Genomic DNA, 57,671 nt, shown 5'->3' with positions numbered 1-57,671 from the left:
GACCAAACAGAAGCGATGACAATGGCGACTCGGATCGTTATTATGAAAGACGGTCTTATTCAACAAATTGGAACACCTAAAGATGTGTATGATAATCCAGAGAACGTATTTGTTGGTGGCTTTATTGGGTCCCCTTCTATGAACTTCTTAAGCGGAAAATTAGATGGAAAAGATTTTGTGATTAATAACCAGCGTATTGAAGTTCCCGAAGGAAAACTTTCTGTTTTACGTGAACAAGGGTTTACAGATAAAGAACTTATTCTTGGTATTCGCCCTGAAGATATTCACGATGAACCTATTTTCATCTCTTCATCAGAAGGAACTAAAATTGATGCGTTAATTGATGTGGCTGAATTAACTGGTGCTGAAACCGTCCTTTATTCTTCAATTGAAGGCCAGGAATTTGTAGCACGTGTTGATTCTAGAACGACTGCACAAAGTGGAGATACAATTGAACTTGCATTAAACATGAATAAAGCCCATTTCTTTAATCCAGATAACGAACAACGTATTCGCTAATAAAAAAAGAGACGAGGTAATCGTCTCTTTTCTTGTTCCATTGTATTTAATTATTTTTGGTAACCGCCACTCATTTGTTGTTCAGCCATTTTAACTAAACGTTTAGTGATTTCCCCACCAACTGAACCGTTAGCACGTGCAGTTGTATCAGGACCAAGGTTAACACCAAATTCTGAAGCGATTTCGTACTTCATTTGGTCAATTGCTTGTTGTACACCAGGTACAACTAGGTTGTTTGAACTTCTGTTATCTGCCATTATGTTTCACCTCCCTGTGTAACTATAGAATGTCACGGTGTCTCGTTTTCTATGTATGCTTAGTTAAAAATTTTTTTAAGGAAATAAAAGGAAATAAATTTTGATTAAAAAAGACAGTTACACAGGGTCATAATGACAAATAAAAAGACTTAATTTCTTAAGTCTTTTTATTCGTTCGTGCTCTATACAGGGTAAACAGGGTGTTTGCGGTCTGTAAAAACGACTTCTTTGGTTTCATATAAAGCGAACCTTCGTGTTAACTCTTCTCGCAAATCGTTTCCATTAACGACTCCATCAATGACTAATTCTGAAGCAAGTCGATACACATCAATATTTTCTTTGTATTCTTCTCTTTTTTCTGCAATAAATGCGGCTCTATCTTCCGGAGCTAATGCCGCAATTTTATTTGCATATACTGCATTTACTGCTGCTTCTGGTCCCATAACAGCAATTTGTGCTTGCGGTAGAGCTAAACAACAGTCTGGATCAAATGCAGGTCCTGCCATCGCATAAAGACCAGCACCATAAGCTTTACGAACAACTACAGAGATCTTCGGAACGGTTGCCTCGGCCATTGCTGAAATCATTTTTGCACCGTGACGAATAATACCTGCACGTTCTACTTTTGTCCCAATCATAAAACCAGGAATATCAGCTAGAAACAGCAATGGGATATGGTACGCATCGCATAAAGTAATAAATCTTGCTGCCTTATCTGCAGAATCGTGAAATAATACGCCACCTTTTGCTTTAGGCTGATTCGCTATAATGCCAATTGTTCTCCCGTTTAAACGAGCAAATCCCGTAATTAGTTCAGGTGCAAATAGCTTTTTAATTTCAAAGAAACTGTTATCGTCTACTAGCCGATCTAATAGATCGTACATGTTAAAAGGCGCATTTTGATTTTCTGGAATGATTTCTTCAATTGACTTAGGTAAATCTTTAGGCGGAATGGCTTCTGATACAGCTACTCGATCTTTATAACTTTGCGGGACATAACCAATGTATTCTCTTGCTAAATCGATCGCTTCTAACTCATCTTTTGCAAGCATATCGCCACAGCCAGACACACGGCAATGCATAGACGCACCACCCATTTCCTCAAGAGAAACATCTTCACCAATAACCATCTGAGCCATTCGAGGCGAGCCAAGATACATGGAAGCATTCCCATCAACCATAATGACAACATCACAAAAGGCTGGAATATAGGCGCCACCAGCGGCAGATGGTCCAAAAAGAATACACACTTGTGGAATTTTCCCAGATAGTTTTACCTGATTATGAAAGATCCTGCCTGCTCCTCTTCGACCTGGAAACATGTCAACTTGATCGGTAATACGCGCTCCAGCTGAATCAACTAAATAAAGCATTGGTACTGCTAATTTCTCAGCCGTCTCTTGAATGCGGATAATTTTTTCAACTGTTCGTGCACCCCATGAGCCTGCTTTTACCGTCGAGTCATTTGCCATAACACAAACGGTTTTACCGTTAATTTTACCGGTTCCGCAAACAACTCCATCAGCAGGTAATCCTTCTGCTTCTGAATTCGCAAACATACCGTCTTCGGTTTCTAGGCCATCATCCAATAAAAGCGCTAGTCGCTGTCGAACAAAACGCTTTCCTTTCGCTTCATTTTGCTGATGGTATTTTTCTTGTCCGCCTTGGTGAATCGTCTCTACTTTTTCCTTGTATCGCTCTTCAATACTCATCGCTCTCACCTCTAACACCCTTGATAGCGGGGTTTTCTTTTTTCTTTAAACGCATTTAATCCTTCCATTCGATCTTCTGTATTAATCGTTTGCTGATACGCATTGTTTTCGACCTTTAATCCATCCTCCATTGCGCAGTCTAGACCTCTGTCTATCGCTTGTTTTGCAGCGCGAATCGCAACAGGTCCATTTTGTGCGATAACGGTCGCTAGTTCGACTGCTTTTTCATACACTTGAGAAGAAGGAACAGCATATTCACATAGCCCGATATATTCAGCCTCTTTACCACTGATACGTTTAGCTGTATAAATTAACTCTTTTGCTTTACCGACACCAACAATACGTGGTAAACGCTGTGTTCCTCCTGCACCTGGAATGATCGCTAGTGAGGTTTCCGTTAAACCGTACTGCGCTTTCTCTGAAAATACTCTCAAATCTGCCGCAAGAGCCAATTCCAAGCCACCTCCTAAAGCTAGACCATTTGCGGCAACAATAACGGGCTGAGGAAGTGTGGATATTCCTTGAATGGTGTTCCCAATTAACTTAACGGCTTCACGAACATCTTCTTCCGTCATAGCCATACGTTCTTTTAAATCTGCTCCGGCGCAAAACGCTTTTTCTCCAGCCGAACGAATAATGATGACCCTTGCTTGAGAATCTTCTCGTAATGCCTCTACGTGAACATGTAGCTCTTTTAACAGCTGCGTTGATAAGGCATTTGCAGCGTTTGGTCGATCGAGCGTTAACGTAACAACCTCTTTTCCTTCTTTTTTCAAAAATTGGTTAGTCAAGTTCAATTAAATGATCTCCTTCGTTAACAAACTCTCCTTCTGGTTTAAGAATAGCTTTTACCGTCCCTGTCACCTCTGATTCAATGGGAATCTCCATTTTCATTGATTCTAGAATCGCTACTTCTTGTCCTTGTTCGACTTGATCACCAACTGACACAACTACTTTCCACACATTACCAGCCATAGATGCTTGTATATAACTCATTGGTTAACCTCCTGAATTCGTTTTATTAGTTCGTCTCTATACGTATCCATAAAAGCAGTTGTTGCTCCCCCTTGTTGGAAAACAGGGTGATGGACAATAGCCTTTAATGCCGGAATATTTGTTTTAATACCAGTCACTGTGTAATGATTTAGTGCGTTTTCAAGCTTTGCTATCGCATCATCACGATTCGTTCCATGAACAATAAGCTTTGCAATCATCGGATCATAAAAATGACTAATGACGCTCCCTGCTTTTATTGGACACTCGTGACGAATGTGCGGCGCTTCGGGCAATTCAATTTTTTCCACAGTACCAGGCGACGGAAAAAAGCGAATCGGGTCTTCTGCATAAATTCTAGCTTCAATGGCATGACCTGTTGGCGTTAATTCTTCTTGCTTCCACGGCAACGTATCACCAGATGCAATTCGAATTTGCCATTCTACTAAATCAAGCTTATAAATCTCTTCTGTTACTGGGTGCTCTACTTGAAGTCTCGTGTTCATTTCTAAAAAATAGAACATTCCGTCTTCATCTACTAAACACTCTATGGTCCCTGCATTTTGATAGTGAATGGCTTGTGCTGCTTTTAATGCCATATTAATCATTTCTTGTCGACCTACATCTTTTAAAAAAGGCGACGGTGCTTCCTCAATTATCTTCTGATGTCTTCTTTGAACAGAACATTCTCGCTCACCAAAAACAAGTGTACGCCCTTTTCCATCTGCTAATACTTGTAACTCGATATGTCTTGGGTTTTCTATATACTTTTCGATATAGAGGGCTCCATCTCCAAAAAATAGTGCAGCTTGTTTCTTATTTTTTTCAAACGCTTTTTGGCAATCATCGTCACTACGGCAAATTGTAATTCCAATTCCGCCTCCACCTGATGCTGCCTTTAACATAACCGGATAACCAATGTTATTTGCTTCAAACAATGTATCTTCAATTGTCTCCACTGCATCTGTTCCAGGGATAACGGGCACCCCTGCTTCCATCATCGTTTTTCGAGCTTGAAGCTTATCCCCCATAAGGGAAATGATCGATGCATCCGGTCCAATGAAACGAAACCCGTGTGATTGGCATTTCTCAGCGAAAGCAGCTTGCTCTGATAAAAGTCCATAGCCAGGATGGATAGCGTCTACATTTGCTTCTTTCGCAATAAGTAAGATACGATCTTGATTTAAATAACTTTCTTTCACGTTGGATTCTCCAACCATGTACGCTTCATCAGCTAATACCGTATGCTCAGCATCTCGATCTGCTTCCGAATAAATGGCTACGGTGCGAATCTTCATTTTTTTACATGTCCGAATGATACGAGAAGCAATTTCACCACGATTTGCAATGAGAATGGACTGAATCATAAAATCGACCCCTTTCCTTATCTTCCTAAACCTAGATGTCTAGCAATGACAAGCCGCTGAATTTCTGATGTCCCTTCACCAATTTCTAGTAACTTCGCGTCTCTTAGCATTCGCTCTACCTCATATTCACGCATATAGCCGTAGCCACCATGAATTTGCAGTGCTTGATTACATGTACGGGTAGCCATTTCAGAAGCAAATAGCTTCGCATATGCGGCTTCTTTTCCAAATGCTTTCCCGCTATCTTTTAACTGTGCAGCTTTATGCACCATGTTTCTTGCCAGTTCAATTTCCATTGCCATATCCGCAAGTTTAAACTGAATTGCTTGAAAGGAGCTAATTGCTTTACCAAACTGCTTTCTTTCTTTTGAGTACGCTAATGCACGATCAAAAGCTGCTTGTGCAATACCTACTGCAAGAGCCGCTATGGAAATTCGTCCTCCATCCAACGTATATAAAAATTGACTAAATCCTTTGTCTGGATCACCTAATAAATTTTCTTTTGGTACACGGACATCTTCTAAAACAAGTTCACACGTATTCGAAGCCCGAACACCCATCTTGTCGTAGTTCGATGAAATGGTAAAACCAGGTGAATCCGTTGGAACTATAAATGCTGAAATGATCTTTTTGCCGTTTTCTTTTTGACCGACAACAGCCGTAACAATGACGGTTCGAGCATATTCAGCATTGGTAATCCAACACTTTTCACCATTAATAACATATTCATTTCCTTCTAAACGGGCTTTTGTTTGTGTTCCACCAGCATCGGATCCTGCATTTGGCTCAGTTAGCCCAAAAGCACCAAGCGATTGTCCTTTTGCAAGAGGTGTAAGGTGCTCGCGTTTTTGTTCTTCCGTGCCGTAATAGTAGATTGGGCTTGCACCAAGTGACACTGCCGCTGCATAACTTAACCCTGTTCCACCACACGCGTAGCCAATTTCTTCAACGGCTAATGCATAAGAGACCGTGTCGCCTCCAGAGCCACCATATTCTTCAGGAAATGGAATACCTAAAACACCTAATTCTCCTAATTTTTTAAAGATGTCCTGTGCAAATCTTGACTCTTGATCAAGCTGAACAGCTAATGGAGCAATTTCCTTTCGTGCAAACTGGCGTACCATATCCCGAATCATAAGTTGATCTTTTGTCAAAGTCATTATGTGTTCTCCTCTTTTCCCTTAATATGAGCGGTCGTTCAGAATCAGACCAAAAAAGATAACTTCAAAATGTAAGCGCTATCAAAATCGTAACGTACTCTTATATGGAAGTCAAATCATTTCTCTCTACTTTATGGCTATTCAGTCTATTCATGCCACCTTTTTAAATTTCCATTATTTTATGGTCGTATGTTTTAATAAAAATCGAAACCTATATGTATACACAACCGTAAATATGAAGAAGAAGGAAGAAGGAGGAACAGTATGATCTTAATTATTCTTATTGGTATAGTTGTTATCATTGGACTTTTGTGGGCTGGAAGTTATAATTCCCTCGTTAAACATCGAAACTGGGTGGAGGAATCTTGGGCTCAAATTGATGTACAGCTAAAACGACGCTATGATTTAATTCCAAATTTAGTTGAAACCGTTAAAGGCTACGCTAAACATGAAAAAGAAACATTAGCTTTAGTCATAGAAAAACGTAATACCATTGCCGAACCAAATGCAAGTCGGAATGAGCGAGTGCAAGAAGATGCACAACTAAACGGTCTTTTGCGTCAGTTATTTGCCTTGAGTGAATCCTATCCTGATCTAAAAGCAAATCAACAATTTTTACATCTACAAGAAGAGTTAAGTGGGACAGAAAATAAAATTGCTTATGCAAGACAAGCTTATAACTCAATGGTGATGCGCTACAATACAAAGATTGAATCATTTCCACAAAACATCATTGCTTCTGCTCATTCCTTTACGAGGAATGATATGCTTGACATCCCTGACGAAGAGAAAGAACCTGTTCGAATTACGTTTTAAGGAGGTTTAGGCGCTTGTTCTATACGCAAATTGCTCGTAATAAACGAAATACCGTCTTTCTTGTTTGTTTGTTCATCATCATTGTTCTTGGGATTGGGTCAGCTGTCACGTATGTGAGAGCCGGTGATTATATTAGCGGGGCCATTTTTGCTGGTGTAATTGCTACCGTTTATACGATCTTCATGATTACAACAAGTACAAATGTGGTAATGCGCATGAACCATGCTAGAGAAATCACTTCATCAACAGACCAAGCTTTTTTATGGCACACTGTAGAAGGCCTATCCATTGCAGCAAGAATCCCTATGCCTCGTATTTATATCATCGACGATCCAAGTCCTAATGCATTCGCAACAGGAATATCGCCTAAATCAGGTGCTGTAGCAGTAACAACAGGTTTGATGAACCGTTTAAATCGAGAAGAAATTGAAGGTGTTCTAGCTCACGAAGTCGCACATATACGAAATTATGACATTCGTCTTTCTACAATAGCCGTCGCCCTTGTTTCTGCTATAGCTATTCTTAGCGATATTGGTATGCGGTTCTTTATTTTTTCTGGTGGTCGAAACAATAACAATAAACATCCGCTCATTATGATTATTGCTCTCCTTCTCGTTTTACTAGCACCTATCATAGCAATTGTTATGCAGCTCGCGATTTCACGGAACAGAGAATATTTAGCAGATGCTAGTGCAGTGGAACTAACGAGAAATCCAGAAGCACTTGCCACAGCATTAGAACGAATTACCGATACACACACACCCGTTGAAGAAGCATCAAGTTCAACAGCTTCACTTTACTTTGCAGATCCACTAAAGAAAAAAGCAGCTTCCTTATTTTCTACACACCCACCAGCTGACGAACGCGTACGTAGACTTAGACAAATGTAAAAAAAAGTCGCTAAATTAGCGACTTTTTAATTGGGCTCGTTCCATATCTACTTGTTGAAGCATTTCAACTAAAATCTTCATACCCGTTTCAATTTGATCTTCTGTGGCGTGGGTGAAATTAAGTCTTAACGTGTTCGCTTTTGGATTCTCTGCATAGAAGGGTGCTCCTGGAACATAAGCCATTCCTCTTTCAACAGCTCTTGGAAGAAGCGCTTCTGCATTCACTTGTTCTTGAAGTTCAAGCCATAAAAACATTCCACCTTTAGGCTCAACAAAATGTAGTAATCCGTCACTCCTTGCTTGCTGCAGATGGTAGACCATCGCATCTTTACGAGTACGGTACACTTCGCTTATCTTCTGAATGTGACCATCAAGATCGAAATTTTGGCACAATTCATAAAGAGCTTGGTGTGCTAAGGAATTTGAGTGTAGGTCATTAGCTTGCTTAGCTTGTGCCATCATTCGAATAATTTGATAAGGTCCCACAATCCACCCAGTACGTAAAGCAGGAACCGCCGTCTTGGAGAAGGTACTAGTATAAAGAACGTGAGAGCCATTATCAAGAGCAGCGATAGGCGTATATGAATCATTTGTAAACTGAATATCACCGTATGGATCGTCTTCAAAAACAAGTACATGTTGCTTTTTTATAAGGCGAACTAACTCTTTCCTTCTTGCTAATGTCCAAACACGACCTGATGGATTGGAAAAAGTCGGGACAACATAAACCATCTTCGGATTATATTGTTTTATTTTCTCTTTTAAGTCGCTCATGACCATACCATCTTCATCACACTGGACTGACACAATTTGTGCTTCATACGATTGGAACACTTGAAGGGCAGCTAGATAAGTAGGCTCTTCTGTTAAAATAACGTCTCCTGGACTGATCATAACACGTGCGAGCAAGTCGATAGCTTGTTGTGAACCCGTTGTAACGAGTACATCATCTGCTGAATAGCCTTTTATCCCTTTAACAGCCATTCGTTGTAAGATCACTTCCCGCAATGGGCGATAGCCTTCTGTCTCTCCATATTGAAACGCTTTATTCCCTTTTTCAAAAGCACTGGAAAATGCGTCCTTTATAGCTTGTGTGGGAAACAGACCATCGTCTGGAAGTCCTCCAGCAAATGAAATGACATCTCCTTGATTAACAATTTTCAAAATATCCCTTACTACTGACGATTGCAAATGTCGAACTCGTTTTGCGAATGCGTATTTCATCTCTACTCCCTCAATTCCATTCTTTTTTTATATAAAAGAGTGCTTTTATTCTACCTCATTTAACTAAAAAGTCAATTAATTTAAACAGAAAAACCTTTCTTCAATGTGGTTTACATAAAAAAAGGTCATAGGAACAACTTTTAGCATTCCTAGGACCCTCCTATTTACTCTTTAATAGCGGTGTACTGTGATTTCACTAATTGATAGTAAAGGCCTTTTTCTGTCATTAATTTGCTATGTGTGCCCTGTTCCATCACATGACCTTGCTCAAGCACAATAATGTTATCAGAATCCCGTATCGTCGATAAACGGTGGGCAATCATTATGGCGGTTCGCCCAGCAAGAAGCGTCTTTAACCCATCTTGAATTTTCAATTCCGTTTCTGTATCAATACTAGCAGTTGCCTCGTCAAGAATGAGGATTTTAGGATCTGCAAGCAGTGCCCGAGCAAAAGAAAGTAACTGCCTCTCACCTACTGACAGGACGCTTCCTTGCTCTTCTACTTCTGTAGCATAGCCATTTTCTAATTTACTAATAAACGTATCTGCACCGATTGCTTTAGCTGCATGCATGACCTCATCATCACTTGCATGAGGATTACCAAAGCGAATATTTTCCATAATTGTGCCTGCAAAAATAAACGTATCTTGTAACACATAGCTAACATGGCTACGAAGATCACCTACTTTAATATCTTTAAGGTTCACATCATCTAACAGCACTTCACCTTTGGACGGGTCATAAAAACGGCTCATTAAGTTAACTATCGTTGATTTACCTGAGCCTGTGTGACCTACTAACGCTACAGTTGTCCCGGCTTCAAAGGTTAAATTGATTCCTTTTAACGCCATTCGCTTGTCATCATATGAAAACTCAACGTCTTTGAAGACCATTTTTCCTTTTACATCGGTTAACGGTTTTGCGTCTTTCTTGCTTTTAACATTTGGTTCTTCATCTAAAAACTCAAAGATTCTTTCACTTGAAGCCATTCCAACAAGTAGCTGATTATACACTTGACCGAGTCTTGAGATTGGTTCCCAAAACATGCCAATATAAAAAGCAAAAGATACAAAAACGCCTAACGTCAATCCGCTACCGTCACTTTGAATAAGAAACGCTCCGTACCATATAAGAATGGCGCCACCGATGGCACTAGCCATCTCTACAAATGGGCGAAACATCGCATTTTGCTTCGTTGCCTCACGCCAGCTTTCATAATTCTGAGTGTTTACATCATCAAAGAAGTCCATGTTCTCATGTTCTTGGGCATAGGCTTGCGTAACCCGAATCCCTTGAATGCTTTCATTCAAGTGAGAATTTAATCGGGACTGGCGTAAACGAACCGTTTGCCAAGCCCGACGAATTTTTCTTCTTAACTTTGTTGAGATAAAGAACATAATCGGCAAGATAATTAAAATTACAACAGCAAGTTCTGGACTCAAGTAAAACAAAATTGCTACAATTCCAAGGAGCATAACGATGTCCATTAACAAGTTAATGACACCGTTTGTAAATAAATCTTGCAGCGAGTTGACATCATTAATGACTCGAACGAGAATGGATCCAGCTGATCGCTTATCAAAAAAGCGATGGGATAAATGCTGAATATGATCAAACAGTTTTTTTCGAATATCAAAGATGACAAATTGCCCTAGCTGGTTCATCCAACGTATCCTAAAGTAATTGGCAACATATGAAACAGCATAAAGACCAAGCACAATCGCTGCGTATACGAGCATATCCTGTGTTGTCGCTACACCTTGCTCTAGCTGTCCTACTGCAAAGACCCCAATGAAAATAGGTATTGCTAAGCGAACAGCAGTAGCAAACAGCATCATTAGTATCGTTTTCGGTAACAGCGTTTTCGCATACGGCTTTAAGAAATTAAACAACCGCACCATTTGTTTCCAGTTAAACGGTTTTTCAATAATTTGTTCAACAGGATAATGAAAACGCGTTTTTTTCCTCACTTCTTCCATCATTCATCACTTCCTTAAGCCTGTTGAAGTACATAATGTTGATCTTGGTTTTGAATATCGTAAATTCTACGGTAAATTCCGTGTTCTTGAAGTAGCTCCTCATGTGTACCGCGTTCCGTAATTTCTCCTTCATCAAGCACAAAAATCTGATCACAATGTTTCACGGAAGAGATTCGATGCGCAATGATGAACGTTGTTCGTCCAGTCATAATCTCTCTCATTGCTTTTTGAATCTTTCCTTCAGTCTGCATATCTACTGCACTTGTAGAATCATCTAAAATTAAAATACTTGGATTCATAATCATTGCTCGAGCAATGGCAATTCGTTGCTTTTGACCGCCTGATAACCCTAGACCTCTTTCTCCTAAGACGGTATCATACCCTTCAGGTAGTTGTTCAATAAATTCATGGGCGTCAGCTCGTTTTGCAGCCGTGATAATGTCTTCCATTGAAGCATCAGGATTTCCGTAAGCGAGATTATCCCGAATGGAAGAAGAGAAAAGAAAAGTTTGTTGCAAGACAATTCCTACGTTTTGACGTAATTCCTTCACGTCATATTCTTCAATGGGCTTTCCGTCAATAAGTAACTCTCCAGACGTTTTTTCATAAAACCGCATTAGTAGTTGAATAATACTCGATTTTCCTGAACCGGTTGAACCAACCAAACCAATGGTTGAACCTTGGGGCACATTAAACGTTAAATCCGTAAGGGCATTTTTTGCTTTATTATGATAGCGCAGACTAACCTTTTCAAAGCGAACTTCTCCTTTTAATTTCGCATAAGGCTTTGTTTTTTCTGGTCCGTTGAAACGCTCTTTTTCATCTAAAATTTCTAGCAATCGCTCTCCAGAAGCTTTTGACTGAGAAAATTGGTTAATAACAAATCCTAGGTTCATAATTGGTCCAATAATAAACCAGACGAGACTAAAAAATGCCGTTAACTCACCTGCTGTCAGCTGTTGTTGAACTGCTAAATACCCTCCAAAACCTAAAAGGAGAACAGCAGAGACGTTGCCGATAAACTCCATAAGCGGAAAATATGTACTCCACACATTTGAAATGGCAATGTTTTTCGTTCGATAATCTTCATTTGTATCACTAAACCGGTCTTTTTCTGACGTCTCTTGTGATAGCGCTTTAACAGTATGCATGCCGCTAACATTCTCTTGTACTTTTGTGTTTAACCGTGCAAGGGAACGGCGGACTTTACGAAAGCCCGGGTGAACTCGTTGATCAAATTTGTAAACAGCAACTGCTAAAAATGGAAGTGTAACCATTGTTACTAAGGTAAGGGGAACGGAATAGTAAAACATAACAACCATAGCAAATCCAACAAGTAAGACGAAGTTAACTAATTGGGCAAAACCAAATGAAAGGAAAAAGCGGAATGCTTCTACATCTGCTGTTAGCCGTGACATTAAGTCACCTGTTTTAGCATTATCATAGTAGCGAAAAGGAAGATATTGCAATTTTTTGTATAAATCTTTTCGTAGTCTATAAACTGATCGAACGCCGAAAAGATCGCCAAAATACTGATTGACATATGTCGCTACACCTTTAATAGCCATAATTCCTATTAAGCCAATGGCCAGGTAAGGAATGATTCCATACTCTCCACCTGTAATCCCTACATCAATGGCAATTTGTAAAAATACTGGATAAATAACGGTAATGGCCGTAACAAATACCAATGCAATTAAGGACCAAATAAAATACCGCTTATCAGGTAAATAATACTTCGCTAAACGTCTAAACGTTTCCATAACAAATCACCTCTTTACACCTTAATCCTTAGACTAACGAAATACATTTTTAGTCACAAAATTTATCTTACTCTGAAAACATTAAGGCGTCAATCAATTTAACACTTTTTTTTGAAAATTTTTTACCAGAATTCAGGCTTATCTATTACGCTTTCTTTTTAACCATATATGGAAAAATATCACACTTATCGTTCTCGTAATGAAGAGGTCATTTGCACGTTGAAACGCTACTAGTAGGGTGGCATTTTTTACTACATTAGGTTTTTAAAAAAAGAGAATAGAAAAGAAAAAAGCGCTTTTGACAGACGTATTCATTATTGAATCGTCGTCGAATACGCTTTTACACATTCACTACATATATTTTCGATGGATTTTGTTTCCATCATAAATAAAGGTAACCAACTTGCCATTTACATTCGTTTCTAAATGTACTGTTCTTCCCCATAATTGATAAAGATAAGGAACCACTTTCTCTAAATAGCTAACATCTAATTCAGTATCTTCAAAAGCATGCTTAATGTAAAGCTCACCGTTTTTTAAATAATCCCCATCGGTGACTACAAGGTAAGGGAAGCCACCGTTCACCCTTGACTGTGTTAACTGATCACGAACACCCTCCCATGCTTTTTCAGTAATTTTATAATCGCTACCTTGCTTTTGAAATAAGTATAAATCTTCTTCCTCAACAAATTCCTTTGTCAAATAGTTTCTTAAGAAAGACGTGTCTGATTCAATTTCTCTTACTTCAAAAATCTTCTCTCTGCCACTACCTTTTTTAATACCTTGTAGTCGAACCATTTCTTCGCTTGGATGGTCGTAGCGACGTTCAATATCTTCAAAAAGTTTAATGCCTAGATAGTATGGATTAATCGATGTTTGTGATGGCTGTACGACACCTGCATTTAACTTAGCAAACTCAATAACTTCACCACTTGTCAGATCCATTTCTCTTAATATTTTTGCGTGCCAATAAGAAGCCCAGCCTTCGTTCATAATCTTCGTTTCAAGCTGTGGCCAAAAATAAAGCATTTCCTCCCTCATCATCGTCAAAATATCTCGCTGCCACGACTCTAAATGGCGACTATTTTCTTCAATAAATAGCAGGATATCTTTTTCTGGATGCTGTGGAAATGTTTTTTTAAGCGGTTTTATTTGCTTTTCTTCTTTTTCATCTAACGCCCACAAATCATCATAATCAGTGGCTTTTTTTGAGTTAGCTAGTTCGCTCTCTTTCTTCTGTGGCTTTACAAGTGTTGGGTCCACATGTTCTTGAATTGCAAGTACCGCATCAAGAAAATCTTCCACAGCTCCTTTTCCATGCTCGTGCTCATATTTCGCAATTCGTTCGGCTGTCGCACTCATACTTTCAACCATATCTTTTCTAGTGTTAGAGAAACGGATATTGTTTTTAAAAAAATCGCAGTGTGCCAGTACATGGGCGACAATCAACTTGTTTTGAATTAATGTGTTGCTATCGAGTAAGAAAGCATAACAAGGGTCCGAATTAATTACGAGTTCATAAATCTTGCTCAAGCCAAGATCGTATTGTAACTTCATTCGGTGATACTGTTTGCCATAGGACCAATGACTATAGCGAGTTGGCATTCCATAAGCACCGAATGTATAAATAATATCTGCTGGACAGATTTCATATCTCATTTCATAAAAATCTAACCCAAAACCCGTAGCAATTTCCGTTATTTCAGCAATTGATCGCTCTAAATCACTCCAATTAGTTGACACAATCGTCCCCCCTCTTTCCAATCATTCTATGAGGTACGAACTTAGAAAATGAAACAAAAAAGCACTTTGCAGTTGCAAAGTGCTTGATACGCTTTCTGTCCTTTAAGCGGTATATTGGTGGATATAAGCCATAACAGCATCTTTTAGCTGTTGGAGTTTTTGCTCGCTCTCCTCTAATGATTCACCTTTTACGCCAAAATAAAATTTGACTTTCGGCTCAGTACCTGAAGGTCGTACGCAGAACCAAGCATCTTGCTCAAGGAAGTATTTCAAGACATTTGACGACGGAAGATCAATCGGTGTTGTTTTTTGATTTTCAGGAGAAAGACTGAGCCCCCTCTCGTAATCTTCTATCTTGTTAATAGACAAGCCTGCCATACTTTCAGGAGGATTCTCACGCAAGCTTGTCATAATGCCTGCAATTTTTTCGACACCTTCTTTGCCTTTTAGCGTTAACGATTCAAGTCCTTCTTTATAGAAACCGTACTTCTCAAACACTTGTTGAAGTGCTTCATATACAGTTAAACCTTTTTGTTTGTAATGAAGCGCTAGCTCTGCAGCAAAAAGACACGCCTGGACAGCATCTTTATCACGTACAAAATCCCCGATTAAATAGCCATAGCTTTCTTCATATCCAAAGAGAAATTGGTAGTCACCTGTCCGTTCATATTCTCCGATTTTTTCGCCAATAAATTTAAAACCTGTTAATGTATCTAAAGACGTTAGTTGATAGCGCTCAGCAATCGCCCGTCCAATTTCAGATGTTACAATCGTCTTTAAAACAATCCCGTTATTCGGAAGCGTTCCTTCTGCTTCTTTTATAGAAAGTAGGTAATCAAGCATCAATGCGCCAGTTTGGTTACCGGTAAGCACAATATAATCGCCTGTATCATTTTTCACAGCAAGTCCGACTCGATCGGCGTCAGGGTCTGTAGCAAGCAACATATCAGCACCTTCTGCTTCGCCATAACGAATCGCTTCTTTGAACGCCGCATGTTCTTCTGGGTTAGGAGATGAAACGGTTGAAAAGTTAGGATCTGGTAGCTCTTGTTCCTTTACAACAGTTACTTGGCTAAAGCCAACATCTTCTAAAACTCGTCTAACGGGAATATTTGCTGTACCGTGTAATGGTGTAAAAACCATTTTCAATTGATCTCCTGCTTCTTTAATTAACTCTTTTTGAAGCAAGATGCTTTTTAATTCCTCGTTATAAGCATCATCAACGTCTGCAGAGATGATTTCATATAGTTTAGAAGCCTTTAATTGATTTTCATCGCCTACTGCAATACCTAGTTCATCTTCTATTTCATTTACGCAATCCACGAGCTCATCTGCTAAAGCTGGAGGGAATTGCCCACCATCTGAGCCATACACTTTAAAACCATTGTACTCAGGCGGGTTATGTGATGCCGTGATGACAATACCTGCTTCAGCTTGTAAGTGACGAACTGCAAAGGATAATTCAGGTGTTGGTCGTAAGTCATGAAAGACGTAAGCTTTAATTCCTTGAGCTCCCAATGTTAATGCGGCTTCGTGAGCAAATTTAGCAGATTTATGGCGGGAATCAAATGCAATAACGACCCCTCTCGCTTTAGCACCCTCTCCACGTTTGGCAATAAACGATGCTAAGCCTCTTGCCGCTTTTCTTACCGTATACGTATTCATTCGATTTGGACCTGGTCCAATAATCCCTCTCATTCCACCTGTGCCAAATGCAAGTGTTGTATAAAAAGCGTCTTCTAACGCCTTTTCATCTTGTACTAATTCCGTTAATTCCTCTCGTACATCTGGTTCTAACGCTGAATGGTCGTTCCACTTCTTAGCTAATTTTTTATAATTCATTGTATTCCTCCAAAAAAATGCATCCTTTCACACTACATAACATTACCATAGGCTTGTGTGATTTCACTCTCTAGCTTCTCTCTAAATCTTATCTCTTGCTCCTCTGTCCAATTTAAACGATCGCGCATATAACGAAAAATCGGTTCCTTGACTGCCAATGTTAACGCCTTATCCATATACAAATAACCTGTGCGTTGTACAAGGAAATCAACAGGACTAAGAATGGATTCTTCTTCAATACAATACAGTAGCTCAGCAAAAATTGCCGGACTCAAACCGAACATTTTAGCTTGCTTCCCAAATGTCCGAAGTCTTACGTAAAGTTGTCCTATATTAGAACCATATCGGTCAATAAGCTGGTTGGCTTCGTACTCTGTTAAGCCATATTGTAAACCCTCTTCTGTTCGTTTCTTTTTATAGAAAAGAAAGTCATCCAAGCCACCTACATATCCACCTGAAATGGTTACCGTATCAGTTTGACAGTTTCTTTTTTGATGTAGTTGTTTGCAAATCTGATCGACTACTTGTTCTGCAACAGAGCGGTAATACGTATGCTGACCACAAACAACAGATAAAAGACCTGAAGGCGATTCAATCCACTCCTGTCTCTTATACTCGTGATGCTTTTTTTTCTTGTCAATTGGATATGGACGCTTCACAATCCAGCTCGCTTCAATATCATCCTCTCCTAAAGGATACTCACTAAAGGTTCGGTTTACCAAATCAAGCAGCTCTTGATTACTTGTCCGCTCACTCTGTTTTTTAACAGAATGTCCGACAATAATAGACTGACGGTAAGGCACCAAACTAACAAGCTGATGCTGCTCTGTTTCTATGTACATTGCATGATGAACTGGCAGACGGCTTCTCGGCACCGTAAAAAAATAATCCTCAACTGAATCGATGACAATGTTTGAGAGAGAACGATCTTGAACGCGAAGGGAATCGATCAAGGTACCACTTGCGTTAACAACGTGTTTTGCAGCTACTTTATGTACTTCATTTTTGTTCTGATCGACAACAAGGGCACCACTTATTTTATCATCTTCATAGAGAAAACTCTCTACCTTCATATAATTCAGCGCTATTAAACCTCTTTTTACTGATTCTTTTAACAAATCAATCGCTAACCTTGACTCATCTATAAGAAACTCTTTGTACAAAGAAGCGTGTTTTGCATGCTTTAGTAATAATGCAGGTTCCAGCTTTGCTAGTTCTTTCTTCGTGATGTGCTTCCGCTTTTCTTTAAACGCCATTTCAGTTAGCCGATCGAGGAGCTTTGAGCGAAATGATTTTGTGAAAAGGCCTGTTTTATATGTTGGTAAAATTAACTCTGTTTGTTTAATAAGATGTGGAGCGTTCTCTTTTAAAATAAGCCGCTGTTTAAATAAATCATTATACATTTTCATTTCTAAATGGTTCATATGCTGGATTTCAGAATGAAATAGATTAGACCAATTTTTTGAAGCACCTGAAGCAAAATCTTGCTGATCAACTAAAAGCGTCTTTAAACCACGTATGCAGGCGTCTAATGCAATTCCCGCTCCTGTGACGCCTCCGCCAATAACAAGTAAATCATACGTTGCTTCTTCCATTTTATCAATGGTTTCATCTCTATCTTCGTTAGAAAAAGTACGAATCATTTGCTCTCCCCATTCATAGCCTATTCCTCTTTAACACTATACCATTCATTTACCATTTAATCAGATTATAAAAGGAATTTCCTGTCGTATATCCATCTTTTCTTTAGACAGGGTCGTGCTTACCGCTACAATTTGAACGTTTGCTTGATTCGCTTCATTAATCGATTGGGCGAATGCAGGATCAATGATTGTCTCAACAGCCACAGACCGAATATCACTTCTTTGTGCAACAAATAAAATAGCTGTTTGATAACGTCCTTGCTCTGTAAGCTCTGTTAACTCTTGTACATGACGAGCACCTCTTGCTGTTGGTGCATCAGGAAAAAAACCTTCTCCTGTCCTGGCTAGCGTAACACTTTTCACCTCTAGCAACAGTTCTTCATCTTGATCGTTTTGTAAAAGAAAATCAAAACGAGAAGAACCAACCTTGCATTCTCTTTTTTTTATTGACCATTCACGTAAAGAAGGAATGCGTTTCTTTTTTATTGCCGCTTCTGCTAGCTTATTCGCGATCGTTGTCTGCAAAGATACGACATGGCCTTCTTCTGTTTCGCATAAGACGGCAGTCCAGCTTGTTTTACGGCTGCTTTTATCTACGTATTCTACCCAAATCGTTGCCTGTTCAATAAGTAGTTCTTTTAATCTCCCTGGGTCTGGAAGGTGGGCCTCAATCTGTTCGCCTGTGTCTTCTCTTTTTACATGTAGAATAAAACGATTTGGTCGTTTGATAAATGTCGTTTTTACTAGTGTTGGAAAAACAACCAACGTACTCTCTCCTTTTTCCTTACAATTAGTTTACATCTACTATCATAGCAAGTTTTTCTTCAGATGAGAACGTATTTGCTCTTACTTCTCCTCTCCATTGACCAGAAACAAACAATAAGATTTCTCCTTCATATAAGCCGTTTTCTTTATGATGGAACTGTACGTCCACTTCATGCTCATTTAACACATAATGCCCTACAACATTCGCTGTTGTAATAGGTTCGCCAAAATGATCTTCTACAAAAACTTGAAGATCAGCCGTTTCATTCTTTTGAACAGCTTGTGGAACATCTTTAATAACTAACGTCTGAACACCATCATACGACCGAATTGAATAAATGAAGAATACTGCGGCGGCAATTAAAATTAGTAAACTAATTTGTTTCAGAATCACAGGTGTAAAAGGTGAATTCACGAATCTCAACTCCTTTTTAACACCTAGTCTTGCCACTGCACAAAAACATAAACGAAGACGCCCATATCTTTTTTGGGCGTCTTCTCGCATTTTATTTATTGTTTGTATACGACGTGATAAATATCATCTCGACGATCACGCAGTTGATTAACACTTCCAGATCGACGGTTTCGTCTGAGAATCTCTAGATCGACATCTCCCACAACGACGGTTTCTACGTTCGGGCTACACTCCCCAACGATTCCATCACGTGGAAATTCAAAATCAGAAGGAGTGAAAATTCCAGACTGTGCATATTGGATATCCATGTTTGCCACATCAGAAAGGTTTCCAACTGTACCAGAGATGACCGTATAGACTTGGTTTTCTATCGCTCTAGCTTGAGAGCAGTATCGAACGCGCAAATATCCTTGGCGGTCATCTGTACAAAAAGGAGAGAAAATAATATTGGCTCCTTTATCAGTTGCAATTCTCCCAAGTTCAGGAAATTCAACGTCATAACAAATCTGTATTGCAATTTTCCCACAATCTGTATCGAATACTTTCACTTCATCTCCACCAGAAATCCCCCAGAATAACCGTTCGTTCGGTGTTACATGAAGTTTATATTGTTTTTCAATTGTTCCATCACGGCGGAAAAGATAGCTAATATTAAAGATCTTGCCTTCTTCTTCCACATAATGTGAACCACCAATAATGTTCACATTGTATTTAACTGCCAGATTTGTAAATAGCTCAATATAGTCTTCTGTAAATTCCGTTAAGCGCCTAATTGCTCGACTTGGACTTTTCTCCGGCAAGAATGACAGCAATTGCAATGTGAAAATTTCCGGGAATACAGCGAAATCTGACTTGTAGCTTGCTGCTACGTCTGTGTAATACTCACATTGAACAGCAAACTCTTCAAATGAAGAAATTTTCTTCATTTCATATTGAATGGTTGTAATACGTACAGGAAACGATGTTTTGAATCTTCTTTTAGGTGTGGACGGCTGATAGTCAATGTTATTCCATTCCATAAGCGTTGCATAGCGCATACTCGCCCGGTCGTCGTCTAAATAATTGGCATTCACTCGCTTCAATGAGAACCCATTTATGACCTGAAAGGTTAACACAGGATCATAGATATTATGCATCATTACTTCATCCACATATTGCCTTGGCGTAAAACGGTCTGCATACTTGTAGTAATTCGGAATTCGGCCACCAATAATAATACTCTTAAGATTCAATTCACGGCATAATTCTTTTCTCGCTTCGTACAACCGTCTCCCAATTTTCATCCGCCGGAAATCAGGATGAACCATTACCTCTATTCCATACAAATTAAATCCATCAGAATCATGGTTTGTAATATAGCCTTCATCGGTAATTTCGTCCCAAGTATGCTGATCATCGTACTCATCAAAATTAATAATTAAGCTAGAGCACGAGCCAATAATTTCTCCATCATACTCAACACAGAATTGACCTTCAGGGAATACAGAAATATGACTTTTTAATTCGTCGTATCGCCACGGCTCCATATTCTGAAAACATTGTTTTGACAGCTTAATAATCGCATCAAAATCTTTTTCTTCTATATTGCGAATGATCATCTTTTTTTCAAACTTTGACACATCAATTTCTTTCATGTTGTCTTCGTCCCTTCACGCTCTTCACTTCCATTCGTACCACTTCTCTTTCACACATTTACTCACTTACTGTGAAAGAACCTTTTTCCTCATGGTTGAAATACAAGGAAAAGTGATCTCCTTGCTTCAATTCTCCAACCCCTTTTGGTGTACCTGTAAAGAGTAAATCCCCTTTTCTTAGTCCAAATTCTCTTTTCACTTCTTCAAAAAGAGCACTTAAACTAAAAATCATCTGACTTGTATAGCCCTCTTGCACCAACTCTCCGTTCTTCTCGAGTTGAAAAGGAATCGTTTGGCAAGCTTCTTCACCTGTAAAAGCAAAAAACGGAGTTAACACAGCTGCATTTGGAAATCCTTTTGCGCGTAACCATGGGTGCCCTTTTTTCTTTAACGTATCTTGTACCTCACGCAATGTTAAATCCAATCCTAACGCAACTTCACTGACCACATCAACTAATTTATCTTCTTGGTTAACATCTCGGTCAATTTTTAATACGAGCTCAATTTCGTAATGGATGCTTCCTTTATTATGAGGAAATGCTAGTTGTTGACCGTCTGCTAGAGCTAACGAGCTTCTAGGTTTTGTAAATAAAAGGGGTTGCTTTGGAACATCGTTGCCTAATTCTTTTGCATGCTCTGCGTAATTACGACCTACACAATAAATGTCCCCAATACCTGTAAAGCGATTCATTTCATTCTCCCCTTTTTCACTTTGTAAAAAACCTTTTTCTTTAAGAAAATGATCCATATGTGCACGTTTTCGAACACTTGTGTATTGAGCCATAAGTTCAGTCCACGTGCTCGATCGGTTTCCATTTGTACGCTCAAGGTAATAGCCTTCGATTTCCGCATCATATGTATCAATGAGTTCCTGTTGACTCGTGTTATACACTTCTTCGTGTACAACCGCTTGTTCTGGTAAACGAGGCTTCTGTGGTATGTCTTGACCAGGTGCACCTATTGCAAGCCCCATGACTGGAAAAACGTAGTCTGGTAAGCCAAGCAGCTCACTGACTTCCTTTGGTTGGTTACGAATTCCACCAATCATAACCCCGCCTAAATTGATAGACTCTGCCGCTAATAACATGTTTTGCGCCACAAGGGCAACATCTACAGCAGCAACAAGTAATTGTTCAGCGCCACCAACATCAAACGAAACTCCGTGCTTTTCACTGGCATATCGCTGTCTAGTGTAATCTGCACAAAGAACAAAGAAAACAGGGCATTCTTCCACCCATTTTTGACCACCAGTTAGCTCAGCCAAGGTTTGTTTTGTTTGCTTTGATTGTATAGAAAGAATGGAATAGGCTTGCACATGATTTGACGTAGATGCCCATCGAGCTGCATTTGTAATCATTTGTATTTGTTCTTTCGTAACGTTTTCCGATTGATAAGCACGAATTGAACGATGTGCACTCATTCCTTTTATTATTTCATTCATACCTGTCCACTCCTTTTTTTCTTTAGTCTCTCTTTTAGTCTACTTTAAATTAGTAAAAATACAAATAGAATGAATTCACTTTTCAATCTTTTGAGAACGTGGGATAATTAATGGGTTATGTCATTTATTTATATTGGAGGATTGATCGTTTAGCATGCGTACACCTTTACAGCAACAGGACCGAATTATGTCTCTTGATGTCATTCGAGGAATTGCATTACTGGGCATTTTAATCGCTAATAGCATTGTGTTTCAATTTGGTATGCTTGGTAGTATGACTCCCGTTAGTGGAATGTACGCTAATGGTGAATTAGACGAAGGCACTCATTTTTTTATTCGCTTATTCGTTGATGGAAGTTTTATTACCCTGTTCTCATTTCTATTTGGTTATGGAATGACGTTGCAGCGTGACCGCTTTAAAGAAAAACAACAATCCTATAGCCCTGTTTTTTGGCGTCGAACCGTACTACTGTTACTATTTGGCTTATTACATATTCTTTTTATATGGCGGGGAGATATCCTTCTTACTTATTCGCTTACGGCCATGCTTCTATTCGCATTTATGCCGTTAAAAAAACGCGGATTACTCATTAGTGCTCTTATTTGGTTTGGAGTTTTGGGACTCACGGCTCTTATTCCTGATGTAGGTGAAACACCTGCTCCTTATTTTTACTCTGCTGAACAGGCTGTTCTTTCAGATGGTTCATATCGTGATCATATCCAATTTCGGGCAACCCACGATCTTATAGGCATTAGCACAGGAGATAGCACGGTGGTTTTCGTCTTTGGGGAATTGTTTTATCAACTTTCTGCTGTATTAACCGTTATGCCAATGTTTTTATTCGGTGCATTTGTGGCTCGAAGTAAATGGCTTGAAGCCTTTCACTTATACCGAAAAAAAGCATTGTTCCTATTACCTGTAATAGGGTTGATAGGGATTGGGGCAAAGCTTCCAAACGCATTTGCGGAAGGATTGAATACCCAGTATCAAACCTTATCGATTTACATTGGTGCACCTTTTCTTGCTTTATTTTATGGAACGTGTATAGCGATTCTTGTATCGTATGGTTCAAAATGGTTTTTACCTTTTGCTAACGTTGGCAGAATGGCCTTTTCAAATTATATTCTGCAGTCTATTCTTTTTACATTGATATTCTATGGATATGGACTCGGACTTCATGGTCAACTAGGCGTTTTTTATGGTGTACTACTTTCTATTGGGGTTTATGCCCTACAGGTATTATTAAGTTCAATCTGGCTACGTTTTTTCCGAATTGGCCCTTTAGAGTGGGTGTGGCGAAGTGGAACTTATATGAAATGGCAGTCAATCACAAAAAAAGATACGGCAGCGAAGAAGTAATTCGCCCGTATCTTTTTTATGCTGATTCGTTAAAATACTGACCAGCCGCCTCTTGATCGACAATAACGGTCACATGTGGATGCTCTTTAAGAATTGAAGCAGGAAACGCTTCGTCTATCCCATCTTCTAATAGCATAGAAAAGGCATGTTGCTTGTCTTTTCCTGAAATTAATAATAGTATTTCTTTTGCTGCCATAATGCTTGCAATTCCCATTGTAATGGCTTGCTTAGGTACATCCTCTTTAGTATTGAAATAACGCGCATTTGCTTCTCTTGTTGCATCAGCTAACTCGATCATATGAGTCATTTCTGAGAAATTTGTCCCTGGCTCATTGAAGCCAATATGACCGTTATTTCCAATACCGAGCAGTTGAATATCAATCCCTCCTGCTGCTTTTATACGTTGTTCATAATCTTGACACTCTGCCTCTATTGATGAAGCTTCTCCATTTGGAATAAAGGTGTGTGTTGATTTAATGTCAATATGATTAAACAGCATGTCATTCATATACTGATGATAGCTATTCGGATCTTCTTTTGAAAGTCCAACATATTCATCTAAATTAAACGTTCGAACTTGTTCAAATGAAACTTTTTCCTTCTTCGACTTGTTAATGAGTTTTTCATAAGTCCCCTTTGGCGTTCCACCTGTTGCTAGACCCATCGTTAAGGATGGCTTCTTTTTTATTTGTTCTAGTAAAAATGAAGCCCCCGCCTCACTTAGCGCATCATAATCTTTCACGTACACAATCTTCATAACGTACCTTCCTTTCTTATGAATAGTGACTGCCTTTGCAAAATGTAGAGACAACCTTGCCGTCTTCCCAAATAACGAGATCAGCATCTTTCCCAACTTCAATCGTGCCTTTTCGATCTAACACATTAATTTTCCTCGCTGGGTTATAGGTTGCCATTTGGATGGCTTCTTCAAACGTACACCCTGAGAAATTTATCATATTCGTTATTGCTTCATTCATCGGTAAAATTGAGCCAGCTAAACTCCCATCTTCCAAGGTAGCTTGCCCATCTTTTACTTGGACGTCTTGGCCTCCTAATTCATACATTCCATCAGATAGCCCCTTTGCCCGCATCGAATCCGTAATAAGAAGACAACGATTTGTACCTTTCACTTTCCAAGCTAATTGAATCATATGTGGATGAATATGAATGCCATCAGCGATCAGTTCTACATCAAGTTCATCTCGGAGCAACGCTGTGCCGACTACCCCTGGTTCTCGGTGGTGCAATGGACGCATCCCGTTAAATAAATGTGTTGCTTGATTTAAACCATTGTCAATTGCTAGTGCAATCTCGTCATAGTGTGCATCTGAATGTCCGATAGAAGGATTAATAGCTTGCTTACGAAGGTACGTTGTTAATTCTAAGCCACCAGGTTTTTCCGGAGCATACGTAACTTGTTTGATTTTCCCTGGTGCAAGATCCGTCCATTTCTTCATTAATTCCACTGCTGGATCGACAATATATTGGGCTGGCTGAGCTCCTTTTCTTACTTCGTTTATAAAAGGTCCCTCTATATGCAACCCTACAATCTCCGCTCCACCTTGGTTTGGATGAACGGTCACTTGGTGAATGACCTCTTCAATAGAAGAAATCGATTGGGTGATGGTTGTTGCTAAAAACGACGTTGTTCCTTCCCTCGTTAAAGATTGTTTTAAATGTTGTAACCCTTCATCTGAATGATCCATAACATCAACACCATAACCGCCGTGAATATGCAAATCAACAAAGCCAGGCACAAGCCATTGATTATCCGACAACGATACCACCGTCGTATTTGTCTTTGTAAGGTGTGAAGCATCACCTATTCCAACATCGATAATTTTTCCGGCTTCAATTGCCACGAAAAACCCTTCACACTTAGTCTCATTTGGAATACCAGACACCATTTGCTTGCCTTTGATAAGTAGTTCAGCCACTTTTTTCACATCCTTTATACCTTCATTATATTATCTAGATGATTAGTTGTCTATACCAATTATCTTTAGTCAATTTATGCTATACTTTCATTATGAAAATTATGCTTTTGCGGAGGACCGACAATGATTGATAAACAATCTCCTATTCCGATTTATTACCAAATAGAAGAACTTATACACAAACAAATTGAAAATGGCCAATTAAAACCAGGTGATGTCCTACCTTCTGAGCGTGAATTTGCTGATCGTTATCAAATCAGTCGGATGACCGTTCGTCAAGGAATTAATAATCTCGTTCAAAAAAAACAACTTGTGCGAGAAAAAGGCCGAGGAACATTCGTTGCCCATCAAAACATTGAACAACCATTAACGAAAACAACGAGCTTTAGTGAAGACATGGTTAACCGAAATATGGTTCCTGAATCAAAGCTTCTATCCTTTACTCGAATAAAAGCAGATTCAGACGTAGCTACTCTTTTGCAAATTGCTAGTGGGACTGAGGTTTATTCAGTGTTTCGCGTTCGATTGGCGAACCAAATTCCGATAGCAACAGAACAAGCCTTTATTCCCATTGATATCGCCCCTCATTTAAGCGAAACCATTCTACATTCGTCTCTTTATGCTTACTTCGAGCATAAACTTGGCTATGAGATTGATCACTCTGAACAAACGATCCGTTCGGTATTAGCAAATAAAGAAGATGCTCATCTACTTGAAATCGCTGAAGGAGATCCTCTGCTTGCTATTCGCAGACAAGCTGTTACCTCGTCAAACCGTGTATTAGAATTGGTGTATACACGTTATCGAGGTGACCGTTATTACTTTGTTACCCGTATGTCCCGTTAAATAACAAGATCTACCGTTGCGTATAACACATACACGACGGTAGATCCTTAATCGATTCAATTAAGAGCTGATATAGTCTCCTCCATTAATGTGGATTGCTTGTCCAGTCATATAGGACGAATCTTCTGAGGCAAGAAGCACATAAGCTCCAACTAATTCACTTGGTTGACCAGGCCTTCCCATTAATGTGTTTTGACCAAATTCAGCTACTTTTTCTTCATCAAACGATGCTGGAATAAGGGGTGTCCAAATTGGTCCAGGCGCTATGCTATTCACACGGATGTTTTTACTTGCTAGTGATTGCGCCATCGAACGTGTAAATGCTGTAATTGCTCCTTTTGTGCTCGTATAATCAATAAGGGAGATATTCCCTCGGTAAGCGTTTATTGACGATGTATTAATGATTGCGCTCCCTTCTTGTAAATAGTCTAATGCCGCTTTTGTAAAATAAACATAGGAATAAAAATTCGTCGCAAAGGTACGCTTCAGTTGCTCATCACTTAATTCACGTAAATCGTTAACTGGGTGTTGCTCAGCAGCATTGTTTACCAAAATATCAAGCCCTCCCAACTCTGCTACACAGCGTTCAACAGAGGAAACACAAAAAGCTTCATCGGTAATGTCACCTGAAATGGTAATACAGCTAACACCATGGCTTTCCACTTTTTCTTTTGTAAATTCAGCATCTTCATGTTCGTCTAAGTAAACAATGGCAACGTGTGCCCCTTCTTTCGCATAACCAATCGCTACAGCTCTACCAATACCAGAGTCACCTCCAGTAATAAGCGCGACTTTGCCCTTCAATTTACCTGTTCCTTTATAATTCTCACTTTCATAAATAGGTAAAGGATTCATTTCTGATTCGATACCAGGTTGCTTGTTTTGTTTTTGCTTCGGTATACCGTTTGAAAGATCGTCGTAATGATTCATGTAGTACCCTCCTTGTGTTCTTTCTATCTTTTTTTCCTTAATCCGTAATTGATAAACATAGATTTAAGAAACCGAAGTTTTTTCTCGTTACAACGAAAAGCTCTTGGACAGTATTTGGAAAAGCAGGTATACTAAAAGGCAGATTCGAGGTGACAATAGTAGTGAAGAAAATTCAAGTTTCACGCAAATTGCTGTCGAAATACAAAACAATTAGACAGGCTCTTCTAGATGCAAATGATGGAGACACGATTGAGATTGAACCTGGTCTTTATAACGAGTCTCTACAATTATCTAAATCAGTGACCATTATTGGACTCTCTAATCAACCTGAAGACGTTCGTATTGCAGGTAGGTTTAAAGTAACCAAAAATGCTTCTGTTCACATTAAAAACCTTTCATTCTCTCAATCTGATAAAGGATTGTTAATTGAACAAGGTCACGCTTATGTTATTCATTGTCAGTTTCATGAACTTAAGAAATATGCCATTCAAATAAAAGAGCAAGGTCACTTATCATTAACAGATGCTACGATTCGTCATAACGGTATTGGAATACACAATAGAGGACGCGCACGAATTGAATATTGTGCACTTTACGAACAACACGGAAGTCAGGTTTACACTGGATCAAATGGCCGTCTTATTATGAAGCATTCTCACCTATATAACGGCGAAACAACAGCGTTTTACTTTGATCAGGAAAGCCGTTCTTATGTGGAGCACTGCCAACTATACGGGCATCACTCTTCCCAACGACAAATTAAAGCTCAAGGAAACAGTGAGGCTGTGCTAGAAAGCTGTCAAATATACGAAAGTCAGTCTGGAGCAGTGTATTTGCAAGATCATGCCAAACTAACGTTTCGTTCATCAAGATTCAGTGACAATGTCCCTGTACAAATTGAAGCACATGGCGGGGAACTGTTTTTAAAGAATTCAACTATTGAAAATGCACAAATTGGGATAAAGCTTGAGAACGGTAGTAAGGGCGAAATCGAACAATGTACGATAAAAGACCACACGCATGATCAGCTTATGGTTCAAGATGCATCTGCCTATCTCTTTCATTGTAAAGTGCATAATGGTGAGCGCTCGGCTATTAGCCAAACGGCAAATAGTTATGTATATATAGAAGCAACAGATCTATTTAACCATGCCATGCCGCAACTTGCTCTTAGCGAAAAAGCTCGTTTAAGCATGAAGCATAGCTCTGTATTTGAAGGTGCTCACTATGGGTTATGGTTAACAGAACGATCTAGTGCGACAATTGCTCACTGTCGTTTCTTTGATAACGAGTTGAACCAGCTCGTTGTAGCAGATTTTAGTGAAGCGACGCTTGATGATGTGGATGTATTTAACGGGCGACAAAGCGGCCTTTACATTATTGATGGTAGCCTCGTTCACTTAACAAATAGTAGCTTCTATCATCATCACGATGCCTATCCACAACTTTTTGTGTCTAATGGCTCACAGTTAAACATGAATGAATCGAAAGTAATTGACAGTTATGAAAGCGGCATTCGGTTTGAAAAGCAATCTTATGGCCTTATTGAACATTGTCAAATTAACGGGCATTACGAAGCTCAGATTGATATACGAAATAGTTCCCCAACTATACGAGAAACGTTTATTCAAGATGGTGGAACATGTGCCATTCGCCTCCTTCATGCAGGTGGCTTCATAGAAAACTGTTTCTTTACTGGGCATGAGCACAATATTGCCATCGGTGGTAGCTGTGAGACGGACATTATCGGACAGGAAGCAGATGCATTGCGCCAATACGAAGAAGCGTTAAGTCAGACCATTGATATGGATGCAGGTTTAAAGGGAGAAGAACTCCATAACGCGCTAAAGAAAGCACAGGAAACAGCGGACAGAGATGCAAGAACAGCAGAAATTGTAGGTTTAGTAGAACAATTAGAAGAAAGACTTGGAAAGAAGTAGTTGGCATTCGCTTGCACTGCTTCTTTTCATTTGTAGAAAGGAGACTGTTACGTTGGTTAAAGATTATGTATACATTATTATCGGCACATTTCTTTTCAGCATATCTATAACATTATATGCAATGCCAAATAACCTTGCTGAAGGGGGCATTGTCGGTTTATCTTTGCTTTTATATTTTGCTTATAATCTTTCCCCTGCACTTGTCACGTTTATTTTGAACGCGGTTCTTTTACTCATAGGGTTTAAATTATTACCACGACACATGGTGTATAAGTCTATTATTAATGTACCGCTATTATCCTTTTTCATTTTTTTAACAGAACGACTTGGCCAACCAATTGAGGACCCATTGCTTGCGGCAATTTTTGCTGGGGTTATTACGGGTATCGGTTTTGGCTTTATTTTTCGAGCTGGCTCTTCAACAGGCGGGACCTCCATTATTGCCCGAATGTTAAATCACCGTTTTGGGTGGGAATTAACAGGGACTAACTTCGTTCTTGATGCTGTTATTGTTGTTTGTGGTGTATTCGTTATTGGACCCATTTATACGATGTATACGATTGTCGCTCTTTATGTTGGTAAGAAAGTCACCGATTATGTTCTTGAAGGCTTTGACGCAAAAAAAGCAGTTAACATCATTTCACCTGAAGCACAACTGATTTCTGAAAAAGTGACGAAACAAATGTCATCGAGTGCCACGATTTTTAATGGTTATGGCGGGTATTCGAAAAAGGAACGTGAAGTGATTTACATTGTCGTTCGCTCTTATCGCTTGTTCTATTTAAAGAAGCTTGTTCATGAGATTGATCCAAACGCTTTTATTGTTGTTCATAATGTAAAAGATGTATCAGGCGGGACGTTTTTTGCTACACAGCATGACCACCCTCTTGATTCCACGACGATGCCAGATTTCAAAGAAGAACGTCCTGAGTTTGGTAAATAGAAAGGTAGTTAAAGGAATGAGAGCACCTCTGACAACTATACGGAACAGCCTAAATGGTTACCCTATAGTTGTCAGAGCCTTTACACTTGCCGCCGCTACTGACACAAAAAAGCAGGCTTAATTTTAATTGCCTGCCTTTAATCGTTATCATTGTTTATTTGATCTGTCCCGTGCCTTTAACAGTGTATTTGTAAGTTGTCAGAGCGTGTAGTCCCATTGGTCCTCTGGCATGTAATTTCTGAGTGCTAATACCAATCTCGGCTCCAAAGCCAAATTCGAAGCCGTCTGTGAAACGAGTCGAAGCATTATGGTAAAGTACAGCAGCATCTACGGCTTGGAAAAAGAAATCTCTCTCTTTCTCATCCTCCGTCACAATTGCTTCTGAATGATTGGTGCCGTATTTTTCAATATGAGCTACCGCTTCTTCTATGCCATCTACACATCGAACAGCAAGGAATAAATCAAGATACTCTTTCTGCCAGTCCTCTTCTGTCGCTACACCAATTTGAGTATGAAGTGCTTGTGCGGTTTCGTCTCCCACAAGTTGAACTCCTTTTTGCCTTAACGTTTCTACTAATGTGTGCAAGTGTTGTTCTGCAAAAGATCTTTCAACAATTAATGTTTCGCAAGCATTGCAAACAGAAGGGCGCTGGGTTTTGGCATTTACAACAATAGCTGTTGCTAAATCAACATTAGCTGCATTAGACAAATAAACATGGCAGTTTCCAACTCCTGTCTCAATTACTGGAATCGTTGCTTCATTGACGACTGTTTGTATCAGGGAGGCGCCACCACGAGGAATTAATACATCAATGTCTCCTTTTAATTTCATCAATCGATTCGCTTCCTCCCGAGAAGGATTTTCGATCAGTTGAATGATATCCGTATGAATAGACGTTTGACTCAATGCCTCTTTTAAAACCGAGACAATGGCTTTATTTGAATGCATGGCACTTCCACTTCCACGCAACACGACCCCGTTCCCTGTTTTAATGGCAAGTGCACACGCATCAACAGTGACATTAGGTCGAGCTTCGTAAATCATTCCGAATACACCGAACGGTACAGCTCGTTTTTCAATAAGCAATCCGTTAGGACGCTCTATCGTTTCTAGTACTTGGTTAATTGGGTCTGCTAACGCAACAAGTTGTCGCATTCCCTCTGCCATATCGTCAATTCGTTCCTCCGTTAATAATAGGCGATCGATGAGAGGTTGAGCTGTTCCTTTGCGTTTCGCAGCTGTAACATCCTGAAGATTTTCGTCTAACAAATATTCTTTCTTTGCTTGTAGCGCTTCCGCCAATAAAAGCAATGCATCGTTTCGCTTCTCTAAAGTAGTTCGAGCAATGGTTGGTGCCGCTTTTTTTGCCTTTTTAGCAATCGATTCTACATTTTCCATCTTCATTCCCCTTTACATAGCCACCCAAAAATTTCGATGAATGACTGTTTTTTTTGATCGCGTTGTTACTCTAGCAATTTCTGCGCTATTTTTTCCTTTTAATAGGGTAAGTTCTTCGCAAGTAAAGTTCACTTTACCTTTTCCAATGATTTCATTATTTTCCCTTCTAACCTCTACAACCTCACCTACCGTAAATGAACCGCTCACTTCAACAACGCCAGCAGATAGTAGGCTTTTATGCTGTTTCAGCAGGGCCTCAGCTGCACCGTTATCGACGTATATGCTTCCTCTTGGCTTACTATGGTACAAAATGTATTGCTTCGTCATCGACATAGACGTTTTCGCAAAAGAACCAATATACGTTCCATCTCCTTTGCCTACTAAAACATCAGCAAACTTTTCCTGCCCTGTACCAGTTCCTATAAAAACATTCGTGCCTAACTCAATTGCTGTCTTTGCTGCTGCAAGTTTTGAATACATTCCCCCAGTACCTACATCCGAAGTCGTTTGATCCATCGTCTTTAATAACGCATCTGGTACTTCAGATAGAAAAGAATACTTTTTAGCATTAGGATTCGAAAAAGGATTTTCATCATATACTCCATTTACATCGGTAAACAAACACAGCATATCTGCATGAATGATTCCGCTAACAAGGGCTGATAAGCGGTCGTTATCCCCAAAAGTCAACTCTTCAACCGAAGTTGAATCGTTCTCATTAATAATTGGAATTGCTCCGCGTTTCATTAATTCGCCGAGGGTCTGTGAGATATTAGAAAAACGGTGCTGATCAGCAAAGTCTGCCCGTGTAAGTAACAACTGTGCCGCAATGTAATCGTGCTGCTTAAACGCATCCATATACGCCTGCATAAGTAAACTTTGACCTACTGAAGCTGCCGCTTGTTTCTGTGCAATCCCTTTAGGCTTTCGCTTAAAACCTAAACTTGAAAAGCCAGCAGCTACAGCTCCCGATGTAACGAGGACAATACGGTAATCCTGCTTTAACAAATACACCATGGCTTCCACATGATTTTCTAATTGAATAGCGTCTAGTCTACCGTTTTCAGCAGTTAGACTACTGCTTCCAATTTTAATAACAATGGTTCCTTGCATACCTCTCTCCTCCTCCAAAAAAAAGAGCCCATCCATCCTTAGAAATAAGGACGGACGAGCTCCGCGGTACCACCTTAGTTAGCATACAGTAGCATGCCCACTTTACATTGATAACGTCAATGAGACGATTGGTTTTGCCAACTGCTCCTGGAATAGGGTTCAACAAAAGTAGGGATGGTCGGTTCTTTCAGCCGCTGAAACCAACTCTCTGAACATGTTCTTTTGTTTACTTGTTCCAATCTACGCATTACGAACAAATGAAGTTAGAGGTGATTATACAGGAGTCCGTTTACAGAAGTCAATTGTTTTTTTAGACAAGATGGTTCGAAGAAGAACAAATAAAACGCTTCTTTCTTCTTTGTAGACATCTTCATGTCCACTTGTCAATTTATTCTGACTAAAAGATAGTTACTATGCTTGAATACCTTCCTCTTCTTTCTGAAAGAAATGCTTTAAAGCGTGGTAAACATCACCTTTTTCTTTTAATATATAGTGCATAAAACGTGGGTCATCCACATTTTTGTAGGCACCCATCAAAGTGGAATTACGGGAATATTGATTGATTTCACCATATCCAAACAAATTCGAACGATCCATTAATTGTTTTACCAGTTTAAGGCAGCGAGCGTTATCTGAAGTTAAATTATCTCCATCTGAAAAATGAAACGGATAAATATTGTATGCAGATGGATTGTATTTTTCATCAATTAGCTCAAGTGCTTTTCGATAGGCTGACGAGCAGATGGTTCCTCCACTTTCACCTTTAGAGAAAAAATCTTCTTCGTTTACAACTTTTGCTTCTGTATGATGGGCGATAAATTCAATTTCAACTTTCTCATATTTAGTCCGTAAAAAGCGAGTCATCCAAAAAAAGAAACTTCTGGCAACGTATTTCTCAAATCGTCCCATTGATCCACTAGTATCCATCATCGCAATCACTACTGCTTTGGATTCCGGTCGAATTGTCTCATTCCACGTTTTAAACCGTAAATCTTCATTGTAAATTGGCATAATGCCTGCTTTACCTGTTAGTGCATTTCGCTTAATTGCGGCAAGTATGGTACGCCGCTTATCTACGTTTCCCATTAGTCCTTTTTTGCGAATATCATTAAACTCAATATTCTCTATGACAATTTCTTGCTCTTCTTTCTTTTTCAAATGAGGCAATTCCATCTCAGCGAACATCATTTCTTCTAATTCTGCAATCGATACTTCTGCTTCATTGTAATCTTCACCAGCTTGATCGCCTGCACCTTGCCCTTTCCCTGCTCCCGCTTGTTTGTCACCGTTTGGATCACGGGCAACGACATCACCTACCTTACTGTCACCTTTTCCTTGCCCGACATGTTTATTCTTATCGTAATTGTATCGAATTTTATATTCATCAAGGGAACGTATCGGAATTCGAATGACATCTTTTCCATTAGATAAAACAATATTCTCCTCGCTGACTAAATCAGGCAAATTCTTTTTGATCGCGTCCTGAACCTTCTCTTGGTGACGACGTTGGTCCTGATATCCTTTACGATGGAGGGACCAGTTTTCCTCAGAGACAATGTACTGGTGCTTGTTGTTGTTTTCCATTCTTGCCCTCCTGCCATTCACTTTTTTGCACAAAAGAACCTCTACTTACATATCATAGATTGGGTTGATAACGTGCCTTAACTTATCCTATGTTTCACTTGCACAAGAGTTGCTAATAAATTGTGAGAGGACAAGCTAAAGCTGCGCTTATTTTTATTTATTCTAGGGCGAATGTCTGGTTTATTTTAATAAAAAAAGCACTCTACTTAGAGTACTTTTTTCTCAAGTCATTATTCCATAAATCCAAATTCAGATAGAGGCCAGAATCGTAAGCCAACCTTGCCAATAATCTCATCTTCATGTACAGGTCCAAACGAACGACTGTCAGAGCTGTTTGGTCGATTATCCCCTACAACAAAAACATGATTGTCTGGTATAACGTCTTCATACTCGTAATCGTTTGTATATTGATTTGCAAACGATCCCTGTACTTCATCTAAGAATGGCTCATCAATTGGTTCATCGTTAATGAACAATTGGTCGTTTTCGAAACGAATCGTATCTCCCGGCAAGCCAACCACTCGTTTGATATAGCTATCCTGCTCAGTTGCATGAAAGACGATTAAATCGAAACGATGTGGTTCACTAAACTGATAAGCAAGACGGTTAACGATAAACCGTTCTCCATCGTGGGCGGTAGGTACCATTGATTCCCCTCGAACTTCAAAGCTTGTGACAATAAACGTTCGCACAACAAATGCGATAAGAAGCGCAATGACAATCGCTTTGATCCAACCCCAAGCCTCTGATTTCACTTTATTCTCAGCCAATGATGTTCCCCGCTTTCTACATTCACAACATCTATTCATAAATTACCACTAAATGAAAAAAAGAACAAGAAGGCCCACTTAAGACCCTCTTGCTTCATTATCGGTTTAAAAGAGACCCAACATACCTTAATAATTCGTTTGCCGATACTGAGTTGTAGCCATGTTCATCAATTAAACGAGCAATAACATCGTTCATCTTTTTCAACTGAGACTCATCTGGGGTTTTGACGGAAGTTGTTATTTTTACAATATCTTTCAAATCTGCGAATAGCTTCTTTTGAATGGCTTCACGCAGACGTTCGTGGGAATTGTATTCAAATCGTTTCCCTTTTCTTGCATATGCCGAAATACGGATTAATATTTCTTCTCGGAATGCTTTTTTTGCATTTTCTGAGATGCCAATTTGCTCCTCGATGGAACGCATGAGCTTTTCGTCAGGTGACATTTCATCGCCTGTAAGAGGATCTCTAAGCTTATTCTTGTTACAAAATGCCTCTACATTATCTAAGTAATTGTCCATCAATGTTTTCGCTGATTCTTCATACGAATAAACAAATGCTTTTTGCACTTCTTCCTTTGCAATTAAATCATATTCTTTTCGAGCAATTGTAATATAGTCTGTATAGCGCTCTTTATCTTCTTTTGAGATTGAAGCGTGCTGATCCAAACCTTCTTTAATCGAGCGTAATACATCCAAAGCTGAAATGGAGGTTAGCTGCTTACGAATAATCGCTGACGAGATACGATTAATGACATACCTTGGATCAATACCGCTCATGCCCTCATCATTAAATTCAGACTGTAGCTCTTTGACGTCTTGTTGATTAAACCCTTCAACCGCTTCCCCATCATAAAGCTTCATCTTTTTAACTAAATCGACGCCTGCTTTATGAGTTGTTTTTAAGCGTGTTAAAATCGTAAAGATCGATGCCACTTTTAAAGCATGTGGCGCAATATGAACATGTGAAAGATCACTATCTGCAATCATTTTTTTATAGATCCGCTCTTCTTCTGAGACTTTTAAATTGTACGGAATTTTCATCACAATAATACGAGAATGCAAAGCTTCATTCTTTTTATTCGATATGAAAGACTTGTATTCTGACTCATTCGTATGAGCCAGTATCAGTTCGTCAGCAGATATTAACGCAAATCTCCCTGCTTTAAAATTTCCTTCTTGTGTTAAAGACAATAGATGCCAAAGAAATTTTTCATCACACTTCAACATCTCTTGGAATTCCATCATACCGCGATTGGCTTTATTGAGTTCACCATCAAAGCGATATGCGCGAGGATCTGATTCCGAACCGTATTCAGCAATTGTTGAAAAATCAATACTTCCAGTTAAATCAGCAATGTCTTGTGATTTTGGATCAGACGGTGAAAAGGTTCCAATGCCTGTTCGCTTATCCTCTGAAAAGAATATTCGTTCTACGATAACATCTTCAATTCGTCCACTATACTCTTGCTCTAAGCGCATCATGTTTAATGGTGACAAATTTCCTTCTACCTTAATGCCAAATTCATCTTGGAATTCTTCCCGCAAATGGAGCGGGATTAAATGAAGAGGGTCTTCATTCATTGGGCAGCCCTTAATAGCATAAACTGCCCCGTTTTCTGTCCGAGAATAATCTTCTAGGCCTCTTTTTAACATTGTGACCAGTGTTGATTTTCCGCCACTTACTGGTCCCATTAATAGTAGAATACGTTTGCGAACGTCTAAACGTTTAGCCGCCGAATGAAAGTACTCTTCTACTAACTTCTCCAACGAGTCTTCTAATCCATAAATAGAATCTTTAAAAAAGGAGTATTCCTTTTTTCCATCTTTCTCTTCCACACCAGCGTCTTTTATCATATTGTACACACGAGAGTGAGCAGTCTGTGCAACCCATGGTTTTTCTTTGATTAGATCCAAATATTCAGCAAAAGTGCCTTCCCAGCGTAAACGTTCTTCATGATCACGATACTGTTCAATTTTGTTTAAAATATTCAAGTCGTATACCTCCATTCTCGTGTAAGCGAGATTAATTAACCATATGCGTTACCGCACATGAACATGCTTCTTTTCTTGCAAGGTAGACTGTCCGCACCAGAAAAAGAATGGTATACTAACGTATACGCTAGATAGAAAGTGAGTATGGCAATGAAAACTTTTTTTGGCTGGTTTTTTATTAGTTTTTTTGCAATTGGCAGTGCATTCTTATTTCGATCTGCTTCTTCAGAAGTAAGCGCAGTTCAAACGATTGGTCAAGTTGTCGGTTCTCATATTGATGAGGAAATTCTATACTTATCTTCAAACAGTACGATTTATGCTGACAATGGACAGATTGTTGCAGAAATTCCCTCTGAAGGTGGTATTAATCGAAGTTATTTACCGTTTGAGCAGCTACCTGAAACAGTCGTTCACGCATTCGTTGCTACGGAAGATCGCCGTTTTTTTCAACATCTTGGCTTTGATGCGTCTGGAATGGCACGTGCCCTTATTACAAATGTAAGCAGTGGTGAGATTGATCAAGGCGCTAGTACGATTACGCAACAAATGGTAAGAAACATCTTTCTCGATCACTCTCAAACCTATCAACGCAAAATGAGTGAATTATTGTACGCACATGAACTCGAGCAGCGTTTCTCTAAAGAAGAAATATTAGAATTGTATTTAAACTCAATTTACTTCGGTAACCACGCATACGGAATAGAAGCGGCAAGTCAGCTTTATTTCAGTGATCATAGTGATCAACTTTCGTTAGCGCAAGTCGCTTTTCTAACAAGCATTCCTAACAATCCGACAGTATACAATCCTTTTACTTCAATGGAGAATACGAATAAGCGAAAAGAATGGGTATTACAGAAGATGAAAGAAGAGGGCTACATTAACGAAGCTGAGTTTGATGATGCCATCTCTGAAACCATTGAACTTCATCGTTCGTCTTTACGAAACTTATATCCAGATTATACTGATTTCGTTAAAAAGGAATTTTTAGAATTAATACAGGCTACAGAGGGCTATGATGAAGAAGCCGCTCAGGAACGATTAAATGAACTTTTTAAAAAAGGCATTCGAATCGAAACGGCATTAGAGCCAAATCGACAACACGCACTCAAAGAAAGCTTCTATCAGGAACTACCTGCTGATGTAGAAGGCGCTAGTATTGTTGTTCGAAACGACGATCGGAGAATTGTAGCGATTAGTCATGGACGGGAATTTGAAAGTGGTCATTTTATGCTCGCAGTTGATTCGTATCGACCTCATGGGTCTGCTTTTAAGCCGCTGATTGATTTTGCTCCTTACTTTGAAAAAACAGGCACATCGATTGATCAAGTCGTCAACGCTAATCCTAGCGACAGTTGCACGCAACAAGAACGAGATAAACGCATACTTGGTTGTGTCGCCAATTATAATGATGTCCTTCCAGGTAGCGTCACACTGCGAGAAGCATTTAAGCACTCTTATAACATACCTGCTCAACAACTTCTTAATACGGTTGGCATTGAAGAAGCCATTGCGTATCTAGAACCATTTCAATTCAAGAAAATGCATGATGAGCAACGAGACATTTCTTTAGCTTTAGGTACTCTTGATGTGTCTGTTTATGAAATGGTACAGGCTTATCAGACCTTTGCTCACGATGGTTTTTTTACTCCAGCAAGAGCTATTACAGGAGTGTATGATGAACACTTAGACCTTTTGTATCAATGGCCGGATCAAGAAGAAAAGCAAGTATGGAGTAAAGAAACAAATGATAAAATCCGTACATTGATGAGCGAAGTTGTTCAATCAGGTACAGGACGAGATATTCGTCTTTCTACAAACGGTTATATTGGAGGAAAAACTGGAACAACGAATGACTATCGGGACCTCACGTTTTCAGGTATGACGGATGACTATACAGCAACCGTTTGGGTAGGGAGAGACACTGGATACGTTGAGGACTTATCACCAAAACGACCAGCAATGAATATATGGGAAGCGGCTGTCCGGTAAAACAAAAAAAACCGGTTACCCGGTTTCCTTCGTCTTATCGTTTATGAGGGTTTTCCTCATAACCTCCAGAAAAAATGGCGATTAGAAAAACGACGCAGACGCTCATCATTAAAAACGTTCTCATAAAATGATCCTCCTTGCAAGGGGCGTAAACGCTCTCTTTTATTATAGCCAAGTTCATTCAGAATGAAAAGCCATTCTCTTACAAAAAACACGAAATCATGCTAAAAAAGGAGTCGAACAATTATGTATATCGTCATGAACGAACTACACGTAAGTCCAGAAAAAAAGAAAATGCTTCACCAACGATTTGGTAAAGCTTCTACGAACATGGCTAACGTAAAAGGTTGTTTAGAATTTATGTTCTTATCAAACGAACAAGATGACAAGAAAGAAATTGTCTTTACGAAGTGGGCTTCAAAAGAAGACTATCAAAACTGGCTTTCAAGTGAATCGTTTGCAAAGGCTCATAGAAATAGTGCTTCATCAGAAGAGCAAAAGCCGACTGCCAATGCCAATGAACTTCATACGTATGAACTTATTCACCATTTCCAAGGTGAATAAGACAAAGCGCTTGTCTTTACGTTCATGAGACAAGCGCTTCTATTAGCTATGACTTCCAACTATAGGAGATTATCATGAATCGATATTTAACCGGACATTTACCATTAATTAGTATCTTTTTCTTTAGCTTGTCGTTTGCACTCTATGGTCAACGCTTTGCATTAAGTTGGTTAGAACGAAATGGCATTCTAACTGGAATGGCAGACATTCTTTCCATTAATGAAGTTCGTATTGGACTTATAATCGTTTTATTACTAGTGTTTTTCATGATTTTTGCTGCTTTAAAGTTAATAGCCGATACGGTTACATCTCTTGCACTACTCTTTTTTTCAAAACAGGAAGACGACGACCTTTGGAAAAAGACGCAAGGTGGTCAATGGATCTACTTTGCAGGAAGTATCGCTGCACTTGTCCTAAATCCCTTTGTGATCGTTTTACTATTGCTTTTTGTCGCGTCATCTTTCGCTTATATCTTATTCATTGTCTACCGTATCGCAGAATCTTTAACCATCCCAGGGCTAATTGGCTTTATTTTTTTCCAGCTATTCTTTTGGTCAACCTTTTTATTTACCATTATTTTTGTTCTATTGCGTTTATACAATACGTTTATTGCTAGCTTACCGCTTTAATAGACACATCTATTTTAATGCTGGAAACCCTTGCTGCCTAAGTGCTTCATAAATAACAATGGCTGCTGTATTAGACAAATTAAGAGACCGGATCACATCGGTTTGTGGAATGCGAAAGCATCGTTCTTGTCGCTTCTCCACAAGCTCTTGTGGCAACCCTGTTGTTTCTTTACCGAATACAAAAAAATACTCTTCTTCTTTATTCCTATAATCAAAATCACTATAATTTCGTGTTCCTATTGTTTCAATAAAGAAAAACTCTCCTTGGTCGTACTTTTGAAACAGTTCATCAATTGAGTCATAATAGTAAATCGTTACGTTCGGCCAGTAGTCGCAACCTGCCCGCTTCAACATCTTATCGTCTGTTGAGAATCCAAGAGGACGAATTAAATGTAACGTCGTGTTTGTGCCTGCACATGTGCGAGCAATATTCCCTGTATTGGCTGGTATTTCTGGTTGATATAGTACGATATGCAATCCCATTTTCGTGCACCTCTATTTATTTTTGCTTTTCACATAAAAAAATGTAGAACAGACGACACATACCACAATTCCTAGCAATAATACGCCATTTTCGTTAACGAAGACTGCTGCAAATGCCAGAACTAAGGCGACGCCCCACAAAGCTTGTGCATACTTTTTGTCATTCATTCGTTCTCACCCTTACATGAATATCTGCGTCCCTTCTATATTACACATGAATTCCTACTATGACAAACATAGAAAAAAGCAGAAAAAATGATTTCTGCTTAAATGGAGATATGAAAAAATTTATATTGGATTCGATCTGTGTAGGCTGGAGAATTTTGATATGTCCAATACCGATAACGACTATTAACTGTTTGTGCATTGACTAAAGGTTCATTATTCATGTCTTTTGCAACAACAATTGCACAATGATTCCAAGTTCCATTTCCGTTAAAATCATAGCAAATCACATCACCTGGTATCAGTTCACGTGCCGACTTCTTTTCCTCCCCTCGTAAATGACTCGTTGCTCCACTTAAATACCATCTAAATGAATGGGCAACCGACCAGCTTAGACTCATCTTATGCTCATTCTCATACCACCAGCCTCTTTGTTTATTTGCTTTACTCGTCATTTGGGCACCACCAGCATAAAGACATTGAGACACAAAATTTGTACAATTATCTTCAAATCGAACAAAAGCCGGATTATAATCATTCCACCATTGCTCTGCATAACGGACAGCGTTTCGTCGATTATACGTTGCACTATCTTCACGATAAATGTGGCCCATACACTTCTCTCCACGCTCCTGTAGTGACAAAGGATGCATCGTTACCATTTCATCTGCAACTAGCTTCGACCCTTCAAATTGTGCCCGTCTTCGCATCGTTCGCTCTTCCATAAACAGACTGTTTCCTTGTTTCAAGAGCCGATCTATAACCGCAATATAGTCAACCTGCGTTTGCTGTTCATATGCCATTACATTCAATATATCTCCACTTATTTTGGCGCTCACGACTTCTGCACCTCGTTCAATCATTTCCAGCGCATCTTTTTCAAATGCAGCTTTTTCTTTTTCATCTAAACAAACCGCACGATGCCCATTTAAAAAGGCCTCGTTTAATTGTTTGACATTGTCGTGCAAGATCTTCACTAATTTTTTTTTCATAACAGTTAATTCCTTTCAAAAAGTGATTGAATAAAAATTTATAAGAATGTATAATTATGATTATCTTAGAGTGAAACGGAGCGAGCGACATTGATACGCAAAGCTGTAATGACTGACTGCCAAGCCATTCACCAATTAATTCGATCGTCTTTTCAAATATATAAGCATGATCCGGTCACCGCATCTGCCCTTCATGAAACAAGACTTTCCATTGCTTTACGGCTATCACAAGAAGAAGAAGCGTTCGTTTGCATGAAAGAGAATCGCATCGTCGGCTGTGTTTTTTTTCGACACAACGAAAAAACGTGCTCCTTTTTTCGATTGAGCGTTGATCCTTCCTATCAAGGGCAAGGCATTAGTAAGCTTTTACTTCAATGCGTAGAGAAAGAAGCATTGCATCGCCAATGTCTTGAAGTGACGTGTGAAACGAGAGAAGTGAATATTCCTTTTTACTGTAAACAAGGCTATGAAGAAGTATCCTTTAACAACCACTCTTCCTTATATGTATTTAAAAAAGCATTGAACATGTCAAAAAAAACATGGCAGTGTGCATAACTGCCATGTTTTTTCTATGAGATCTTCATATTTGTTTCTAGTGCAAGTAAACGTTCTTTCGTCGGCAATCCTCCGCCGTATCCTACCATTGCCCCATTAGAGCCGATAACACGATGACAAGGAATAACAATAGGAAGAGGGTTTTTATTATTCGCCCCACCGACAGCGCGTACAGCTTTTGGTGTTCCAATCATCTCCGCAATTTCTTTATAACTTTTTGTTTCACCATATCTAATTGTGCGCAAAGCCAACCACACTTTTTTTTGAAAAGGTGTCCCTATTAAATCAATTGGCACATGAAAATCATGACGCTCACCATTTAAATACTCCGTTAACTGCTCACAAACAAGTGATTCATCCTCTTCCAACTCATACCACTCCGGCTTTATCCCAAATCTCGTCAACCGAGCTGTTAAATTGACTTTATTCATTGCTCCGAATGCTACATGGGCTAACCCTTTTTCACTCATGACAACAGTCAGTAGCCCGATAGGTGTAGTTAACTCTTTCACATAAAATTTTGTTAAAACGCGCATGTCACTCCTGCCTTTCTAATTATTTCTTTTCTCTTATAAATGAGAGACCTTTTTCAATTTCACTTAGCACGTTCTCATCTTGCTCATTCTTTTTCGCATCTTCCAATGCTTTTTCCTCTTTTTCACTGTTGCTAATTTTTCCGATTGCCCACGCAGATGTGCCACGAATCACTGGCCTTGGATCGTTTCGCAACAACTCACACAATGTAGGAAGAGCCGATTCTTCCTTATAATGCGCAAGGGCAATAATGGCATTCCGCTGAATCGGTTTTTTTCCACGCCAGGAGCCCGCCATATGGCCGAATTCTGCTTTAAATGTCTTGTTGCTCATTGTTAACAACGGTAAAAGTAACGGCTTTACTTTCTCTGGGTCTGGTTTCATCTCTTCATGCTGATGATGATCCTTATGTTTATTATATGGGCAAACAAGCTGACAGGTGTCCCATCCATATAAATGATTTCCAATTTTCGATCGGTACTCCTCCGGCATAAATCCTTTTGTTTGGGTTTGATAAGAAAGACAGGCTTGTGCGTTTAACACGCCAGGCTCAACAAGCGCACCCGTTGGACATGCATCAATGCATTTTTGACAAGACCCACATAAATCTTCAATTGGCTCATCAGGAGGAAACGGAAGTGTCGTTAAAATATTTCCTAGAAACACGTAGCTACCAAGCTCAGGGGTAATAATAAACGTATTTTTTGCACTCCAGCCAATACCCGCTCGTTCTGCTACTGCTCGGTCTGATAGTGCACCCGTGTCAACCATTCGAACAGTTTCCACAGTGCCACATTCCTCAAAAAGAAATTCTTCAATCTTTTTCAATCGATCATTTAACACATCGTGGTAATCAATTCCCCAAGATGAACGCGAAAAAAAGCCTCGTCTGCTCCCTTTCTCACTTTTAGGGGCATTAGGGAGTTTTGACGGATAGGCAACCGCAATGGATATAATGGTGCGAACTTCTTTTAAAGTTAAAGATGGGTCGACCCTTTCGTCAATATTTGGGTGTTCAAATCCTGACGCATAGCCTTGTTCTTGCTGTTGTATTAATCGGTCTTTTAAAGACAAAAAAGGATCGGCGGTTGTGATCCTTAGCTTATCTACACCTATTGATTGACTGTACATTACTAATTTTTGCTTTAGTCGTTCATAATCCATTGTACTCTTCCTTTTTAAACGAAACAGTTGATTTCTTCTAGCATACAGAAACATAATAAGAATGTAAAATGCTTAAGGCGGAGGAACAATTATGCAAATAGGAGTTATTCACTACACTAATATTCATATTAGTGATTCATCCACTATGTTAAAGGGAAGACTACAGTTTCATCAAGAGCTATTGCATTTCGACTTACTTGACAGTGATACCTTAACGGAAGATGAAATAAGGACGCATCACGGACGGATTTTACAATCCATCCAAAAAGAAGACTATTTGCTACCAATTCATTCGGGAATTGATTTAACGCATTTTTTCATGCTGGAATATCAATTGCCCATTACGTTACATGATACAGGCTCTCTTTACCTACCTCTTCAAAAAAAAGGGAACGCTCTCTATGATCAAACAAAAGAAATTGCTTCACCCTTCTGTATGGATCAAACGACAAGTACAAGCGAAGCGACAGTTCATGCTATTCAGTGCTTCTTCTTTTCTCATGCGTCAACTACTCATACCTACAGCGAGTTGTTAGAAGCAGCAGGTACAATGTTTACACATGTACATGGCGGAACGTTTAAGATTGAGTTACTGTAGATCTCTGTTTAAAAATGGGGTGAACGGGTATAGTATTTGTACACAACGTTTGCAAGGAGGAAGAAATCATGGCACATGAAAAAATTCAAGCAGTCTTAAATAAGCAAGTAGCGAACTGGAGTGTTCTTTATGTAAAACTCCACAATTATCATTGGTACGTAAAAGGACCTCACTTTTTCACCCTACATGAGAAATTCGAAGAGCTTTATAATGAAGCAGGTGAAACCGTTGACGAACTAGCTGAGCGTTTATTAGCGATAAAAGGACAACCTGTTGCAACAATGGAAGAATATTTAAAACTAACGTCTATTGACGAGGCATCAAAGCAAATCAGCGCAGACGAAATGGTTGCTGACCTAGTAAGGGATTATGAGAAAATTGCGGACGAACTAAAAGCGGGTATCGACGTATGTGGCTCACTTGAAGACGATGCAACGGAAGATATGCTAATTGGGTTAAAGGAATCCATTGAGAAGCACGCATGGATGCTACGTGCCTATACAAAACAAACGTCAGATGTACGTTCATAAAAAAAGCTGCCTGTAGAAGGCAGCTTTTTACTTATGCATATTTGATGTAACGTATGCATGCAACAAATGATACGTCGCTTCGAGAGAGCGTTCATGAGTACGCTCCATTGAATGTGAACCTTCGATCCCTGGTCCAATGAGTCCATGAACAATATCATGCCCTGAGCGTATTGCAGCAGATGCATCAGATCCATAGTAAGGGTAGATGTCTAGCTTATATGGAATCTGGTTGAGTTGACATAACTGAACAAAGTGATTACGCAGTCCGTAATGATAGGGACCACTAGAATCCTTTACGCAAATGGATGCTGTATATTCGTCTGACTGCTGACCGTCTCCAATTGCCCCCATGTCAACAGCCACATATTCGACAACATTATCAGGAATGCCTGCATTTCCACCATATCCAATTTCTTCATTATTCGAAAAGAGGAAATGAGTAGTGTAAGGAAGTGTTACCTGCCCCTCTTTCACTTCTTTTAGTAGCGTTAATAATAAACTTACACTTGCTTTGTCGTCTAAGTGTCTTGACTTAATAAACCCAGCAGACGTCCTTTCAAATCGTGGCGAAAAGCTAATCATATCACCAACATCCAATCCAAGTTGACGAAGGTCGTCCGCTGTATGTACCTGTTCATCCAGTCGAACTTCCATTGTTTGCTGATTTCGTTCTATTGTTCGGGCTTCTTTATAGACATGGACAGACGACTGATGCACGACGACTGTACCTGTCACAGTCTCCCCATCGCTTTTATGAATGGTGACGTACTCTCCTTCAATGGATTGATAAGCAAATCCACCAATCAAATCGATTTTTAAGCGACCATTCGATTTTAATTCTTTTACGATTGCTCCTAATGTATCTAAATGTGCGGTTAGCATCCGTTGCTTTTGATCGCTTTCTCCTGCTATCGTTGCGACAATGGCGCCTTTACGTAGCTTCGTATAAGTAATCTTGTTCGTCTCCAAAAACTGTTGTACAAACGCCATTGCTTGCTCCGTATAACCAGAAGGGCTTGGAATATGCACAAGCTGTTCAAGCAATTCAATCGCTTTTTCCTTTTTAAACTTCATTTCTTGCTACACTTCACTTTCTTTATCAGATCTTTCTATTCTACCGGTATGAGCCTAAACATTCAAATGCTCAAAGCTCAATTTTCTTCTTTAGAAAATAAGTCGTGATAAAAAGAAGAACAAAAAGCAATCCAGCGTCCATTAGCATCTGTTCATTACTCGTTAGCTCTACAAAAAAGAAAATTCCACTCTCTGGTTCAGTATGGCTTTCGATTTTAAACATTATATACGGATAGACAACGACAAATAAAATTCCATAAACCAATAATAGAACATACTTCATCCACGTTTTTATTCCTAAAAATAGATAAACAGGTAAAAGAATCATAAGAATGCCCAATACTGGTGCGATAAGAGTGATCCAAACTAATTGGAGTGGGTAATCTAGTAAAAGACGACTTTCCTCAAAAACGGTTTGTAAAATGTGACTTTCTGCAGCGAAATAGATAAACAATAGCATAAAAAGCGTTACAAAAATACTTTGCATAAATAACCATATGAGGTTTGCCGTTATTTTAGCAAGCAGCTTTAGTAACATTGACCCTGGAGCAAGATACCAGTGATGTTGGATACCTAAGCGCCACTCTCGCCAAACTGATTCAATAATAATGAAAAATGTCGCAAATACAAGGTAAAGAAATAACAATACGGTTACTGCCGTTATGCCCGTTACTTCAAACGGTTCAGCGACACGCATACGAATAATACTCGCAACGACGAGCATAATGGTAAATAGTATCGCAATAATGACATTAATAGGTACTAACAAGCGCGCATCTCTCTTTAGAAAAAAAACAAATTCCTTCATGCTCTTCCCACCCTTGCGAATAAATCACGGAGCGAGGCGCCATGTTCTTGTCGCCAACCTTCTAAATCGGTTATTGTTGTCACGTCATCATCCTTAATAAACATTGCACCGTCGGCAAGCATTTCAACATCCTCATACGCATGAGTAGCCATTACAATCGTTCGATTATCGTCCAAAAGAAAATCAGTTAAAATACCCTGCATGGCCTCTTTTTTTGTTGTATCCAAATTCGCTAACAATTCATCGATAAATAAAAATGGTTTTTGTGTAGAGATTGCCACAATAAGTGCGAGTAAGTGGCGCTGACCTGTGGATAATGAACCCCACTTTACTTGTGTCGGCACGCTCACTTCATGACAATAATGTAGCGCTTGCTCTTGATTGAATTCAGGATACAATTTTTTTTGTTGAGTAAGGATCGTTCCTGCAGTTTGATAAGCTGGGTAGCCAACTCCTTCTGCTACATAGCTTGCATTCTGCGCACGTTCGATGCGACTACTCGCGTCTCCAAGACGAATTTCTCCTTTAGAAAATGGCGCTAAACCAGCACAAAGTTTCAGCATGGTGGATTTACCCGATCCATTCGATCCTAGCAACACAATAAAACGATTTTGATCAAACCGGAAGGATATATCTGTAAATACTTGTTTACGCCCATAGTTTTTGTGTACACCTTTTACTTCAAACGAATACATCATTTACACCTCCCTTATTGTTTTCGTAAGTGCCTCAATCATGGTTTCATCGGTATAACCTAGATTCCTCATATAGTGGACTAGTTCTGTTAATTGTTTTTTCGCTAACGCTTCTTTTAACGCTCGGATAATCGTATGATCTTCGGTTACAAACGTTCCCTGCCCTCGTTTTGAAAAAGTCACTTTATCCCGATCCATTTCTTGATATGCCCGGGATACTGTATTCGGGTTCACTTTTAACGTTTGTGCAGTCTCACGAACAGATGGTAATTTTTCTCCAGGCATTAACTCTGAGCTACAAATTTGTTGATAAAAGGAATCCACAATTTGGGCGTAAATGGCTTTGTTCGGATCAAATTGAATAGACAAATGCCACAGCCCCCTTTCTAAAGCAATAAGCCAGGCGGAGTAATCGCCTGACTCTTTTATTAAAGCACATCTCTTTTTTTAAATACAAGATGAGCCGCAATAAGAATTACAACAATATGAGCGCCTAAAAACGCTAACGAACCCCACATACTTTCAAATGGTGGCTCTACAAACATTATTTCACTATCATAATAGTTACTAAAAAATTCAATATGGGAGACAATAAGCCATTTTGACCACTCATACTGGCTAATAAACAGTTGCAAAATACCGCTAAAGAACAACGGTGCAAACGTAATAATAATCGTTAACGCTGTACTTTTTGTTAAGACGGCAATTAATGTAGCTAGAGCCATGTAGAAGACAAGTGTCGGAAGCTGATAGATAGCCATCTCGAAAATCGTTTTAAATGTTTCACCTGTTGACATGCCCTCTGTGCTAAACACGATCAATCCAATGACAGTAGACAATAGCACAATAGCAACTAACATGAATATTGCGAGTAGAAGATTCCCAAACCATTTACCAAACAAAATCGCATGGCGAGATGTTGGCCGAATAAGTAATTGCTTAACCGTTCCACTTGAAAATTCACCTGCAATCGCTCCAGCAATCAGCACTACACCAAATAACATCACGAAAGTCGGAAAGACAGACACACTCACTTCAGCAAAATCGTCTGCCACCATTGGGCTTCCTAAATTTTGAGTAAATAGAAAGAGCGCAACGGCACCACCAATAAACAGAAGCATAATAAGAGCAAATAACCATACTTTGCGACCATACCAAGACTTTAACCATTCATTATAGATAATGCCCATTAAGATACACCTTCTTCCTGTTCTTCTGTTAGCGTAAAGTATGCATCCTCTAGACGATTTTGATAGGTCACACCAAACACTTCAATGTTTTCTTTTACTAATGCGCTAATGATTGTTGGGATATCCTCATAGGATTGTTTCTCAAGCTCAAGTGTATCTCCATTCTGTTTAACAGCCCCAAATGGTGCTAATTGGTCAAGAGCTCTTTGTACAGGCTTCGCTTCTATTTTCACGGTTAATGTTTTTTCTATTGTTTGACTTTCATTCATAGAAATTTCATCAACGACTTCGCCTTTTTTAATGACAATGGCTCGATCACATAACATTTCAATTTCATTCAGCTGATGGCTTGATACGAGTAAGGTTACACCATCTTCCTTTGCTAACCTTTGTAGATAGAAGCGCAAATCACGTATGCCTTTAGGATCTAAACCATTTGTTGGTTCATCTAAAATAAGAACCGATGGCTTATGTAAAAGAGACACCGCAATTCCTAATCGCTGTTTCATACCAAGAGAATAATTTTTCACTTTTTTCTTCATGGCATCTTGTAGTTCAACCAAAGCAACCACTTCTTGAATACGCTCTTTAGAGATGGTTTCATTGCTTAACCTAGCAAAATGCTCAAGATTTTGTTGCCCTGTTAAGTAACCATATAGATCTGGATCTTCTACAATCGCGCCAATTTTTGCTAAAGCCGCTTTTCGATCCGTTTGAATACTTTTCCCTTCAATGAGAACATCTCCTGAATTCGGCTTAATTAACGATACGATCATTCGAATCGTAGTTGTCTTACCAGATCCATTAGGTCCTAAGAAACCATAGATTTGTCCCCGCTGTAACTGAAAGCTCATGTCTTTAATGATATGAGCTTTCCCAAATGATTTGTTTAATCCTTTTACTTGCAAAGGATAGTCAGCCATATTTGTCCCCTCCACTCCCTGTATCGGTGTTCTACTTAAATAGTACACTAAGATAAATTATAATTCAATAGAAAATGAAAAAAACCTTGGTTATAACCAAGGCTATTTCTCTTACAACTTGAATGACACATACTTCGTTTCAAGATACTCTTCCATTCCTTGCTTCCCGCCTTCGCGACCGATACCACTCTGTTTAAATCCGCCGAATGGCGCTTGAGCAGCGGAAGGACCACCATCGTTTAATCCAACAATGCCATATTCCAATGCTTCTGAGACACGAAAGGCTTGATTAATATCTTTTGTAAACACATAGGCAGCTAAGCCATAAATAGACTCATTTGCTCGCTCAATTGCTTCCTCTTCTTCTTTAAAAGTAGCGATTGGTGCTACTGGTCCAAATGTCTCTTCTACCATACAGGCCATATCGTCCGTTACATTCGTTAGTACAGTTGGTTCCATGAAAAGACCCTCCGTGTTCTTACCACCTGTAACGACCGTTGCTCCTTTTTCTTCCGCATCTGCAATATGAGACAATACTTTATCAACCGCATCTTGATCAATTAACGGACCTATATCTGTTTCTTCATTTAATCCATCGCCTACTGTTAGCTTCTGAACTGCATCTTTTATTTTAGCTGTAAATGTCTCTGCAATAGACTCTTCTACGTATATTCGATTCGCACAGACGCATGTCTGTCCACCATTTCTAAATTTAGATGCGACTGTATCTTCAACAGCACGATCTAAGTCCGCATCTTTGAAGACGATAACAGGAGCATGACCACCTAATTCTAATGACACTTTTTTCATCGTCTCTGCTGCGTCTTTCATTAGCTTTTTACCCACTTCTGTTGAACCAGTAAACGTTAATTTACGGACACGTTTATCTTCCTGCCACACCTTAGAGATGTCACTAGAAGAACCTACAACGACATTGATAACACCGGCTGGGATGCCAGCTTTTTCTGCTAGTTCTGCTAGTTTTAAAGCAGTTAACGGAGTCTGTGATGCTGGCTTAATAACGGCTGTACAGCCTACTGCTAATGCCGGAGCAATTTTTCGTGTAATCATCGCCGCTGGAAAATTCCACGGTGTAATTGCTGCAACAACGCCAACTGGTTGTTTAATCGCAAAGAGCCGTTTATCACTTGTTGTTGCAGGGATCGTTTCCCCGTAATTTCGCTTTCCTTCTTCTGCATACCATTTAATGAACGAATTTGCGTAGCCAATTTCACCGCGCGCTTCTTTAATGGCTTTTCCTTGTTCTAGTGTCATCAGCTTTGCCAGTTCTTCTGTTTGTTCATGAATATGATGATGCCATAACTCCAATTTCTCACAACGCTCGTACGTTGATAGTGTTGACCATGATTTAAACGCATATGCAGCAGCATCTACAGCAAGTGCAGCTTCTTTTTCTCCCCCTTTTGGTACCTGATCCACCACATCACCGTTCGCTGGGTTTGTAACGTCAAGCTGCTCCAATTCTTCACCAATCCATTTACCATTCACATACAGCTTCATTCTTTGACTCCTTTCAACACTCTTTTTGGTGTTTGTTCCCTGCTATCTTTTTTTAAAACGTTCGTTTGGGAAAATTAAATTAACAGAAAGTATTGAACTTTTAAGAGAACGTCCTTATAATTAGAAGCATTCATTCATTTATAATCAAGTTTTAAGAGGAGGTGTCAATTACGAAGGCGGAAAGGTTTATCAATCAACTAGAGAACACGCTTAAACATCAATTTGACGTATACGGAAATGACAAGCTGGAAAGCCTTCCACTTCGGTTTAGTGCACACTATTACCGACGTGATGACCGGTATATGTTCACAAAGAATGTTACCGTATGGAGTGTTGAAAATAATCAACACATCTTCTTGTATGAAGCAAAAACAGCTACCCTCGAAGAATTCGAACAATTCAAACAAGAATTAGATCAGTATATACGTCAACATAAAAGCAAGCGTGCAAGTCATATGTCATCCATTTATATTGGCCTATTTTTAACAACCAACTCACCTGATCCTATAATAGAGAGAAAAGCAAAAAAGACTAGAAAAGTTTCATTTATTCAATGGGGAAAATCAGGTTGGTACGAACGCTATCTAGCAGTTCTTTCACTACCTGATCAAAGAGTCACGATGAACAAGAAAGGCTACCCGTTTATTAAATCATTTATTGAGTCAATAACGGAGAATTAGAAGGTGAGGTTTTAGAATGAATTTTGTTACATTGATGCTACTTTGTGGTGGTGTGCTAATTGTTGCCTATTTCACATACGGGAAATACTTAGAGAGGCGACTCAAAATAGATAGTAGTAGGCAAACGCCTGCACACACACTTTATGATGGGAAAGAATACATTCCAACGAAGACACCAGTACTTATTGGTCATCACTTCACGACTATTGCTGGTGGTGGTCCTATTACTGGTCCAATAGCAGCGATTGTATTTGGCTGGCTACCTGCCGTTATTTGGATCATCATTGGAAGCATTTTTGTTGGTGGTACTCATGATTATGCATCACTACAAGCGTCTGTTCGTCACAAAGCGAAATCAATTGGAGAAGTCATTAAGGAGTATATGGGTCGACGAGGACAGCTAATGTTCCTATCCTTTGCGATTGCTACATTAATATTAATTGTCGGCGTGTTTGTCATATTAGTTGCCAATACATTTGTTTCCTTTCCAGGCGCAGCAACAGCATCCCTTTTATTTATTGCAGTTGCAATGGTTTTTGGCTTACTTGTTAACCAAGTACGAATGAATCTTGTACTCGCGACTATCCTTGGGTCCATCGCGATGGTCGGTTCCATTTGGTTTGGCTTGAATTTCCCAATCGAACTAAGTGCGACGGCATGGTCCTTTATCTTAATTATTTACGCCTATTTTGCATCTGTATTACCTGTATGGTTGTTGCTTCAACCCAGAGATTACTTGAACTCATTTATGTTGTATTTCTTAATTGGTGGGGCATTTTTAGGACTTTTGATTGCAAGACCAACTATTCAAATGCCAGCTTTTACTGGTTTTTATAATAGTGAACTAGGCTTTCTTTTTCCTATTTTATTTATTACCATAGCTTGTGGTGCGATTTCTGGGTTTCATTCATTAGTATCATCTGGAACGACTTCTAAGCAATTGGACAACGAAAAAAATGGACGCTTTATCACGTACGGGTCGATGCTACTTGAAGCATTCGTTGCCATTATTGCAATCGGTTCTGTAGCTTACTTAACGATGGGCGAATTCTCAGCACTAATGGCGCAGTATAACGATCCAATTAGCGTTTTTTCATTAGGAATTGGTGAGTTCATGAATACGTGGGGACTGCCTGTTCAAGCAGGTATAACGTTTACAGCATTAGCTGCCTCTGCTTTTCTTATGACTACTCTTGACTCTGCCACACGTTTAATGAGGTACACTGTATCGGAGCTTGGTGAGAGCATCAATGTGAAACTGTTGTCGAACAAACATTTTGCTACGGTGGCTGGTCTAACTGGTGCAACGGCCCTGGCTTTAACAGGAACATGGCAAACCGTTTGGCCATTATTCGGAGCAGCCAATCAAATGCTTGGTGCCTTAGCACTTTTAGCAGTCACGATGTGGCTGGTCAAAACAAAATCAAAAGCATTGTTCGTTATCATTCCAATGGTATTCATGTTTATTGTTACAACGAGTGCACTTCTTGTCATGCTTTACTCGAACTTCATGGCGCAAAATTATCTGCTATCGGTCATTTGCTTTATCCTTTTCGTCATGTGTGTCTTCCTCGGAATTGAAGGAGCTAGAAGCGCTAGCAATAGAGATAAACCAACTGATTCAACTAATTTAAATGCGTAGAAACGTTTGGAGTTCTAACTAAAGAGGCTGGGACATAACGAAAAGTAGTATTTGAAAAGACGAATAGTCTAAAATATTCTGAGTAGCACCGCTACAGGAGAATCCTTCCGTTAATTTTCATATAAAATAAACGACGAACGTTCCTATTTTCAGGAATGTTCGTCATTTTGGTCTGTCTATCTACTTTTGTCCCAGCCTCTTTCAATAGGCTATTATTTGACGAGAAGTTCCTTACGTTTGTTCTTCGCTGCTTTTACCATCGCTTTAAGCGCCTCTACCGTTTCTGGTTCTTTTCTCGTTTTCAAACCACAGTCTGGATTCACCCAAAAGATTCGCTGATCCAGCACTTGAAGGGCTCGGTTAATACTTGTTTCCATTTCCTCCTCTGTCGGAACTCTTGGACTATGGATATCGTATACGCCTAAACCAATGCCTTTGCTATACGTGTAATCTTCAAACGCAGTAATTAATTCTCCGTGACTTCGAGACATTTCAATAGAGATGACATCTGCATCTAATCCATCAATCGCTTGAATAATATCTTGGAAATCCGAATAACACATATGGGTATGAATTTGTGTCTCAGGTTGAACAGACTTTACAGATAGCTGAAACGCCACTACTGATTGGTTTAAGTAATCTGTCCACTTGCTTCTTTTTAATGGCAATCCCTCTCTTAATGCTGGTTCATCTACTTGAATCACTGTAATGCCAGCACTTTCTAAGGCAAGCACTTCTTTTTCAAGTGCCAATGCTATTTGGTTCACCACATCGCCTGGTTGTAAGTCTGTACGTGGGAATGACCAATTGTAAATCGTTACAGGACCCGTTAGCATCCCTTTTACCGGTTTCTCTGTCAAGGATTGAGCGTAAAGGGTTTCTTTTACTGTCATCGCCTCTTGGAAGTAAACATCTCCGTAAATAATCGGTGGTTTCACACAACGTGAACCGTATGACTGCACCCATCCGTTTGATGTAAATTCAAATCCACCAAGCTTTTCACCGAAAAACTCAACCATATCAGTTCGTTCAAATTCTCCATGAACGAGTACGTCTAAATCAATTTCCTCTTGAATGTCAATCCACCGTTTAATTTCTGCGTTAATAAACGCTTCATATGCTTCGTTTGAAATCTCTCCTCTTCTCCATTGTAGCCTTGTTTTACGCACTTCAGGGGATTGAGGAAAGCTACCAATTGTCGTTGTTGGTAAGCTAGGAAATTGGAACACTTCTTGCTGAAGCTCCATCCGTTTATTTGCCGGAACCTCGCGCTTTGAATCTTCTTTCTTACTCCGTTCTAACGCTTCGCGAACTTCTTTATTTGTACGACTTGCCGATTGATTTAACGCTTCAATTGCCTCTTTACCAGCTTGTAAACGTTCAGGTTCATTTTCCTTATTTACGACGCTTTTCACTTGATCTAATTCTGTTAATTTCTCTTCTGCAAAAGAAAGTGCTGCTTTTAAATCACTCTCAAGCTTTTGTTCATGCTTTAACGTAACTGGCACATGTAAAAGACTACATGATGGCTGAATAATTAATTGTTCCTCAGAAACCACTGTTAAAATTTCTTTCACAATAGAATGAGTCTCTGTTAGATCAGTACGCCAAATGTTTCGGCCATCAATTAAACCTGCAGCTAATGTCTTGTCTTTCGGAAAGTCAGTTCCTTTTAATTGCTCCAAACTATTACTGTAAACGAAATCTAATCCGAGACCAGCAACAGCTAGCTTTGTAGCACGATCTAACGCACCAATTCCTTCAAAATAAGTTTGGAGTAGTATCTTTGCATCAGGAGCAGACTTTGCGAACCAATCATAAGCTTCTTCAATAATGGACCATTCTTCGTCTGATACATCGCCAACTAAAATCGGCTCATCTACTTGAATCCATTCCACACCTGCGTTTGCAAGTTCGTTTAATACTGTAGTATAAAGTGGCAATAGACTTCTGACATGATCAACAAACGAACGATTGCCATACTGTTTTGACAGTTTCACAAACGTAACAGGGCCTAAAATAACAGGCTTTCCAACAATATGAAGCTCTTTCTTTGCTTCCTCAATGAGCGTTAACCAACGATTATGAACTAATTCTGGCTCCCTACCATTTAGCTCTGGAACAATATAATGATAATTTGTATCAAACCATTTTGTCATTTCAGCAGCAACGGCGTTATCATTTCCTCGCGCAATCGCAAAATACGTATCTAAATCAACTTCTCCACCATCGTATGAAAAACGATCAGGTACTAATCCAAACGCTACCGCTGTATCTAACACATGATCGTAGTGAGTAAAATCGCCAACAGGAATCAAATCAAGTCCAGCATCTTTTTGCTTTTGTAAATTTTCAAGGCGCAACGCTTTTTGCTTCGTTACATAATCCTCTTTTGATATTTTTTGGTTCCAATAAGCTTCAAGATTTTTTTTCCACTCACGTTGTTCCCCAATTCTTGGAAAACCCAAACTTGAACTTCTCACACTACTCATTCTTTTGCCTCCTCAAAAAGTTGTACTCATCATAAAAAAATCCCTTTCAAGAGAAAGGGATAGGAAATCTACCAAAAAGTCACTAGTGACAAGACAGCTAGTTTTAAAGGCAACATTTCCACTCCTCTCTAGATCCGCGTAGAGCTAAGCAGAACGATTCGGCAGGCAATCTGACTTCGTACAATGTACGTCACAGTGGCGGGACCGTCTTGGATTTACACCAAGTTCCCCTTTTAAGCAGCGAAACGCTACACCGATTCGTTTTGATTATGAAATTGAAAAAAACCCTTTTCGAATGAAAAGGGTTTATGCGACATCACCGCATCCCCCTTATCTTCCAAAGTTTCCTTTGCTGGAATTAGCACCTTTTCCTAAAAGAAAGGTTGCTGAAGCTTCGTCGGGCCAGTCCCTCCACTTCTCAATATAAAGAGTGTTTTCTTATGTATGAGTATTCAATTAATTTAGCACACAAAAGCAAATCTGTCAAAAGGTAATTTTTCAGACCTTGTCCGTTTAGTACGATCAACTGTGTCCTTTCACTCCCTTGACGAAATAGCTTCTTATCCATTATCAAGGTGAGCAATCAAAAAATGTCAGTGGTAAACCCCTGTTTTTATCAGTAAAATCTGTTAAACTAGTTAAGTTGACGTAAGGAGGAACATGTATGTTAAAAAGAAACGATCCTTGTCTATGTGGCAGTGGCAAGAAATATAAAAAATGTTGTATGCAAAAAAATGAATCGAAAGCAATCGTCACACAAGAGCTCCATCAATTAGAAACAGAAATGCTTTATACAGCTTTTACAAGATATCAAAAAGAGCTGACAAATTGGGTGCAAAGCTACCACCATGTGTACCCAGACGTAGAAGAGAACGTAACGGAAACGTTATCTAGTATGTTACTCGTTTGGCTCATATTCCATAGACCGATACAAGAGAACGGGCAGACCATTTATGATACTTTTCTGGAAACGAAAATTAGAAAAATCAAGCGCCCACAAACGGCAAACATTATTGAGACGTGGAAAGAAACAAAACCAGCTGTACTTGAAGTTTTAACGTTAACCAATGAAACAGAATGCGAAAGCCTCAACTTATTTACTGGTGAGACTGTAACACACCTTATCCCTTCTGAGCATAATGAAACAGTAGAACCAGGCTCCACCATTATTGGATTCCCTGCTAAAGGTGAAATCAGTATGACGTTCATCGGTCCAGTTATAAGCAATCGTCCAGTGAAAACAGCCGAGATTAAGCAAAAAATTGACGCTTTCCAATCCAATGGAAGTGACGATCCGTTTACAGCGAAATGGCCGCAGCTACTTTCTTCTTTATTAGCAGAGAATGAAGCAGTTGTGAAAAGTGCAGATGACTTTCAATGGTCTTCTGAACAAGTCAAAGAAACGGCTACAATTTTATTAGAAGGATTAAAAAAAGACCAACACTCTCCAGAAATTGAGCAGTTG

52 protein-coding genes, 2 riboswitches and 1 other annotated feature (2 of these 55 cut by a window edge) are annotated in these 57,671 nt (G+C 39.3%); of the genes, 16 read left to right on the top strand and 36 right to left on the bottom strand.

The window, feature by feature from the left end:
- Positions 1-519: the 3' end of an oligosaccharide ABC transporter ATP-binding protein MsmX gene (locus tag E2L03_RS12515; RefSeq protein WP_055737335.1), read on the top strand. The gene continues 579 nt to the left of window position 1, outside the view; 519 of the gene's 1,098 nt are visible here — the last part of the coding sequence; its start codon lies off the left edge, out of view; the stop codon is at positions 517-519.
- A 50-nt stretch (positions 520-569) separates the two neighbouring features.
- Here E2L03_RS12515 and E2L03_RS12510 read toward each other — a convergent pair whose 3' ends face one another.
- From E2L03_RS12510 to E2L03_RS12485, 6 genes are all read right to left on the bottom strand, one after another.
- Positions 570-776: an alpha/beta-type small acid-soluble spore protein gene (locus E2L03_RS12510; RefSeq protein ID WP_038478549.1), complete on the bottom strand. Its 207-nt coding sequence runs from the start codon at positions 774-776 to the stop codon at positions 570-572.
- 182 nt (positions 777-958) lie between these two features.
- Entirely contained in the window at positions 959-2,488 is a 1,530-nt protein-coding gene (locus E2L03_RS12505; RefSeq protein WP_038478546.1) for an acyl-CoA carboxylase subunit beta, read from the bottom strand.
- An 11-nt stretch (positions 2,489-2,499) separates the two neighbouring features.
- On the bottom strand, positions 2,500-3,279 hold the full coding sequence (locus E2L03_RS12500; RefSeq protein ID WP_055737424.1) for an enoyl-CoA hydratase: 780 nt from the start codon (positions 3,277-3,279) through the stop codon (positions 2,500-2,502).
- Positions 3,272-3,484, bottom strand: coding sequence for an acetyl-CoA carboxylase biotin carboxyl carrier protein subunit (locus E2L03_RS12495; RefSeq protein WP_134259306.1), 213 nt, complete (start codon positions 3,482-3,484; stop codon positions 3,272-3,274). Before E2L03_RS12495 ends, E2L03_RS12500 begins: the two co-directional genes overlap by 8 nt.
- Complete coding sequence (locus E2L03_RS12490) at positions 3,481-4,848, bottom strand: ATP-binding protein (protein WP_134259305.1); 1,368 nt, start codon at positions 4,846-4,848, stop codon at positions 3,481-3,483. Before E2L03_RS12490 ends, E2L03_RS12495 begins: the two co-directional genes overlap by 4 nt.
- A 17-nt stretch (positions 4,849-4,865) precedes the next feature.
- Positions 4,866-6,008, bottom strand: a complete 1,143-nt coding sequence (locus E2L03_RS12485; protein ID WP_124741752.1) for an acyl-CoA dehydrogenase family protein — start codon at positions 6,006-6,008, stop codon at positions 4,866-4,868.
- Positions 6,009-6,272: 264 nt separating this feature from the next.
- On the opposite strand from E2L03_RS12485, the gene E2L03_RS12480 reads away from it, so the two are divergent.
- Positions 6,273-6,824 (top strand): LemA family protein, encoded by a 552-nt coding sequence (locus tag E2L03_RS12480; protein ID WP_134259304.1) that lies wholly within the window; start codon positions 6,273-6,275, stop codon positions 6,822-6,824.
- A 14-nt stretch (positions 6,825-6,838) separates the two neighbouring features.
- The gene (gene htpX / locus E2L03_RS12475) at positions 6,839-7,714 is read left to right on the top strand and encodes a zinc metalloprotease HtpX (RefSeq protein WP_134259303.1); all 876 of its coding nucleotides are present in this window, start codon (positions 6,839-6,841) and stop codon (positions 7,712-7,714) included.
- A gap of 15 nt (positions 7,715-7,729) precedes the next feature.
- On the opposite strand, the gene E2L03_RS12470 is transcribed toward htpX, so the two are convergent.
- The 10 genes from E2L03_RS12470 to nfsA form a co-directional block, all read right to left on the bottom strand.
- On the bottom strand, positions 7,730-8,938 hold the full coding sequence (locus tag E2L03_RS12470) for an aminotransferase-like domain-containing protein (RefSeq protein ID WP_055737329.1): 1,209 nt from the start codon (positions 8,936-8,938) through the stop codon (positions 7,730-7,732).
- A 164-nt stretch (positions 8,939-9,102) separates the two neighbouring features.
- Positions 9,103-10,920 (bottom strand): ABC transporter ATP-binding protein, encoded by a 1,818-nt coding sequence (locus E2L03_RS12465; RefSeq protein WP_134259302.1) that lies wholly within the window; start codon positions 10,918-10,920, stop codon positions 9,103-9,105.
- Between the two features lie 11 nt (positions 10,921-10,931).
- A complete protein-coding gene (locus E2L03_RS12460) occupies positions 10,932-12,680 on the bottom strand; it encodes an ABC transporter ATP-binding protein (protein ID WP_055737328.1) in 1,749 nt (582 codons plus the stop codon).
- 351 nt (positions 12,681-13,031) lie between these two features.
- Entirely contained in the window at positions 13,032-14,423 is a 1,392-nt protein-coding gene (locus E2L03_RS12455; RefSeq protein ID WP_437183236.1) for a SpoVR family protein, read from the bottom strand.
- A 102-nt stretch (positions 14,424-14,525) separates the two neighbouring features.
- On the bottom strand, positions 14,526-16,265 hold the full coding sequence (locus E2L03_RS12450) for a phospho-sugar mutase (RefSeq protein ID WP_134259301.1): 1,740 nt from the start codon (positions 16,263-16,265) through the stop codon (positions 14,526-14,528).
- Positions 16,266-16,297: 32 nt separating this feature from the next.
- A complete protein-coding gene (locus tag E2L03_RS12445) occupies positions 16,298-17,908 on the bottom strand; it encodes an FAD-dependent oxidoreductase (protein WP_134259300.1) in 1,611 nt (536 codons plus the stop codon).
- A gap of 60 nt (positions 17,909-17,968) precedes the next feature.
- On the bottom strand, positions 17,969-18,673 hold the full coding sequence (gene sfsA, locus E2L03_RS12440; protein ID WP_124741744.1) for a DNA/RNA nuclease SfsA: 705 nt from the start codon (positions 18,671-18,673) through the stop codon (positions 17,969-17,971).
- Between the two features lie 25 nt (positions 18,674-18,698).
- A complete protein-coding gene (locus E2L03_RS12435; protein WP_166740297.1) occupies positions 18,699-19,067 on the bottom strand; it encodes a hypothetical protein in 369 nt (122 codons plus the stop codon).
- A 116-nt stretch (positions 19,068-19,183) separates the two neighbouring features.
- The gene (locus E2L03_RS12430) at positions 19,184-20,722 is read right to left on the bottom strand and encodes a bifunctional GNAT family N-acetyltransferase/carbon-nitrogen hydrolase family protein (RefSeq protein WP_038478516.1); all 1,539 of its coding nucleotides are present in this window, start codon (positions 20,720-20,722) and stop codon (positions 19,184-19,186) included.
- Between the two features lie 58 nt (positions 20,723-20,780).
- A complete protein-coding gene (nfsA, locus tag E2L03_RS20915) occupies positions 20,781-22,163 on the bottom strand; it encodes an oxygen-insensitive NADPH nitroreductase (RefSeq protein ID WP_367613691.1) in 1,383 nt (460 codons plus the stop codon).
- 154 nt (positions 22,164-22,317) lie between these two features.
- Here nfsA and E2L03_RS12415 point away from each other — a divergent pair, with 154 nt between their 5' ends.
- Positions 22,318-23,523, top strand: coding sequence for a DUF418 domain-containing protein (locus E2L03_RS12415; RefSeq protein WP_055737323.1), 1,206 nt, complete (start codon positions 22,318-22,320; stop codon positions 23,521-23,523).
- A gap of 16 nt (positions 23,524-23,539) precedes the next feature.
- On the opposite strand, the gene nagB is transcribed toward E2L03_RS12415, so the two are convergent.
- Positions 23,540-24,280 carry a glucosamine-6-phosphate deaminase gene (gene nagB / locus E2L03_RS12410; protein ID WP_134259299.1) on the bottom strand — a complete coding sequence of 247 codons (741 nt, stop codon included), beginning with the start codon at positions 24,278-24,280 and terminating at the stop codon, positions 23,540-23,542.
- A gap of 16 nt (positions 24,281-24,296) precedes the next feature.
- A complete protein-coding gene (gene nagA / locus E2L03_RS12405; RefSeq protein WP_124741741.1) occupies positions 24,297-25,460 on the bottom strand; it encodes an N-acetylglucosamine-6-phosphate deacetylase in 1,164 nt (387 codons plus the stop codon).
- A gap of 123 nt (positions 25,461-25,583) precedes the next feature.
- Here nagA and E2L03_RS12400 point away from each other — a divergent pair, with 123 nt between their 5' ends.
- Positions 25,584-26,306: a GntR family transcriptional regulator gene (locus E2L03_RS12400; RefSeq protein ID WP_038478510.1), complete on the top strand. Its 723-nt coding sequence runs from the start codon at positions 25,584-25,586 to the stop codon at positions 26,304-26,306.
- Between the two features lie 60 nt (positions 26,307-26,366).
- Here the strand turns inward: E2L03_RS12400 and E2L03_RS12395 are convergent, their stop codons facing one another.
- On the bottom strand, positions 26,367-27,236 hold the full coding sequence (locus E2L03_RS12395) for an SDR family oxidoreductase (protein WP_038478507.1): 870 nt from the start codon (positions 27,234-27,236) through the stop codon (positions 26,367-26,369).
- 161 nt (positions 27,237-27,397) lie between these two features.
- Between E2L03_RS12395 and E2L03_RS12390 the strand changes: the two genes are divergently transcribed.
- On the top strand, positions 27,398-29,176 hold the full coding sequence (locus E2L03_RS12390; RefSeq protein ID WP_134259298.1) for a right-handed parallel beta-helix repeat-containing protein: 1,779 nt from the start codon (positions 27,398-27,400) through the stop codon (positions 29,174-29,176).
- 52 nt (positions 29,177-29,228) lie between these two features.
- Positions 29,229-30,119 carry a YitT family protein gene (locus tag E2L03_RS12385; RefSeq protein ID WP_236702465.1) on the top strand — a complete coding sequence of 297 codons (891 nt, stop codon included), beginning with the start codon at positions 29,229-29,231 and terminating at the stop codon, positions 30,117-30,119.
- A gap of 154 nt (positions 30,120-30,273) precedes the next feature.
- Here E2L03_RS12385 and E2L03_RS12380 read toward each other — a convergent pair whose 3' ends face one another.
- The 5 genes from E2L03_RS12380 to E2L03_RS12360 all read right to left on the bottom strand — a co-directional run bounded on the left by E2L03_RS12380 (position 30,274) and on the right by E2L03_RS12360 (position 36,978).
- On the bottom strand, positions 30,274-31,518 hold the full coding sequence (locus tag E2L03_RS12380; RefSeq protein ID WP_134259297.1) for a glutamate-5-semialdehyde dehydrogenase: 1,245 nt from the start codon (positions 31,516-31,518) through the stop codon (positions 30,274-30,276).
- 12 nt (positions 31,519-31,530) lie between these two features.
- Positions 31,531-32,631, bottom strand: a complete 1,101-nt coding sequence (gene proB, locus E2L03_RS12375) for a glutamate 5-kinase (RefSeq protein WP_437183235.1) — start codon at positions 32,629-32,631, stop codon at positions 31,531-31,533.
- A gap of 43 nt (positions 32,632-32,674) precedes the next feature.
- Positions 32,675-32,883 (bottom strand) — a binding site (T-box leader).
- 159 nt (positions 32,884-33,042) lie between these two features.
- Entirely contained in the window at positions 33,043-34,215 is a 1,173-nt protein-coding gene (yhbH, locus tag E2L03_RS12370) for a sporulation protein YhbH (protein ID WP_038478499.1), read from the bottom strand.
- A gap of 230 nt (positions 34,216-34,445) precedes the next feature.
- Positions 34,446-34,985 (bottom strand): signal peptidase I, encoded by a 540-nt coding sequence (lepB, locus tag E2L03_RS12365; RefSeq protein ID WP_241742163.1) that lies wholly within the window; start codon positions 34,983-34,985, stop codon positions 34,446-34,448.
- A gap of 97 nt (positions 34,986-35,082) precedes the next feature.
- Positions 35,083-36,978 (bottom strand): ATP-dependent protease PrkA, encoded by a 1,896-nt coding sequence (locus E2L03_RS12360; protein WP_055737318.1) that lies wholly within the window; start codon positions 36,976-36,978, stop codon positions 35,083-35,085.
- Between the two features lie 144 nt (positions 36,979-37,122).
- On the opposite strand from E2L03_RS12360, the gene E2L03_RS12355 reads away from it, so the two are divergent.
- From E2L03_RS12355 to E2L03_RS12345, 3 genes are all read left to right on the top strand, one after another.
- Complete coding sequence (locus tag E2L03_RS12355; protein ID WP_084167395.1) at positions 37,123-38,967, top strand: transglycosylase domain-containing protein; 1,845 nt, start codon at positions 37,123-37,125, stop codon at positions 38,965-38,967.
- 246 nt (positions 38,968-39,213) lie between these two features.
- A complete protein-coding gene (locus E2L03_RS12350; RefSeq protein ID WP_038478490.1) occupies positions 39,214-39,531 on the top strand; it encodes an antibiotic biosynthesis monooxygenase family protein in 318 nt (105 codons plus the stop codon).
- 74 nt (positions 39,532-39,605) lie between these two features.
- Positions 39,606-40,160, top strand: a complete 555-nt coding sequence (locus E2L03_RS12345; protein ID WP_206698963.1) for a DUF5366 family protein — start codon at positions 39,606-39,608, stop codon at positions 40,158-40,160.
- A gap of 9 nt (positions 40,161-40,169) precedes the next feature.
- On the opposite strand, the gene trmL is transcribed toward E2L03_RS12345, so the two are convergent.
- Both trmL and E2L03_RS12335 read right to left on the bottom strand, forming a co-directional pair.
- Positions 40,170-40,643 carry a tRNA (uridine(34)/cytosine(34)/5-carboxymethylaminomethyluridine(34)-2'-O)-methyltransferase TrmL gene (gene trmL / locus E2L03_RS12340; protein WP_038478484.1) on the bottom strand — a complete coding sequence of 158 codons (474 nt, stop codon included), beginning with the start codon at positions 40,641-40,643 and terminating at the stop codon, positions 40,170-40,172.
- Between the two features lie 266 nt (positions 40,644-40,909).
- Complete coding sequence (locus E2L03_RS12335; protein WP_241742162.1) at positions 40,910-41,800, bottom strand: amidase domain-containing protein; 891 nt, start codon at positions 41,798-41,800, stop codon at positions 40,910-40,912.
- Between the two features lie 108 nt (positions 41,801-41,908).
- Here E2L03_RS12335 and E2L03_RS12330 point away from each other — a divergent pair, with 108 nt between their 5' ends.
- Positions 41,909-42,355, top strand: a complete 447-nt coding sequence (locus E2L03_RS12330; protein WP_166740296.1) for a GNAT family N-acetyltransferase — start codon at positions 41,909-41,911, stop codon at positions 42,353-42,355.
- A 14-nt stretch (positions 42,356-42,369) separates the two neighbouring features.
- On the opposite strand, the gene E2L03_RS12325 is transcribed toward E2L03_RS12330, so the two are convergent.
- Entirely contained in the window at positions 42,370-42,891 is a 522-nt protein-coding gene (locus E2L03_RS12325) for a methylated-DNA--[protein]-cysteine S-methyltransferase (RefSeq protein WP_134259295.1), read from the bottom strand.
- Between the two features lie 19 nt (positions 42,892-42,910).
- On the bottom strand, positions 42,911-44,053 hold the full coding sequence (gene queG, locus E2L03_RS12320) for a tRNA epoxyqueuosine(34) reductase QueG (protein ID WP_134259294.1): 1,143 nt from the start codon (positions 44,051-44,053) through the stop codon (positions 42,911-42,913).
- A gap of 91 nt (positions 44,054-44,144) precedes the next feature.
- Here queG and E2L03_RS12315 point away from each other — a divergent pair, with 91 nt between their 5' ends.
- Together E2L03_RS12315 and E2L03_RS12310 are read left to right on the top strand one after the other, a co-directional pair.
- Positions 44,145-44,651, top strand: a complete 507-nt coding sequence (locus E2L03_RS12315) for a hypothetical protein (protein ID WP_055737312.1) — start codon at positions 44,145-44,147, stop codon at positions 44,649-44,651.
- 68 nt (positions 44,652-44,719) lie between these two features.
- The gene (locus tag E2L03_RS12310; RefSeq protein WP_038478475.1) at positions 44,720-45,181 is read left to right on the top strand and encodes a Dps family protein; all 462 of its coding nucleotides are present in this window, start codon (positions 44,720-44,722) and stop codon (positions 45,179-45,181) included.
- 27 nt (positions 45,182-45,208) lie between these two features.
- Here the strand turns inward: E2L03_RS12310 and E2L03_RS12305 are convergent, their stop codons facing one another.
- From E2L03_RS12305 to E2L03_RS12275, 7 genes are all read right to left on the bottom strand, one after another.
- Positions 45,209-46,255, bottom strand: coding sequence for a M42 family metallopeptidase (locus E2L03_RS12305; protein WP_134259293.1), 1,047 nt, complete (start codon positions 46,253-46,255; stop codon positions 45,209-45,211).
- Between the two features lie 70 nt (positions 46,256-46,325).
- On the bottom strand, positions 46,326-47,063 hold the full coding sequence (locus tag E2L03_RS12300) for a hypothetical protein (protein WP_134259292.1): 738 nt from the start codon (positions 47,061-47,063) through the stop codon (positions 46,326-46,328).
- Entirely contained in the window at positions 47,060-47,761 is a 702-nt protein-coding gene (locus tag E2L03_RS12295) for an ATP-binding cassette domain-containing protein (protein WP_038478469.1), read from the bottom strand. Before E2L03_RS12295 ends, E2L03_RS12300 begins: the two co-directional genes overlap by 4 nt.
- Complete coding sequence (locus E2L03_RS12290) at positions 47,762-48,127, bottom strand: GntR family transcriptional regulator (protein ID WP_206698962.1); 366 nt, start codon at positions 48,125-48,127, stop codon at positions 47,762-47,764.
- Positions 48,128-48,186: 59 nt separating this feature from the next.
- Entirely contained in the window at positions 48,187-48,948 is a 762-nt protein-coding gene (locus tag E2L03_RS12285) for an ABC transporter permease (RefSeq protein WP_124741733.1), read from the bottom strand.
- Positions 48,948-49,871 carry an ABC transporter ATP-binding protein gene (locus tag E2L03_RS12280; protein ID WP_095149911.1) on the bottom strand — a complete coding sequence of 308 codons (924 nt, stop codon included), beginning with the start codon at positions 49,869-49,871 and terminating at the stop codon, positions 48,948-48,950. Before E2L03_RS12280 ends, E2L03_RS12285 begins: the two co-directional genes overlap by 1 nt.
- A gap of 111 nt (positions 49,872-49,982) precedes the next feature.
- Positions 49,983-51,392, bottom strand: a complete 1,410-nt coding sequence (locus E2L03_RS12275; RefSeq protein ID WP_095149910.1) for an NAD-dependent succinate-semialdehyde dehydrogenase — start codon at positions 51,390-51,392, stop codon at positions 49,983-49,985.
- Between the two features lie 161 nt (positions 51,393-51,553).
- Between E2L03_RS12275 and E2L03_RS12270 the strand changes: the two genes are divergently transcribed.
- Positions 51,554-52,072 (top strand): DUF8052 family protein, encoded by a 519-nt coding sequence (locus tag E2L03_RS12270; RefSeq protein ID WP_038478457.1) that lies wholly within the window; start codon positions 51,554-51,556, stop codon positions 52,070-52,072.
- Between the two features lie 16 nt (positions 52,073-52,088).
- Complete coding sequence (locus E2L03_RS12265; protein WP_095149908.1) at positions 52,089-53,714, top strand: carbon starvation CstA family protein; 1,626 nt, start codon at positions 52,089-52,091, stop codon at positions 53,712-53,714.
- Positions 53,715-53,926: 212 nt separating this feature from the next.
- Here E2L03_RS12265 and metE read toward each other — a convergent pair whose 3' ends face one another.
- Positions 53,927-56,206 carry a 5-methyltetrahydropteroyltriglutamate--homocysteine S-methyltransferase gene (metE, locus tag E2L03_RS12260; protein ID WP_134259291.1) on the bottom strand — a complete coding sequence of 760 codons (2,280 nt, stop codon included), beginning with the start codon at positions 56,204-56,206 and terminating at the stop codon, positions 53,927-53,929.
- Between the two features lie 143 nt (positions 56,207-56,349).
- Positions 56,350-56,479, bottom strand: a riboswitch (cobalamin riboswitch).
- A gap of 54 nt (positions 56,480-56,533) precedes the next feature.
- Positions 56,534-56,636: riboswitch (SAM riboswitch) on the bottom strand.
- A 234-nt stretch (positions 56,637-56,870) separates the two neighbouring features.
- On the opposite strand from metE, the gene E2L03_RS12255 reads away from it, so the two are divergent.
- Positions 56,871-57,671, top strand: partial view of an SEC-C domain-containing protein gene (locus E2L03_RS12255; protein ID WP_134259290.1) — the 5' portion only. The gene runs 216 nt beyond the window's last position; 801 of the gene's 1,017 nt are visible here — the first part of the coding sequence; the start codon lies at positions 56,871-56,873; the stop codon falls past the right edge of the window.

The sequence above is a fragment of the Shouchella oshimensis genome, assembly GCF_004375095.1.
Taxonomy (GTDB): domain Bacteria; phylum Bacillota; class Bacilli; order Bacillales; family Bacillaceae_D; genus Shouchella; species Shouchella oshimensis.
This window is presented reverse-complemented; position numbering and strand designations above follow the sequence as displayed.

Bases quoted from the DNA above. Each gene is read 5' to 3' on its own strand.
- E2L03_RS12510 (WP_038478549.1), bottom strand. From the start codon at position 776: ATGGCAGATAACAGAAGTTCAAACAACCTAGTTGTACCTGGTGTACAA.
- E2L03_RS12505 (WP_038478546.1), bottom strand. From the start codon at position 2,488: ATGAGTATTGAAGAGCGATACAAGGAAAAAGTAGAGACGATTCACCAA.
- E2L03_RS12495 (WP_134259306.1), bottom strand. From the start codon at position 3,484: ATGAGTTATATACAAGCATCTATGGCTGGTAATGTGTGGAAAGTAGTT.
- E2L03_RS12490 (WP_134259305.1), bottom strand. From the start codon at position 4,848: ATGATTCAGTCCATTCTCATTGCAAATCGTGGTGAAATTGCTTCTCGT.
- E2L03_RS12485 (WP_124741752.1), bottom strand. From the start codon at position 6,008: ATGACTTTGACAAAAGATCAACTTATGATTCGGGATATGGTACGCCAG.
- E2L03_RS12480 (WP_134259304.1), top strand. From the start codon at position 6,273: ATGATCTTAATTATTCTTATTGGTATAGTTGTTATCATTGGACTTTTG.
- E2L03_RS12470 (WP_055737329.1), bottom strand. From the start codon at position 8,938: ATGAAATACGCATTCGCAAAACGAGTTCGACATTTGCAATCGTCAGTA.
- E2L03_RS12465 (WP_134259302.1), bottom strand. From the start codon at position 10,920: ATGATGGAAGAAGTGAGGAAAAAAACGCGTTTTCATTATCCTGTTGAA.
- E2L03_RS12460 (WP_055737328.1), bottom strand. From the start codon at position 12,680: ATGGAAACGTTTAGACGTTTAGCGAAGTATTATTTACCTGATAAGCGG.
- E2L03_RS12450 (WP_134259301.1), bottom strand. From the start codon at position 16,265: ATGAATTATAAAAAATTAGCTAAGAAGTGGAACGACCATTCAGCGTTA.
- E2L03_RS12445 (WP_134259300.1), bottom strand. From the start codon at position 17,908: ATGATTCGTACTTTTTCTAACGAAGATAGAGATGAAACCATTGATAAA.
- E2L03_RS12430 (WP_038478516.1), bottom strand. From the start codon at position 20,722: ATGAAAGAAATTGATGTGTCAAAGTTTGAAAAAAAGATGATCATTCGC.
- nfsA (WP_367613691.1), bottom strand. From the start codon at position 22,163: ATGAATGAAATAATAAAAGGAATGAGTGCACATCGTTCAATTCGTGCT.
- E2L03_RS12415 (WP_055737323.1), top strand. From the start codon at position 22,318: ATGCGTACACCTTTACAGCAACAGGACCGAATTATGTCTCTTGATGTC.
- nagB (WP_134259299.1), bottom strand. From the start codon at position 24,280: ATGAAGATTGTGTACGTGAAAGATTATGATGCGCTAAGTGAGGCGGGG.
- E2L03_RS12400 (WP_038478510.1), top strand. From the start codon at position 25,584: ATGATTGATAAACAATCTCCTATTCCGATTTATTACCAAATAGAAGAA.
- E2L03_RS12395 (WP_038478507.1), bottom strand. From the start codon at position 27,236: ATGAATCATTACGACGATCTTTCAAACGGTATACCGAAGCAAAAACAA.
- E2L03_RS12380 (WP_134259297.1), bottom strand. From the start codon at position 31,518: ATGGAAAATGTAGAATCGATTGCTAAAAAGGCAAAAAAAGCGGCACCA.
- proB (WP_437183235.1), bottom strand. From the start codon at position 32,631: ATGCAAGGAACCATTGTTATTAAAATTGGAAGCAGTAGTCTAACTGCT.
- yhbH (WP_038478499.1), bottom strand. From the start codon at position 34,215: ATGGAAAACAACAACAAGCACCAGTACATTGTCTCTGAGGAAAACTGG.
- E2L03_RS12355 (WP_084167395.1), top strand. From the start codon at position 37,123: ATGGCAATGAAAACTTTTTTTGGCTGGTTTTTTATTAGTTTTTTTGCA.
- E2L03_RS12350 (WP_038478490.1), top strand. From the start codon at position 39,214: ATGTATATCGTCATGAACGAACTACACGTAAGTCCAGAAAAAAAGAAA.
- E2L03_RS12345 (WP_206698963.1), top strand. From the start codon at position 39,606: ATGAATCGATATTTAACCGGACATTTACCATTAATTAGTATCTTTTTC.
- trmL (WP_038478484.1), bottom strand. From the start codon at position 40,643: ATGGGATTGCATATCGTACTATATCAACCAGAAATACCAGCCAATACA.
- E2L03_RS12335 (WP_241742162.1), bottom strand. From the start codon at position 41,800: ATGAAAAAAAAATTAGTGAAGATCTTGCACGACAATGTCAAACAATTA.
- E2L03_RS12330 (WP_166740296.1), top strand. From the start codon at position 41,909: ATGACTGACTGCCAAGCCATTCACCAATTAATTCGATCGTCTTTTCAA.
- E2L03_RS12325 (WP_134259295.1), bottom strand. From the start codon at position 42,891: ATGCGCGTTTTAACAAAATTTTATGTGAAAGAGTTAACTACACCTATC.
- queG (WP_134259294.1), bottom strand. From the start codon at position 44,053: ATGGATTATGAACGACTAAAGCAAAAATTAGTAATGTACAGTCAATCA.
- E2L03_RS12315 (WP_055737312.1), top strand. From the start codon at position 44,145: ATGCAAATAGGAGTTATTCACTACACTAATATTCATATTAGTGATTCA.
- E2L03_RS12310 (WP_038478475.1), top strand. From the start codon at position 44,720: ATGGCACATGAAAAAATTCAAGCAGTCTTAAATAAGCAAGTAGCGAAC.
- E2L03_RS12305 (WP_134259293.1), bottom strand. From the start codon at position 46,255: ATGAAGTTTAAAAAGGAAAAAGCGATTGAATTGCTTGAACAGCTTGTG.
- E2L03_RS12300 (WP_134259292.1), bottom strand. From the start codon at position 47,063: ATGAAGGAATTTGTTTTTTTTCTAAAGAGAGATGCGCGCTTGTTAGTA.
- E2L03_RS12295 (WP_038478469.1), bottom strand. From the start codon at position 47,761: ATGATGTATTCGTTTGAAGTAAAAGGTGTACACAAAAACTATGGGCGT.
- E2L03_RS12285 (WP_124741733.1), bottom strand. From the start codon at position 48,948: ATGGGCATTATCTATAATGAATGGTTAAAGTCTTGGTATGGTCGCAAA.
- E2L03_RS12280 (WP_095149911.1), bottom strand. From the start codon at position 49,871: ATGGCTGACTATCCTTTGCAAGTAAAAGGATTAAACAAATCATTTGGG.
- E2L03_RS12275 (WP_095149910.1), bottom strand. From the start codon at position 51,392: ATGAAGCTGTATGTGAATGGTAAATGGATTGGTGAAGAATTGGAGCAG.
- E2L03_RS12265 (WP_095149908.1), top strand. From the start codon at position 52,089: ATGAATTTTGTTACATTGATGCTACTTTGTGGTGGTGTGCTAATTGTT.
- metE (WP_134259291.1), bottom strand. From the start codon at position 56,206: ATGAGTAGTGTGAGAAGTTCAAGTTTGGGTTTTCCAAGAATTGGGGAA.